The 53,293-nt window shown below is 73.3% G+C and carries 61 protein-coding genes (2 of these 61 running past the window's edge); 35 read left to right on the top strand and 26 right to left on the bottom strand.

Features of this window, described 5'->3' with window-relative positions:
* The 4 genes from ACFQS1_RS03065 to ACFQS1_RS03050 all read left to right on the top strand — a co-directional run.
* Positions 1-78 carry the 3' portion of an ATP-binding protein gene (locus ACFQS1_RS03065; RefSeq protein WP_378964397.1) on the top strand. Its footprint begins 309 nt before the window's first position, so 78 of the gene's 387 nt are visible here — the last part of the coding sequence; the start codon falls outside the window, past its left edge; its stop codon occupies positions 76-78.
* Between the two features lie 3 nt (positions 79-81).
* Positions 82-792 (top strand): histidine phosphatase family protein, encoded by a 711-nt coding sequence (locus ACFQS1_RS03060; protein ID WP_378964396.1) that lies wholly within the window; start codon positions 82-84, stop codon positions 790-792.
* The gene (locus tag ACFQS1_RS03055; protein WP_378964394.1) at positions 782-1,603 is read left to right on the top strand and encodes an NAD(P)H-hydrate dehydratase; all 822 of its coding nucleotides are present in this window, start codon (positions 782-784) and stop codon (positions 1,601-1,603) included. Before ACFQS1_RS03060 ends, ACFQS1_RS03055 begins: the two co-directional genes overlap by 11 nt.
* A 64-nt stretch (positions 1,604-1,667) precedes the next feature.
* Positions 1,668-2,036 (top strand): hypothetical protein, encoded by a 369-nt coding sequence (locus tag ACFQS1_RS03050; protein ID WP_378964393.1) that lies wholly within the window; start codon positions 1,668-1,670, stop codon positions 2,034-2,036.
* Positions 2,037-2,064: 28 nt separating this feature from the next.
* Here ACFQS1_RS03050 and ACFQS1_RS03045 read toward each other — a convergent pair whose 3' ends face one another.
* From ACFQS1_RS03045 to ACFQS1_RS03030, 4 genes are all read right to left on the bottom strand, one after another.
* Positions 2,065-4,659: an EAL domain-containing protein gene (locus tag ACFQS1_RS03045; protein ID WP_378964392.1), complete on the bottom strand. Its 2,595-nt coding sequence runs from the start codon at positions 4,657-4,659 to the stop codon at positions 2,065-2,067.
* Between the two features lie 62 nt (positions 4,660-4,721).
* Complete coding sequence (locus ACFQS1_RS03040) at positions 4,722-6,152, bottom strand: cellulase family glycosylhydrolase (RefSeq protein WP_378964391.1); 1,431 nt, start codon at positions 6,150-6,152, stop codon at positions 4,722-4,724.
* A gap of 242 nt (positions 6,153-6,394) precedes the next feature.
* Complete coding sequence (locus tag ACFQS1_RS03035; protein ID WP_378964390.1) at positions 6,395-7,744, bottom strand: hypothetical protein; 1,350 nt, start codon at positions 7,742-7,744, stop codon at positions 6,395-6,397.
* 85 nt (positions 7,745-7,829) lie between these two features.
* Positions 7,830-8,912, bottom strand: a complete 1,083-nt coding sequence (locus ACFQS1_RS03030) for an NAD-dependent epimerase/dehydratase family protein (RefSeq protein WP_378964389.1) — start codon at positions 8,910-8,912, stop codon at positions 7,830-7,832.
* Positions 8,913-9,026: 114 nt separating this feature from the next.
* On the opposite strand from ACFQS1_RS03030, the gene ACFQS1_RS03025 reads away from it, so the two are divergent.
* The 8 genes from ACFQS1_RS03025 to ACFQS1_RS02990 all read left to right on the top strand — a co-directional run bounded on the left by ACFQS1_RS03025 (position 9,027) and on the right by ACFQS1_RS02990 (position 14,843).
* Entirely contained in the window at positions 9,027-9,686 is a 660-nt protein-coding gene (locus ACFQS1_RS03025; protein ID WP_378964387.1) for a glycosyltransferase family 2 protein, read from the top strand.
* 107 nt (positions 9,687-9,793) lie between these two features.
* The gene (locus ACFQS1_RS03020; RefSeq protein ID WP_378964637.1) at positions 9,794-10,414 is read left to right on the top strand and encodes a TIGR04282 family arsenosugar biosynthesis glycosyltransferase; all 621 of its coding nucleotides are present in this window, start codon (positions 9,794-9,796) and stop codon (positions 10,412-10,414) included.
* A complete protein-coding gene (locus ACFQS1_RS03015) occupies positions 10,411-11,151 on the top strand; it encodes a methyltransferase domain-containing protein (protein ID WP_378964386.1) in 741 nt (246 codons plus the stop codon). Before ACFQS1_RS03020 ends, ACFQS1_RS03015 begins: the two co-directional genes overlap by 4 nt.
* Positions 11,124-12,308: a molybdopterin-dependent oxidoreductase gene (locus tag ACFQS1_RS03010; protein WP_378964385.1), complete on the top strand. Its 1,185-nt coding sequence runs from the start codon at positions 11,124-11,126 to the stop codon at positions 12,306-12,308. Before ACFQS1_RS03015 ends, ACFQS1_RS03010 begins: the two co-directional genes overlap by 28 nt.
* On the top strand, positions 12,305-12,619 hold the full coding sequence (locus ACFQS1_RS03005) for a hypothetical protein (RefSeq protein ID WP_378964384.1): 315 nt from the start codon (positions 12,305-12,307) through the stop codon (positions 12,617-12,619). The genes ACFQS1_RS03010 and ACFQS1_RS03005 overlap by 4 nt, the downstream gene beginning before the upstream one ends.
* Positions 12,620-12,628: 9 nt before the next feature.
* Positions 12,629-13,318: a response regulator transcription factor gene (locus tag ACFQS1_RS03000; protein ID WP_378964383.1), complete on the top strand. Its 690-nt coding sequence runs from the start codon at positions 12,629-12,631 to the stop codon at positions 13,316-13,318.
* On the top strand, positions 13,315-14,328 hold the full coding sequence (locus tag ACFQS1_RS02995) for a sensor histidine kinase (RefSeq protein ID WP_378964382.1): 1,014 nt from the start codon (positions 13,315-13,317) through the stop codon (positions 14,326-14,328). The genes ACFQS1_RS03000 and ACFQS1_RS02995 overlap by 4 nt, the downstream gene beginning before the upstream one ends.
* A 41-nt stretch (positions 14,329-14,369) precedes the next feature.
* The gene (locus ACFQS1_RS02990; protein WP_378964636.1) at positions 14,370-14,843 is read left to right on the top strand and encodes a hypothetical protein; all 474 of its coding nucleotides are present in this window, start codon (positions 14,370-14,372) and stop codon (positions 14,841-14,843) included.
* Positions 14,844-14,858: 15 nt separating this feature from the next.
* Here ACFQS1_RS02990 and ACFQS1_RS02985 read toward each other — a convergent pair whose 3' ends face one another.
* Complete coding sequence (locus ACFQS1_RS02985; RefSeq protein WP_378964381.1) at positions 14,859-15,161, bottom strand: hypothetical protein; 303 nt, start codon at positions 15,159-15,161, stop codon at positions 14,859-14,861.
* 147 nt (positions 15,162-15,308) lie between these two features.
* Entirely contained in the window at positions 15,309-15,491 is a 183-nt protein-coding gene (locus tag ACFQS1_RS02980) for an antitoxin (RefSeq protein WP_378964379.1), read from the bottom strand.
* A 118-nt stretch (positions 15,492-15,609) separates the two neighbouring features.
* On the opposite strand from ACFQS1_RS02980, the gene ACFQS1_RS02975 reads away from it, so the two are divergent.
* The 7 genes from ACFQS1_RS02975 to ACFQS1_RS02945 all read left to right on the top strand — a co-directional run bounded on the left by ACFQS1_RS02975 (position 15,610) and on the right by ACFQS1_RS02945 (position 20,955).
* Positions 15,610-16,401, top strand: coding sequence for an MBL fold metallo-hydrolase (locus ACFQS1_RS02975; RefSeq protein WP_378964378.1), 792 nt, complete (start codon positions 15,610-15,612; stop codon positions 16,399-16,401).
* A complete protein-coding gene (locus ACFQS1_RS02970) occupies positions 16,398-17,366 on the top strand; it encodes a radical SAM protein (RefSeq protein ID WP_378964377.1) in 969 nt (322 codons plus the stop codon). The genes ACFQS1_RS02975 and ACFQS1_RS02970 overlap by 4 nt, the downstream gene beginning before the upstream one ends.
* Before the next feature lie 37 nt (positions 17,367-17,403).
* The gene (locus ACFQS1_RS02965; RefSeq protein WP_378964376.1) at positions 17,404-18,252 is read left to right on the top strand and encodes a Rieske (2Fe-2S) protein; all 849 of its coding nucleotides are present in this window, start codon (positions 17,404-17,406) and stop codon (positions 18,250-18,252) included.
* Positions 18,249-19,148: a PfkB family carbohydrate kinase gene (locus ACFQS1_RS02960; protein ID WP_378964375.1), complete on the top strand. Its 900-nt coding sequence runs from the start codon at positions 18,249-18,251 to the stop codon at positions 19,146-19,148. Before ACFQS1_RS02965 ends, ACFQS1_RS02960 begins: the two co-directional genes overlap by 4 nt.
* A gap of 90 nt (positions 19,149-19,238) precedes the next feature.
* Entirely contained in the window at positions 19,239-20,123 is an 885-nt protein-coding gene (locus ACFQS1_RS02955) for a glycosyltransferase family 2 protein (RefSeq protein WP_378964374.1), read from the top strand.
* A gap of 5 nt (positions 20,124-20,128) precedes the next feature.
* A complete protein-coding gene (locus ACFQS1_RS02950; RefSeq protein WP_378964373.1) occupies positions 20,129-20,557 on the top strand; it encodes a phage holin family protein in 429 nt (142 codons plus the stop codon).
* Entirely contained in the window at positions 20,554-20,955 is a 402-nt protein-coding gene (locus ACFQS1_RS02945; protein WP_378964372.1) for a DUF3618 domain-containing protein, read from the top strand. The genes ACFQS1_RS02950 and ACFQS1_RS02945 overlap by 4 nt, the downstream gene beginning before the upstream one ends.
* 61 nt (positions 20,956-21,016) lie before the next feature.
* On the opposite strand, the gene ACFQS1_RS02940 is transcribed toward ACFQS1_RS02945, so the two are convergent.
* Positions 21,017-22,387 carry an FAD-binding oxidoreductase gene (locus ACFQS1_RS02940; protein ID WP_378964370.1) on the bottom strand — a complete coding sequence of 457 codons (1,371 nt, stop codon included), beginning with the start codon at positions 22,385-22,387 and terminating at the stop codon, positions 21,017-21,019.
* 36 nt (positions 22,388-22,423) lie between these two features.
* Positions 22,424-25,399 (bottom strand): BTAD domain-containing putative transcriptional regulator, encoded by a 2,976-nt coding sequence (locus tag ACFQS1_RS02935; RefSeq protein WP_378964368.1) that lies wholly within the window; start codon positions 25,397-25,399, stop codon positions 22,424-22,426.
* Positions 25,400-25,524: 125 nt separating this feature from the next.
* Between ACFQS1_RS02935 and ACFQS1_RS02930 the strand changes: the two genes are divergently transcribed.
* On the top strand, positions 25,525-26,235 hold the full coding sequence (locus ACFQS1_RS02930; protein WP_378964367.1) for a sulfotransferase-like domain-containing protein: 711 nt from the start codon (positions 25,525-25,527) through the stop codon (positions 26,233-26,235).
* Here the strand turns inward: ACFQS1_RS02930 and ACFQS1_RS02925 are convergent.
* Positions 26,209-27,126: an aminotransferase class IV gene (locus ACFQS1_RS02925; RefSeq protein WP_378964366.1), complete on the bottom strand. Its 918-nt coding sequence runs from the start codon at positions 27,124-27,126 to the stop codon at positions 26,209-26,211. The two genes, ACFQS1_RS02930 and ACFQS1_RS02925, sit on opposite strands and share 27 nt — an antisense overlap.
* 86 nt (positions 27,127-27,212) lie before the next feature.
* Between ACFQS1_RS02925 and ACFQS1_RS02920 the strand changes: the two genes are divergently transcribed.
* Positions 27,213-28,826 carry a RecQ family ATP-dependent DNA helicase gene (locus tag ACFQS1_RS02920; protein ID WP_378964365.1) on the top strand — a complete coding sequence of 538 codons (1,614 nt, stop codon included), beginning with the start codon at positions 27,213-27,215 and terminating at the stop codon, positions 28,824-28,826.
* A gap of 23 nt (positions 28,827-28,849) precedes the next feature.
* On the opposite strand, the gene ACFQS1_RS02915 is transcribed toward ACFQS1_RS02920, so the two are convergent.
* From ACFQS1_RS02915 to ACFQS1_RS02885, 7 genes are all read right to left on the bottom strand, one after another.
* Positions 28,850-29,551 carry a WXG100 family type VII secretion target gene (locus ACFQS1_RS02915; RefSeq protein ID WP_378964363.1) on the bottom strand — a complete coding sequence of 234 codons (702 nt, stop codon included), beginning with the start codon at positions 29,549-29,551 and terminating at the stop codon, positions 28,850-28,852.
* Positions 29,552-29,553: 2 nt separating this feature from the next.
* A complete protein-coding gene (locus ACFQS1_RS02910; protein ID WP_378964362.1) occupies positions 29,554-29,868 on the bottom strand; it encodes a type VII secretion target in 315 nt (104 codons plus the stop codon).
* Between the two features lie 5 nt (positions 29,869-29,873).
* Positions 29,874-30,290, bottom strand: coding sequence for a YbaB/EbfC family nucleoid-associated protein (locus tag ACFQS1_RS02905; RefSeq protein ID WP_378964361.1), 417 nt, complete (start codon positions 30,288-30,290; stop codon positions 29,874-29,876).
* Positions 30,291-30,342: 52 nt separating this feature from the next.
* The gene (locus ACFQS1_RS02900; protein ID WP_378964360.1) at positions 30,343-31,137 is read right to left on the bottom strand and encodes a metallophosphoesterase family protein; all 795 of its coding nucleotides are present in this window, start codon (positions 31,135-31,137) and stop codon (positions 30,343-30,345) included.
* Positions 31,138-31,144: 7 nt separating this feature from the next.
* The gene (locus tag ACFQS1_RS02895; protein WP_378964359.1) at positions 31,145-31,474 is read right to left on the bottom strand and encodes a hypothetical protein; all 330 of its coding nucleotides are present in this window, start codon (positions 31,472-31,474) and stop codon (positions 31,145-31,147) included.
* 18 nt (positions 31,475-31,492) lie between these two features.
* The gene (locus tag ACFQS1_RS02890; protein ID WP_378964358.1) at positions 31,493-31,834 is read right to left on the bottom strand and encodes a hypothetical protein; all 342 of its coding nucleotides are present in this window, start codon (positions 31,832-31,834) and stop codon (positions 31,493-31,495) included.
* A gap of 333 nt (positions 31,835-32,167) precedes the next feature.
* Positions 32,168-32,800 (bottom strand): flavin reductase family protein, encoded by a 633-nt coding sequence (locus ACFQS1_RS02885; protein ID WP_378964356.1) that lies wholly within the window; start codon positions 32,798-32,800, stop codon positions 32,168-32,170.
* 467 nt (positions 32,801-33,267) lie between these two features.
* On the opposite strand from ACFQS1_RS02885, the gene ACFQS1_RS02880 reads away from it, so the two are divergent.
* The 3 genes from ACFQS1_RS02880 (at position 33,268) to ACFQS1_RS02870 (ending at position 35,290) form a co-directional block, all read left to right on the top strand.
* A complete protein-coding gene (locus ACFQS1_RS02880; protein WP_378964355.1) occupies positions 33,268-33,693 on the top strand; it encodes a fibronectin type III domain-containing protein in 426 nt (141 codons plus the stop codon).
* Between the two features lie 76 nt (positions 33,694-33,769).
* The gene (locus ACFQS1_RS02875; RefSeq protein WP_378964354.1) at positions 33,770-34,597 is read left to right on the top strand and encodes an alpha/beta hydrolase; all 828 of its coding nucleotides are present in this window, start codon (positions 33,770-33,772) and stop codon (positions 34,595-34,597) included.
* An 18-nt stretch (positions 34,598-34,615) separates the two neighbouring features.
* The gene (locus ACFQS1_RS02870; protein WP_378964352.1) at positions 34,616-35,290 is read left to right on the top strand and encodes an SRPBCC family protein; all 675 of its coding nucleotides are present in this window, start codon (positions 34,616-34,618) and stop codon (positions 35,288-35,290) included.
* Between the two features lie 48 nt (positions 35,291-35,338).
* Here the strand turns inward: ACFQS1_RS02870 and msrA are convergent, their stop codons facing one another.
* Complete coding sequence (gene msrA / locus ACFQS1_RS02865; protein WP_378964351.1) at positions 35,339-35,854, bottom strand: peptide-methionine (S)-S-oxide reductase MsrA; 516 nt, start codon at positions 35,852-35,854, stop codon at positions 35,339-35,341.
* A 22-nt stretch (positions 35,855-35,876) separates the two neighbouring features.
* Between msrA and ACFQS1_RS02860 the strand changes: the two genes are divergently transcribed.
* Both ACFQS1_RS02860 and ACFQS1_RS02855 read left to right on the top strand, forming a co-directional pair.
* Complete coding sequence (locus tag ACFQS1_RS02860; protein WP_378964350.1) at positions 35,877-36,056, top strand: hypothetical protein; 180 nt, start codon at positions 35,877-35,879, stop codon at positions 36,054-36,056.
* Between the two features lie 110 nt (positions 36,057-36,166).
* Positions 36,167-36,559 (top strand): VOC family protein, encoded by a 393-nt coding sequence (locus ACFQS1_RS02855; RefSeq protein WP_378964348.1) that lies wholly within the window; start codon positions 36,167-36,169, stop codon positions 36,557-36,559.
* An 8-nt stretch (positions 36,560-36,567) separates the two neighbouring features.
* Here ACFQS1_RS02855 and ACFQS1_RS02850 read toward each other — a convergent pair whose 3' ends face one another.
* Positions 36,568-37,437, bottom strand: a complete 870-nt coding sequence (locus ACFQS1_RS02850) for an ArsR/SmtB family transcription factor (RefSeq protein WP_378964347.1) — start codon at positions 37,435-37,437, stop codon at positions 36,568-36,570.
* Positions 37,438-37,495: 58 nt separating this feature from the next.
* Here ACFQS1_RS02850 and ACFQS1_RS02845 point away from each other — a divergent pair, with 58 nt between their 5' ends.
* A complete protein-coding gene (locus tag ACFQS1_RS02845; RefSeq protein ID WP_378964346.1) occupies positions 37,496-38,872 on the top strand; it encodes a M1 family metallopeptidase in 1,377 nt (458 codons plus the stop codon).
* Between the two features lie 197 nt (positions 38,873-39,069).
* Positions 39,070-39,879 carry a slipin family protein gene (locus ACFQS1_RS02840; RefSeq protein ID WP_378964345.1) on the top strand — a complete coding sequence of 270 codons (810 nt, stop codon included), beginning with the start codon at positions 39,070-39,072 and terminating at the stop codon, positions 39,877-39,879.
* A gap of 117 nt (positions 39,880-39,996) precedes the next feature.
* Here ACFQS1_RS02840 and ACFQS1_RS02835 read toward each other — a convergent pair whose 3' ends face one another.
* Positions 39,997-40,206, bottom strand: coding sequence for a dodecin (locus ACFQS1_RS02835; RefSeq protein WP_378964343.1), 210 nt, complete (start codon positions 40,204-40,206; stop codon positions 39,997-39,999).
* Between the two features lie 150 nt (positions 40,207-40,356).
* Positions 40,357-41,460: a hypothetical protein gene (locus ACFQS1_RS02830; protein WP_378964342.1), complete on the bottom strand. Its 1,104-nt coding sequence runs from the start codon at positions 41,458-41,460 to the stop codon at positions 40,357-40,359.
* Between the two features lie 738 nt (positions 41,461-42,198).
* On the opposite strand from ACFQS1_RS02830, the gene ACFQS1_RS02825 reads away from it, so the two are divergent.
* Positions 42,199-42,786, top strand: coding sequence for a LysE family translocator (locus tag ACFQS1_RS02825; protein WP_378964341.1), 588 nt, complete (start codon positions 42,199-42,201; stop codon positions 42,784-42,786).
* Between the two features lie 340 nt (positions 42,787-43,126).
* Here the strand turns inward: ACFQS1_RS02825 and ACFQS1_RS02820 are convergent, their stop codons facing one another.
* The 3 genes from ACFQS1_RS02820 to ACFQS1_RS02810 form a co-directional block, all read right to left on the bottom strand.
* On the bottom strand, positions 43,127-43,546 hold the full coding sequence (locus ACFQS1_RS02820; RefSeq protein ID WP_378964339.1) for a MerR family transcriptional regulator: 420 nt from the start codon (positions 43,544-43,546) through the stop codon (positions 43,127-43,129).
* An 82-nt stretch (positions 43,547-43,628) separates the two neighbouring features.
* Positions 43,629-43,943, bottom strand: a complete 315-nt coding sequence (locus tag ACFQS1_RS02815) for a hypothetical protein (RefSeq protein ID WP_378964338.1) — start codon at positions 43,941-43,943, stop codon at positions 43,629-43,631.
* A gap of 21 nt (positions 43,944-43,964) precedes the next feature.
* Positions 43,965-46,286 (bottom strand): ATP-binding protein, encoded by a 2,322-nt coding sequence (locus tag ACFQS1_RS02810; protein ID WP_378964336.1) that lies wholly within the window; start codon positions 46,284-46,286, stop codon positions 43,965-43,967.
* A gap of 150 nt (positions 46,287-46,436) precedes the next feature.
* Here ACFQS1_RS02810 and ACFQS1_RS02805 point away from each other — a divergent pair, with 150 nt between their 5' ends.
* Positions 46,437-46,733, top strand: a complete 297-nt coding sequence (locus tag ACFQS1_RS02805) for a hypothetical protein (protein WP_378964335.1) — start codon at positions 46,437-46,439, stop codon at positions 46,731-46,733.
* Positions 46,730-47,134 (top strand): iron chaperone, encoded by a 405-nt coding sequence (locus ACFQS1_RS02800; RefSeq protein ID WP_378964333.1) that lies wholly within the window; start codon positions 46,730-46,732, stop codon positions 47,132-47,134. The genes ACFQS1_RS02805 and ACFQS1_RS02800 overlap by 4 nt, the downstream gene beginning before the upstream one ends.
* 67 nt (positions 47,135-47,201) lie before the next feature.
* On the opposite strand, the gene ACFQS1_RS02795 is transcribed toward ACFQS1_RS02800, so the two are convergent.
* Positions 47,202-48,467: a pectate lyase gene (locus tag ACFQS1_RS02795; RefSeq protein WP_378964332.1), complete on the bottom strand. Its 1,266-nt coding sequence runs from the start codon at positions 48,465-48,467 to the stop codon at positions 47,202-47,204.
* Between the two features lie 158 nt (positions 48,468-48,625).
* Between ACFQS1_RS02795 and ACFQS1_RS02790 the strand changes: the two genes are divergently transcribed.
* Positions 48,626-49,222, top strand: coding sequence for a bifunctional 4-hydroxy-2-oxoglutarate aldolase/2-dehydro-3-deoxy-phosphogluconate aldolase (locus ACFQS1_RS02790; protein WP_378964331.1), 597 nt, complete (start codon positions 48,626-48,628; stop codon positions 49,220-49,222).
* Here ACFQS1_RS02790 and ACFQS1_RS02785 read toward each other — a convergent pair.
* A complete protein-coding gene (locus ACFQS1_RS02785; protein WP_378964329.1) occupies positions 49,210-49,989 on the bottom strand; it encodes an AfsR/SARP family transcriptional regulator in 780 nt (259 codons plus the stop codon). The two genes, ACFQS1_RS02790 and ACFQS1_RS02785, sit on opposite strands and share 13 nt — an antisense overlap.
* Before the next feature lie 300 nt (positions 49,990-50,289).
* Here ACFQS1_RS02785 and ACFQS1_RS02780 point away from each other — a divergent pair, with 300 nt between their 5' ends.
* Positions 50,290-51,192, top strand: a complete 903-nt coding sequence (locus ACFQS1_RS02780; protein WP_378964328.1) for an NADP-dependent oxidoreductase — start codon at positions 50,290-50,292, stop codon at positions 51,190-51,192.
* Between the two features lie 40 nt (positions 51,193-51,232).
* Here ACFQS1_RS02780 and ACFQS1_RS02775 read toward each other — a convergent pair whose 3' ends face one another.
* Positions 51,233-52,225 carry a glycosyltransferase family 2 protein gene (locus tag ACFQS1_RS02775; RefSeq protein WP_378964327.1) on the bottom strand — a complete coding sequence of 331 codons (993 nt, stop codon included), beginning with the start codon at positions 52,223-52,225 and terminating at the stop codon, positions 51,233-51,235.
* Positions 52,226-52,541: 316 nt separating this feature from the next.
* Here ACFQS1_RS02775 and ACFQS1_RS02770 point away from each other — a divergent pair, with 316 nt between their 5' ends.
* Together ACFQS1_RS02770 and ACFQS1_RS02765 are read left to right on the top strand one after the other, a co-directional pair.
* Positions 52,542-53,228 (top strand): FadR/GntR family transcriptional regulator, encoded by a 687-nt coding sequence (locus ACFQS1_RS02770; RefSeq protein ID WP_378964326.1) that lies wholly within the window; start codon positions 52,542-52,544, stop codon positions 53,226-53,228.
* Positions 53,225-53,293: the beginning of an MFS transporter gene (locus tag ACFQS1_RS02765; RefSeq protein WP_378964325.1), read on the top strand. Its footprint extends 1,122 nt past the window's final position; only the first 69 of its 1,191 coding nucleotides appear in the window; it begins with the start codon at positions 53,225-53,227; its stop codon lies off the right edge, out of view. Before ACFQS1_RS02770 ends, ACFQS1_RS02765 begins: the two co-directional genes overlap by 4 nt.

The following is a 53,293-nucleotide window of genomic DNA, read 5'->3' as shown; positions in this document are numbered from 1 at the left end:
GCCACGCGGTGGGGATGGCTGCCCGCGGGAGAGGGCGGAAAAGTGGTCTGGGCGACGCTCTCGATGGGTAGTCGGTGACCCGTGGAGACATTGGACTGGCTGGCCGTGGTGCGCCACGGCGAGAGCATCGGCAACGCCGCCGCGGCGGACGCGGAGGCCGGCGGCGCCGAGGTGATCGACATCGCCGAGCGGGACGCCGACGTGCCGCTGTCCCGGACCGGGCGCGAGCAGGCGACGGCGCTGGGCCGGGCGCTCGCCGGGCATTCCCCGGGCGTGGCGGTGGTGTCGCCGTACCTGCGGGCCCGGCAGACCGCCGAGGCCGCGCTGGCCGGGTTGGACGTGCCGGTGCTCGTGGACGAGCGGCTGCGCGACCGGGAGCTCGGGGTGCTCGACCTGCTCACCACGCGCGGGGTCGCGGCGCGGCTGCCCGGCGAGGCCCAGCGCCGGGCCCGGCTCGGCAAGTTCTACTACCGGCCGCCGGGCGGCGAGTCGTGGGCCGACGTGCTGCTGCGGCTGCGCTCGCTGCTGCGCGACGTGCGCGCCGACCATCCGGACGGCCGGGTGGTGCTCTTCGCCCACGAGGCGATCGTGCTGCTGATCCGCTATCTCGTCGAGGGGCTGGACGAGGCGGAGCTGATGGCGATCGCCGGCCGGACGACCATCGCGAACTGCTCGATCAGCAGCTGGCGGCGCGTCGGCGGGGTGCTGCGGCCGGAAGCGTTCAACGACGTCGCGCACCTGCGCCGGGACGACGCGCCGGTGACCCGGCAGGAGGAAGTCCATGCCGACTGAGCAGGTGATCACGCCGCGGTTGCTGCGCGAATGGCCGCTGCCCGACCCGGCGGGCGACAAGGAGTCGCGCGGCACGGTGCTGGTGGTGGGCGGGTCGCGGTTCAACCCGGGCGCGGTGCTGCTGGCCGGGGTGGCCGCGCTGCGGGCCGGCGCCGGGCGGCTGCAGCTCGCGGTGGCCGAGGAGAGCGCGGTCGCGCTGAGCATCGCGGTGCCCGAGGCCAAGGTGGTCGGGCTGGCGTCGGACGAACTGGCCGAGCTGGCCGGGCAGGCCGACGTGATCGCGATCGGGCCCGGGCTCGACGACATCGGGCAGACCCGCGAGCTGATGGCGGCCCTGCTGGGTGCGGCGGGTCCGGGCGCCGGGGTCGTTCTTGACGCGTACGCCCTGGGCGCGCTGAGCAAGGAGCCGGGACTGCTCCGCCAGGAGCGCGCGGTGCTGACGCCGAACGTGACTGAGGCCGCCCACCTGCTCGGGCACGACCCGGGCGACGATCTGACCGCGGCGGCGCGCACCCTGGCCGGGCAGTACCGCGCGGTCGTCTCGCTCTACGGCCACATCGCCGCCCCGGACGGCCGCGTCTGGCACGAGGAGAGCGGCGACGCCGGCCTGGGCACCTCGGGCAGCGGCGACGCCCGCGCCGGGGTGGTGGCGGGCCTGCTGGGCCGCGGCGCCGACCCGGCACAGGCGGCCTGCTGGGGCGCGTACGCGCATGCGGTGAGCGGCCAGCGGCTGAGCCAGCGGTACGGCCGCACCGGCTTCCTGGCCCGCGAGATCGTCGGCGAGGTGGCCTACACGATCGCCACGGTGTAGGCCGGGTTTGGGTGGCGGGGCGGTGGGCAAACCTTGCTCCAGACGACACGGAGAGAGGTTGCTGATGAGAATCGTGAAGCTGGCCGCCGGCCTCGCCATCGGTTACGTGCTCGGCGCCCGGGCCGGGCGCGAGCAGTACGAGCGGATCGCGGAGGCCGCGCGCGGGCTGAGCGGCAGCCCCAAGGTCGAGCAGGCGAAGCAGAAGGTCAAGGACACGGCCGGAGCGAAGCTCGACCAGGTCGCCGACAAGACCGGAGCGCCCCGCAAGCCGCGCTCGTCGCGGAGCAAGGCCACCGACAGCACGTCGGGCCAGAGCACGTCGGGCCAGAGCTCGTCGGGCATGGGCACGTCGGGCCAGAGCACGTCGGGCATGGGCTCGTCGGGCCTGGGCACGTCGGCCGACCGGTCGGTCCTCGCCGGACAGTCCGAGTGACCGGACCGGTCGAGGGCCGGCCGACGGCCTAACCGTCGCGGTGGCGGGCGTCGCGATGCGACTCGAGCAGGGCTTCCAGGCGCTCGGCGGGCATCGGCCGGCCGAGCAGGTCGCCCTGGCCGAGGCGGCAGCCCGCCCCGCGTACGGTGTCCAGGTCGTCCGCGGTCTCCAGGCCGTGGGCGATCACCTCCATGCCGAGCCGGCGACCCAGCGTCACGGTCACGTCCAGCACCGCACCGGCCTGGCCGAAGACATCACGGTCGATCTTGAGCAGGTCGATCGGCAGGATGCGCAGCCGGCTCAGTGAGGTGGGCCCGGCCCCGAAGCTGTCGACCGCGGTGCGCAGACCCTGCGCGCGCAGCCGGCCGAGGTGCGCGGGCAGATCGAGCTCGTGCTCCTCCCGTACGTAAGAAAGATCCTGCTCTTTGATCTCGACGACCAGGGCCGCGGGCGGGATCTGATACAGGTCGAGCGCGGCCTGCAGGCCCGCCTGGAAGGCCGGATCGGCCAGCGTGCGAGGGCGCACGGTGAGCGCCAGCCACAGGTCCTCGCGCTGCCGCCGCCAGCCGGCCAGCAGCCGGCACGACGCATGCAGCGCCCAGTGCCCGATCGGCCCGAGCAGGGCCAGATCCTCGGCCAGCGCCAGCAGCTCGCCGGCCGGCACCGCGCCCAGCGTGGGATGCCGCCACGACGGCAGCGCGGCCACCCCCACCGGATCGCCGCTCGCCAGGTCGACGATCGGCTGGTACGCCAGATCGAGCTCGCGCCGGGCGACCGCGCCAGGCAGATCCTGCTCCAGCGTCGACCGCCGCAGCAGCCGCTCTTCCAGCTGCTCGTCGTACCATTCCACCGCGCCCGGCGGGCCCTGCCGGACCGCCCGCAGCGCCAGCACCGCCCGCCGGATCACCTCGTCCACGCCCGCCTCCGGGCTCAGATCGGCCAGGCCGGCCCACGCGGACAGGTGCGAGACCGTGCCGGCCGCCTCGTAGGGCGCGGTCAGCGCGGTGACCAGCTGGCTCGCCAGCAGGTGGGCCCGCACCGCGCCGCAGTGGGTCAGCACCGCGAACCGGGTCTCGCCGAGCCGCGCCGGCACGTCGGCGCCGGCCAGCCCGGTACGCAGCCGGCGGGCCGCCTCGAGCACGACCACCTGGGCCTGCTCGGCCCCGCGGACGTCGGCGATCGCGGTGAGCCCGCCCAGCTCGATCACGATCATCGCGCCCGCGTCCGGCGCCAGCTCGCCGGCCCGGCACAGGCCCTCCCGGTTGGCCAGGCTCGTCTGCGGGTCGAGGTGGGTGGCCTGGCGCAGCGCCCGCTCGAGGTCGCGCTGGTTGCTCACGTCGCGGACGTGCACGACCAGGGTGCGGCCGGGCTCGGCCGGGTCGGCGCCGTCGGTCGTCCACTCGGTCTCGCGCCAGCGGCCGAAGCCGTCCCGCAGGCGGACCGTCAGGCTCGCCTCGGTGTCCCGCCCGGCGATCCGGCCGGCCAGGTAGGCGTGCACGGCGTCGGCCTGGACCGGATGCACCAGGGCGGACGCCGCCTTGCCGAGAACGTCCTGATCGGAGAGCCCGAACTGGCGGGCCGCGGCCGGCGACTGCCACCGCACGGCCAGGTCGGCGTCGAGGATCATCGCCACGTCCGCCGAGCCGAACACCAGGTTGCGCAGGCGGTTGCCCTGCACGGTCAGGTGATCGGCGTGCCGGCGCAGGGCGATCGCCGACAGCCACTCCCGGCCCGCGACCGCGGTGATCGCGGTGAGGCCGAGGACGATCGACACGGTGTCCATCCGGCCGCCGGTGAGCAGGCGGTGCACGGTGACCAGGGCGGCGGTGATCATCGGCAGCGCCAGCAGCGGGAAGCCGGCCGAGGGTTCGCTGCCCGCCGGCGGCAGCGGGCGGGCGTCCGGGGCGATCCGCACCGAGCCGTGCCACATCAGCAGCGCGGCCGCGTTGATCGCGGCGCCCGCGGCGAGGCCGGCGATCTTGGCGTTCGGCTCGTCGTGGAAGTCCATGGCGATGACCAGCGCGGTCAGGGCGACCAGCGAGAGCGAGGCGCCGGGCGTGCACCACTGCAGGGCGGCCCGGTGCCGGACGGCGTAGACACCGGTCACGGCGACGGCCGCGGCCGCGCCACCGCCGAAGATCAGCGCGGTGACCGTGGCGCCGCGGCGCTCGGTCTGCTCGGCGCCGAACAGCAGCAGCCACGGCGGGAAGATCAGGCAGGCGGCGAGGGCCAGCGTGTCGAGACCCGCGCGCAGGCCGCGCTTCTGGTGCGGGCGGAGCACGGCCGGCAGGTACATGCCGGCCGCGAAGAACAGGGCGACCAGCGGGATCTCGGCCGGCAGCGGGACGCCGTCGACCAGCACGCCCGGCGCCAGCAGGGCGGCCAGGCCGCTCGCGGCGCCGGCCAGCGCGGTCACCAGGATGCCGCCGGCCAGCGCCAGGACGCGGATCCGCGGACCGCTCGGGCGCGCGCGCAGCATGAGCACGGCGACGCCGGCCGAGCAGGCGGTGAGCAGGCCGGCGGCGGCCTGCGGCGGGACCGCGGCCAGCACGGCCACCACGCAGACGGCAGCCGCCGACCAGGCGACCTGCCGGTCGGTCGGGCGGGCGAGGGGTCCTGCCATCGCCCGGCCCAACGACCGACCGGCCGTCCGGTTACGGCTCGGTCAGCAAAATCCCATCGTGCTCAGGAGACCGTCATCGCCACGTCGTCGAACCACACCGTGCCGGTGTTGTCGCCCGACTTGAGATGGATCTGGAGGCTGGCCGCCCCGGCCGGCGCGACCTGGTCGACGCCGAGCTTCGTCCAGTTCGTGGTGCCGGGCGGCAGGCTCGCCGACGACGCGCCGCCGAGCCAGCGGTTGCCGGCGTCGAACCAGCTCAGCGCGATCTGGGTGGCGCCGGTCGCGGCGTTGCCGCGCGCCCACACCTCGGCGTGCCAGTTCTGCCCGGGCTGGACCGGGACGATCGGCGACACCCGGTACGAGGGCGAGCCGGCCGGCGTCTTGCCGGTGTTCGTCATGGTGACCGACCACTTGCCGGACCGGGCCACCGCCGTGGTCTTGGTGGCCACGCCGAGCTCGGGCAGGTACGTGCTCCACGGCGTCTGGCCGGCGGCGTTCTCGAAACCGAGGTCCAGAACGGAGGACGGGTACGCCACGCCGGCCCAGGCGGCCCGCACCACGCCGGCGGCCGGCTTGGCGGCGCCGTCGGTGCGGTAGAGGCCGAACTTGTACTGGGCCGGGCTCTGCGCCACCCCGGAGGCGGGGATCGCGCCGGCCGCGAAGTCGGTCAGCGTCCACGGCGCGACCGACTCGATCCCGGCGACCTTCGCGGCCTCGAAGACCCGGGCCAGGTACGCGGCCTGCTCGCCCTCGGTGTTGGTCACCGTGCTGGCGCCGGTCTCGCCGAGCACCAGGGGCACCGGCGCGACCGCGGCCTGCGCCTGCCGGAGCTCGGCGAGAGCCCGCTCGGAGTTGCCGTAGAAGTGGTAGTCGTAGTAGTCGACGGCGACGGCGGCCTTGAGCTTGGCCAGGTTGGCGACGTCGTTCACCGAGATGGTCACCGGGATGTTCGGGGCGGCGTCGCGCACCACCGGGACGAGCTTCTTGGCCCAGGCGAGGGCGGCGGCGTTGGTGGGGTCGAGCTCGTTCTGCAGTCCGATCGCGATGATGCGGGTGTCGTAGCGGTACGGCGCGAGAATGGCGTTCGCCCAGGTCGTGCTGCCGGCGATGTCGGTGTAGCCGTCCCACCAGTCGAAGAGGGTGAGCTTCACGGTCATGCCGTGCGCCGCCGCGAGCGAGACGAACTGGGCGAGCTTGGTGGTGTACTCCGGTTTCGGTGTGGGCCAGCCGAAGACCGACGGGAAGACGATGGCCCGCACGCTGTCGGCGCCGAGGGCCGCCGCCTTGGCCAGGTCGGCGTCGATCGTGTCGGGGTCGAAGTCGGTCCACATCCGGCTCCAGCCGGCTTGCGACGGGTAGTAGTTGATCTGCTTGGCCGTGGTGACCGTCGCCAGCCGCCCGGGCAGCGTCGTGGCGGCGGTCGCCGTCCCGGCCGCCGTCGCGCTCGCGGGGACGGTCATCAGCGGCAACGTGGCGATCATGGCTGCGGTCATCCCGCGAGCTAACTTGCGCACTTGTCGAGCCCTTCTGCACTGCCGGTCGGAGGTGGTAGCTCCTGTCGGCCGTGCGGCGGGCCGGAAAAGGCCTGTTGAGTGCGGGTGGCGGGGCGATTCGGTTGCGTTTCGGTTGATCGTCGGCCGGACCGGGGGTCGGCCGGCGGTGGTGTCGCTGCCAGGCGGCGTCTGCCGGCGGTGGTGTCGCTACCCGGCGGCGTCTGTCGGCGGTGGAGGTTTCGCTACCAGGCGGTGAGGAACAGGTGGTTGATCGCGAGGGCGAGCGCGGCCTGGGCGATCAGCCAGCGGCGCCGGGCCGGGTTCGGCAGCAGCCCGGCGCCGGCCATGAGCCAGACCGCGAACGGCAGCCAGATCCGTTCGACCTCGGCCTTGCTGTAGCCGGACAGGTCGGCAGCGAGGATGGCGGCCACGGCGGCGAGCGGCAGCAGCCACGGGCCGCGCCGGGCCGCGACGGCCCGGCGGACGATCACCGCGGCGACCGGCCCGGCGGCGATGGTGACGGCGGCGAGATCGGCCCAGACCCAATACGCGTACGGGCGGTGCGCGGCGATCCCCTGGTAATAGCGCTGGATCAGCAGGTGGTAGCCGGTCAGCCAGTCGAAGCCCGCCACCGTGAAGGCGGCGACGGGGACGGCCGCGCCCGCCACCGCCCACCACGCCCGGTGCCGGCCGTTCGGTGCTCGGTGCCGGGCGGCCAGGAGGACGGCGGCCGCGATCGCGGACATCAGGACCAGGCCGTAGGAGAGGTAGGCGCCGAGGCCGAGCAGCAGGCCGCCCGCGAAGGCCGCGGGGCCGGACCGGCGGACGAGACCGAGGGCGAGACACGCCACCCCGGTCGCGGTGACCCCGGCGAACAGGCCGTCGGCGGAGACCCCGATCCAGATCGCGCCGGGGAACAGGGCCACGAACGGCGCGGCGGCGCGTGCCGCCCGGTCCGAGACGAGCAGCCGTACGGTCACCGGCACGGCGACCGCGGTGAGCGCGCCGGCCGCGACGCAGAGCAGGCCGGCCCAGGCGCCGCCGGACAGGCCGAGCCGGTCCAGCGCGGTGAAGATCAGCAGGGCACCCGGCGGGTGGCCGGCGACGTGCGTGGTCCACGAGTCGGGCTGATGGTCGAGGATCCGGCCGGTGAAGCCGCGCAGCATCGCCGGGATGCTGGTCACGCCGGGCACCTCGGTCAGATATTCCGGGCCGGTGGTCAGGCGGCCCGCCAGGCCGCGTTGCCAGCCGTCGACCAGCGCCAGCGAGAGTGTCCAGGCCAGAGCGGTCACATAGGCGGCCGCCAGCAGCGCGCGCCATCGCAGGCGAAGGGCCAGTGCCGGGCCGTAGCGGACGACCAGGGCGGCCACGGCCAGCGCCGGAAGGGTGCCCGGGCCGGCGTGCGGCAGCCAATGGGCGAACAGCGGCGCCGCGCCGGCGTGCACCGGATGGCCGAGACGCTGGAAAACCACGGCGCCGACGGCCGCCGCGGCGACGAGCGCCACGGCAAGACCCGCGACGATCAGGTCGGAGCGCGGCTTCGTGCGGGCGGCGTTCGCCGGCTTCGTCGGCGCGGCGTTTCCGGACTTCATTCGGTCACGTCTCCCGGCTTCGTCCGCGGGTGTCGTTGCTGCCTCGGGTACGCGCGGCTGCTTCGGGTGGGTGGCGGGTGGGGCCTCATCCGCGGAGCGGGGCGTGTGCGAATTCCCGCACGCCCTCGGCGAGGCCGACGCGGGCGCGGAAGCCCAGCTCGGTGGCGGCGCGGCCGGGGTGGGCGACGATGTGCCGGACGTCGCCGAGCCGGAACTCGCCGGTCGTCACCGGCGCAGGCCCGCCGGCGGCCCGGGAGAGCTCGGCGGCAAGCTCACCCACGGTGGCCGGCCGCCCGGAGGCGATGTTGCAGGCCCGCCAGCCGCCGGACGCCGCGGTCGCGGCCACCGCGGCGACGTTGGCGTCGGCCACGTCCCGGACGTGCACGAAGTCCCGCCGCTGGCCGCCGTCCTCGTAGACCCGGGGCGGCCGGCCACCCGCCACCGCCGACCGGAAGATCGCGGCCACCCCGCTGTAGGGGGTGTCGCGGGGCATGCCCGGGCCGTACACGTTGTGGTAGCGCAGGGCCACGACGGCGGCGCCGGTCTCCCGCGCCCAGGCGGCGGTCAGATGCTCCTGGGCGACCTTGGTGGCGGCGTACACGCTGCGCGGGTCGAGCGGCGCGTCCTCGCCGACCAGCTCGGGGGCGAGCGGTTCGCCGCAGCGCGGGCACGGCGGCTCGAAACGGCCGGCGGCCAGGTCGTCCACGACGCGGGGGCCGGGCCGGACCGGGCCGTGCGCGGCGCAGGCGTAGCCGCCCTCGCCGTAGACCACCATGGAGCTGGCCAGCACGAGCCGGCGCACCCCGGCGCGGGCCATCCCGGCCAGCAGCACGGCGGTCGCGAGGTCGTTGTTCCCGACGTACTCCGGGAGATCGTTCAGGTCGACGCCCAGCCCGACCATCGCGGCCTGGTGGACGACCACGTCCACGCCGGTCAGCGCCGCCTCGACCGCCACCGGATCGCGCAGGTCGGCGAGCTGCACCGGGGCGCCACCCGAGTGCGCACCGTCCGAGGGGGCGTCGCTGGTGATCACGGACGGCAGCGGCCGGCGGTGCGCCGCGGGGTGGCCGGAGTCGAGGACGGTCACCTCGTCGCCGGCGGCCAGCAGGGCGGCGACGACGTGGGATCCGATGAAGCCGGCGCCGCCGGTCACGAGTACGCGTGTCATGGCGGCGACGCTAGGGCGCGGACGGGCCGTGCGGGGCCCGCGTCAGCGGTTCGTAAGGGTTCGTCATCGCCGCGTAAGCCCTTTCCGGGCCGCCCGTGCCTAGCGTCGGCGGACATGACCGATGTGGTGCTGCCCTGCCGGAACGAGGCCCCGGCCCTGCCCGATCTGCTGGCCAGGATGCCCGCCGGATACCGGGCGATCGTCGTCGACAACGGCTCGACCGACGGTTCGGCGGCGGTCGCCCGGGCCTGCGGCGCCGAGGTGATCAGCGTGGCCGAGCCGGGCTACGGCGCCGCGGTGCACGCCGGGGTGCTGGCCGCCGCGCCCGACGACGGCGTGGTCTGCGTGATGGACGCCGACGGCTCGTTCGACCCCGGCCAGCTGCCGGCGGTGGCCCGGCCGGTGCGCGCCGGCGAGGCCGACCTCGCGACCGGCCGCCGCCGCCCCTCCGCGCGCGGGGTGTGGCCGCTGCACGCCCGGGCCGCCAACGCGATCCTGGCCGGGCGGCTGCGGCGTACCACCGGGCTGGCGGTGCACGACATCGGCCCGATGCGCGCCGCGCGCCGTGACGGCCTGCTCGCGCTCGGCCTGCGCGACCGGCGCTTCGGCTATCCCCTGGAGCTGCTGATCGCCGCCGGCCGGGCCGGCTGGCGGGTCACCGAGATCGACGTGGACTACCTGCCCCGCGCGGCCGGCACCCGCTCGAAGGTGACCGGCACGGCGCTCGGCACCGCCCGCGCGATCCGCGACATGAGCCGGGTGCTGGCCCAGTGAGCGCCCCCGGTCCCCGTCCCGGCCAGGATGCCGGCGGGCGCGGCGCCGGCCCGGTGAGCGCCCCCGATCCCGGTCGTAGTCGGGATGCCGGCGGGCTCGGCGCCGGCCTGGTGAGCGCCCGCATCGCGGTGCTGGCGAAGGTGCCGGCGCCGGGCCGGGTCAAGACCCGCCTGTGCCCGCCCTGCACGCCCGGGCAGGCCGCCCGGGTGGCGGCCGCGGCGCTGGCCGACACCATCGCGGCGGTGAGCGGCGCCCGGGCCGGCGGTCGCGTCCTGATCACGGACGGTCCGTGCGCCGCGCCGCCGGGCTGGGCGAGCGCGCGCCAGCGCGGCGGGCCGCTCAGCGACCGGTTGGCCAACGCGTTCGCCGACGCCGGGCCGGCCCTGCTGATCGGCATGGACACCCCGCAGCTGACCGCCGGCCACCTCGACGACGCGCTGCGCCTGCTCCGGGACGCCGACGCGGTGCTCGGGCCGGCCGAGGACGGCGGATGGTGGGCGCTGGGCCTGCGCGATCCCGGTCACGCCGAGGCGCTGCGCGGCATACCGACGTCCACCGCCACCACCGGCGCGCGGACCCGGACGGCGCTGCTCCGGCGCGGCCTGCGGGTGGCGGAGCTGCCCCGGCTGCGGGACGTCGACACGGCGCCCGACGCGTACGCGGTGGCCGCGCTCTGCCCGCCCGGCCGCGAGTTCCCCCGCGTGGTCGCCGCCGAGGTGCCGCGATGAGCGCGGGCGTGCTGTTCGACGCCATCTTCCGCCGGGCCGCGGCGTTCACCGTGCGGCACACGACCGGGGCGGAACACCGCTTCGACCCCGCGGCGTGGTCCCAGGACCACCTGCCGGGCGACGAGGCGCTCCTGGCCCGCTGCGACGGGCCGACCCTGGACGTCGGCTGCGGGCCGGGCCGGCTGGCCGGGTCGCTGGCTCGCCGGGGCTGTCCCGCGCTCGGCATCGACATCAGCGACGTCGCCGTGCGCCTGGCCCGCCGCCGCGGGGCGACGGCCCTCCGGCGCGACGTGTTCGGCCCGCTGCCCGGTGCCGGCCGCTGGCAGCACGTGCTGCTCGCCGACGGCAACATCGGCATCGGCGGCGATCCCGCCCGCCTGCTGCGCCGATGCCGCCGGCTGCTGGCGCCGCACGGCCGCCTGCACGTCGAGGCGGCCGCCCCCGGCACCGCCGGCTGGTCGGGCCCCGCGGTCCTGACCCCCGTTTCCGGCCCGGAGGGCTGGTCCGCGGTGGTGGCGCCCGCATCCGCCCCGGAAGTCCGGTCCGCGATGGTGGCGCCGGCTGCCGGCCCCACCGGCCGGCCGGGAGTGGCGGTCGTGGCGGGCGGCCGGGCCGAACTGCGCTGGGCGTGTGTGCCGGTGGACGAGCTTCCCGCGCTCGCCGCCGCGACCGCGATGCGGGTGCTCGAGACGTGGGTGGAGGAGGGACGATGGTTCGCGACACTCTCCGAGCGCTGAGCCGGCGCGGGCCCTTCCGGGCTGGCGCCTTCCCGTCGCGGCTGCGGTCGGTGCGGCTGACCAGCCAGCTGGGCGTCGCGCTCGGGGTGGCGTTCGGCGTCTGCTTCGCCACCGGGCTGCTCAGCCACCTGATCCAGCACCCGCCCGGCTGGTTCTGGTGGCCGTCGCGGCCGGTGGGGCTCTACCGGTTCACCCAGGGCCTGCACGTGGCGACCGGGCTCGCCTGCGTGCCGCTGCTCGGCGTCAAGCTGTGGTCGGTCTACCCCCGGCTGTTCACCTGGCCGCCGGTGCGGTCGCTCGCGCACGCCGCCGAGCGGGCCGGGGTCGCGGCGCTGGTGGCGGCCGGGCTGTTCCAGGTGGTCAGCGGGGTCCTCAACATCGCGCACTGGTACGCGCCGATGCCGTTCTTCTTCACCACCGGCCACTACTGGGGGGCGTGGCTGGCGGTCGGCGCGATCCTCGTGCATCTGGGCGTGCAGCTCCCGGCGGCCCGCGCGGCGCTGCGCCGGCACCCGTCGGGCCCCGTGGACGGCGCCGATGACAGGGCGCTGCCTGCGGTGGACAAGGGGCGGCGGGTGCTGCTCGCCGGGGTCGCGGCCGCGGCCGGGCTGATCACTCTCACCACGGTCGGGCAGACCGTGCGGCCGCTCGCCGGCCTGGGCGTGCTCGCGCCGCGGCGGCCAGGAGAGGGCCCGCAAGGCCTGCCGGTGAACAAGACGGCGGCGGCCGCGGGCGTGACCGCGGACCCGGCGTATCGGCTGGTGCTCGCCGGACCGGCGGGGGAGACGAGCTTCGACCTCGCCGGGCTCAACGCGATGCCGCAGCACACCGCGCACCTGGCGATCGCCTGCGTGGAGGGATGGAGCTCGGGCGCCACGTGGGGCGGCGTGCGGCTGCGCGATCTGGTGGCGCTGGCCGGCGGCGACCCGGACCGGGCGACCGTGGTGGTCGAGTCGCTCCAGGCGAGCGGGCGGTACCGGGTCTCGACCCTGCCGCCGGAACACGTCCGGGACCCGCTCACCCTGATCGCGCTCCGGCTCCGGGGCGAGGTGCTGCACCTCGACCACGGCTACCCGGCCCGGCTCATCGCGCCGAACCGGCCCGGGGTGCTGCAGACCAAGTGGGTCGGGCGGATCACCGTCCGGATGCCCCGATGAGGACGAGGGTCGCGCTGGTCGCGACGGGTGCGGTGCTCATCGCGTACGCGATCGGCGGAGCCCTGGCCGACGACGGCGCGGACCCGATCGGGATGGCCGTTTTTCTCCTGGCCGTGCTTGTCGCCCACGACGCGGTGTGGATGCCGGTCGTGCTCGCGATCGTGGCCGTGGCCGTCCGGGTGCGCATCCGTACGAAGCCGCGGCCCGGAAACTTTCGTAAGAAGGCGCGTCCCGGAGGCGTCCGCAAGAAGCCGCGGCCTGGCAACTTTCGTAAGAAGTTCGCAAGGCCGGTGCCGCCGGGTGCTGGGTAGCGTGGCGGCGTGGGACATCGCGTGCTGGTCGTGGACGACGATCCGACGGTGAGCGACGTCGTCCGGCGCTATCTGGAGCAGGACGGCTGCGAGGTGCGGCTGGCGGCCGACGGCGCGGACGGCCTCGCCTCGGTCGCCGCCGACACGCCCGATCTGGTGCTGCTGGACGTCATGATGCCGGGCATCGACGGGATCGAGGTGTGCCGGCGGCTGCGGCGGCAGCGCCCGGACCTCCCGGTGATCATGCTGACCGCCCTGGGCGAGGAGGCCGACCGGGTGCTCGGCCTCGAGGTGGGCGCCGACGACTACGTGACCAGGCCGTTCTCGCCGCGCGAGCTGGTGCTGCGGATCCGGTCGGTGCTGCGCCGCGCCGCGCCGGCCGCCGAGCCGCCGGCCTTCCTGCGTGACGGCGACCTGACGCTCGACACGGCGCGCCGGCTGGCGGAGCGGGACGGCACGCCGCTTGCGCTGACCGTACGCGAATTCGACCTGCTGATCTTCCTGCTGCGTCATCCGGGCCGGGCCTGGTCCCGCGCCGAGCTGCTCGACAAGGTGTGGGGCTGGCAGTTCGGCGACCAGTCGACCGTCACCGTGCACGTCCGCCGCCTGCGGGAGAAGATCGAGCCCGATCCCGCCGAGCCGCGCCGGATCCTCACCGTCTGGGGCATCGGATACCGCTACGAGCCGAGCGGCCGGTGACGGACACCCTGCTCATCGCCGCCTACGCGCTGGTCGCGGGCGGGGTGGTCGGCGCGGCGGGCGCGGCGGTGCTGCGGCTGCTGCGCGGCCGGTCGATCCTCACCCACATCGTCGTGCTGCTGGCCGTGACCGTGCTGGCCGTGGTGGCCGGCGTCGCGACGGTCGCGCGGGCGATGTTTCTCTCCGGCCACGACATGCGGGTGGTGCTGCTGACCGTGTGCGCGGCCGCGCTGGTCAGCCTCGCGGTCGGGGTGATCTTCGGGCGCCGGCTCGCCGCCGCGGCGGTCTGGGCGCAGCAGGCCCGCGACCGCGAGCGGCGGCTGGAGGCCGGCCGCCGGGAGCTGGTCGCCTGGGTGTCGCACGACCTGCGGACCCCACTCGCCGGCATGCGGGCGATGGCCGAGGCCCTGGAGGACGGCATTGTGGCCGACCCGGCGACGGTCGCCGAGTATCACCGGCGGCTGCGGGTCGAAACCGACCGGATGACCCGGCTCGTCGACGACCTGTTCGAGCTGTCCCGGATCAACGCGGGCGCCCTGCGGCTGGTGCCCACCACGGTGCCGCTGCGCGAGGTGGTGTCGGACGCGATCGCGGGCGTGGCGCCGCTCGCGGCCGGCAAGCGGGTCACGCTGGTGGCGGCGGAGACCGGCTGGCCCACCGTACGCGGCGGCGAGCGCGAGCTGGCCCGGGTGGTCACGAACCTGCTGGTGAACTCGGTCCGCTACACCCCGGCGGACGGCACGGTGCACATCGACGCCGGCCGTGGCCGCGACGGTGTGTGGCTCGCGGTCTCCGACACCTGCGGCGGCATCCCCGACGGCGACCTCGACCGGGTGTTCGACATCGCCTTCCGCGGCGAGCGCGCCCGGACCCCGGACGAGCAGCCCGGCGGGGGCGGCGGGCTCGGTCTCGCCATCGTCCGGGGCCTGGTCGAGGCGCACGGCGGCCGGGTCGGGGTGCGCAACACCGGCGGCGGCTGCCGCTTCGAGGTGCGGCTGCCGGCCGGATGACGTGTGCCTCGCCGCGCGCGGGGTATTCGGCGCCCATGAGATTGGCGACCGGAATCCTGGCGGGCGCGGTCGCGGGCGCGGCCGGCACGGCCGCGCTGAACGCCGTCACGTACGCCGACATGGCAGTGCGCGGCCGGGGCGGCAGCGACACGCCCGAGCAGAGCGTCGAGGCGATGGAGGAGCGGCTGCCGCTGTCGGTGCCGGGGGAGGGACGGGCCCGGGAGAACCGGGTCAGCGCCCTGGGCAGCCTGTCGGGCATCGTCACCGGCGTCGGGATCGGCGTGGTGTTCGGCGTGCTGCGCCGCGCCGGGTTGCGGCCGCCGGCGCCGGTGGGCGCGATCCTGGTCGGGCTGACCGCGATGGCATCGACCAACGCGTCGATGGCCTCGCTGGGCGTCAGCGACCCCCGCGACTGGTCGGTGAGCGACTGGCTCAGCGATCTCGTGCCGCATCTCGCCTACGGCACGGTCACCTACGGCGCGCTGGCCGCCTTGGATCAAGGGCGGCCGGATTGATGGCGGCGAGTGCGGCTACGCGCTGGCGCGGTGCAACCTGTCGCGGGTGACGTTCAGGTTCACCACACCCGGCTCGCCCTCGACGCTGTCGCGAATCTGGTCGCCGCCGGCGTACGTGTCGTTGGACAGGAACCCGGTGCCGTCGACCCGGATGTAGCCGGAACCCATCAGCTCCTCGGCCACTCCGGCGACCACGTCGGGCCGCACGTCCGTGCCGGGCATCTGCACCGCGGAGACGACGCCGGCCTGCTGGTCGTCGGAGTCGACGACGGTCATGCCCACGTTCACGGTGGCGATCGGTAGCGCTTGTGGTTGCATGCGGCAGTGATTTCCCGCGACGCCCGCCCGGAAACCACCTCGCCCTGATCTTCGAGACCGGGCCAAACCCGGAGGTGCGTGCCGGGCCGGCGCGGCCGGATCAGCCCGGCCGCGCCGGCAACCGGCGACGAAGGCCGGCCGCCGGCCTCAGCGGCGTTGCGTGTCGCCCTCGCCGGTGCGCTGCTGCGCCTCGTCGACGCCTTTGTCGACCTTGTCGGTGTACCGGTTCCCGGTCCGGTCGTCGATCTGGTCGCCGGCCTTCTCCAGGCCCTGGTCGACCTGCTCGTCGTGCTTGTCGGCGAAATCCTTCGCCTCGTCCATGAAGCCCATCGAAAGCTCCTTCCTCGGGTGGTCGGCCAGGAGCTTGCCCGGCCCCATCCCGGCCAAACACGCGAAGCCGGCCGCAATACACCGGAATCAACCCCGGCACGGTGGGTACCCGGCTGCGATGCGTGCGGAAGTCACCTTCATCGGCAACGCCACCACCCTCCTGCGGCTGGGCGACTTCACCCTGCTCACCGATCCGGCGTTCGGCCCGGCCGGGAGCCGCGTCTCGCTCGGCTACGGCATGTGGAGCAAACGCCTCCGCGACCCGGTCCTCGATCCGCTGGCGGACGCCGGCCCGGACGCGATCGTCCTGTCGCACCTGCACGGCGACCACTTCGACCGCGCCGCCCGGCAGCGCCTCGACCCGCGCCTGCCGATCCTCACCACCCCGCAGGCCGAGCGGCGCCTGCGGCGGCGGTTCACCGCCGTGCGCGGCCTGCCCACCTGGGAGTCGCACGAGTGGACCCGCGGCAACCAGCGGCTCCGGGTGACCGCCGTACCGGGACGGCACGGCCCCGGCGCGGTCGACCTGCTGCTGCCCGACGTGATGGGCTCGGTGATCGAGCTCGCCGTCGACGGGCGGACCCGGCTGACCCTCTACGTCACCGGCGACACGCTGTGCCGGCCAGGGCTGGCCGAGATACCGCGCCGCCTCGGCGAGATCGACGTCATGCTGATCCACCTCGGCGGCACCCGGATCCTCGGCCTGCTGGTCACCATGGACGACCGCCAGGGCGCCGAGCTGACCCGCCTGATCCGCCCGGGCCGCACGATCCCGATCCACTTCGACGACTACCGGGTGATGAAGTCCCCGCTGGACGACTACCTGCGGCACAACCTGCCCGGCGTCCGCCCGGTGTCTCGCGGCGAGACGTTCGAGCTGCCCGTACGCGTCGACGAAGAGCCCAAATGAGCGCCGACCCGCCGCTGCCCGGCCACCTGCAGGTCGAGGTGACCTCGGCCTGCAACCTGCGCTGCACCATGTGCCTGGTCCGGTACCGGCCGCCGGTCAACAAGCTGGCCGGCGCCATGCGTCCCGAGCTGTTCCGCCGCCTCGTGGACGAGCTGCCGCTGCGCCGGCTCACCCTGCAGGGGCTCGGCGAGCCGCTGCTCTCGCCGTACCTCCCGGAGATGATCGACGTCGCGGTCGAGCGGGGCGTGCGGGTCGGCTTCAACTCCAACGCCACGCTGCTCACCCGTCGCCGGGCCCGGGAGCTGGTCGCGTCGGGCCTGGACTGGCTGCACGTCTCGGTCGACGGGGCCACGCCGGCCGTCTACGAGGCGATCCGCGACGGCGCCCGCTTCGACACGGTCATCGCCAACCTCGCCGGGCTGGTCGAGGCCAAGCGGGAGGCGGCGAGCGACACCCCGTGGATCCGGGTGGTGTTCGTGGCGATGCGCGCCAACGTCGCCGAGCTGCCCGCGCTGACCCGCCTGCTGGCGAGCGTCGGCGTGAACGAGCTGCGGGTGCAGAATCTTTCGCACGACTTCGCCGACACCGACCCGGCCGGGGCGTACCAGGAGATCCGGCAGTTCACCGCGGACCAGGCGCTCTGGGACGACCGCGGCGCGTTCGCCGAGGCGGCCCGGGAGGCGAAAGTTGCCGGTCTGAAGTTGCGCCTTCCGTCGTCCGGGCCGGACGGTGGCGGCGGAAACTGCACCTGGCCCTGGGACGCCGCGTACGTGACCAGCGCGGGCCTGGTGCAGCCGTGCTGCATGGTGATGGGCGACGACCGGGTCGCGCTCGGCGACCTGAACCGGGAAAGTTTCGCCGACATCTGGCACGGCGAGCCGTACCGGGATTTCCGCCGGCGGCTGGACAGCGCCGACCCGCCCGAGGTCTGCCGGGGATGCGCGCTCTACCGGCACACCTTCTGAGCCGTTTGGGCGGCCCGGCGGCGGGCAATCGCCTTGCATGCGGATGATGACCCGGCTGGAAGAAGCACACGCGCTCGATCCCGTCAGCGACAAGCTGCAGGCGGCGGTGCAGGCCGTCGCGAAACCGCAGCGGCTGCGTGACGTCCTGCACGGCACCTGGCTCGGCCACCCGCTGCACCCCGTGCTGGTGCAGCTGCCGGTCGGCTCGTTCGTCTCGGCAGCGATCCTCGACCTGCTGCCCGGCCGGAGCCGGTCGGCGACCGCCCTAATCGGTGCGGGCGTGGCCGGCGCGGTCCCGGCCGTGGCGGCGGGCTGGCTCGACTGGTCGCAGCTGACCAGGGACCAGCGCCGGGTGGGCCTGGTGCACGCGACGGCGAACGCCGTCGCGGTCGGTCTCTACGCGACATCGCTGGTCGCCCGCCTGCGCGGGCGGACCGCCCGCGGCAAAGCTTTCAGCTTCGCCGGACTGACGGTGGCCGGGCTGGGCGCCTATCTCGGGGGACATCTTTCGTACGCCCAGGGCGCCGGCGTCAACCAGGCCGCGCCGGAGCTGGTTCGCGTGCCCGGCGAGTGGACCGAGGTCGCCTCGCTGGCCGACCTGCCCGACGGCCGCCCGGTGGTGCGCAAGGCGGGGGAGGTCCCGATCCTCGTCTTCCGCCGCGGCGACCGGGTCTCGGCCATGATCGAGCGCTGCGGCCACGAGACCGGCCCGCTCGGCGAGGGCGAGATCACCGGCGCGGGTGCCGACGCGTGCGTGGTCTGCCCGTGGCACGGCAGCGTCTTCCGCCTCACCGACGGCGCGGTCATGCACGGCCCGGCCGCCAGTGCCCAGCCGATGCTGCGGACCCGGCTCCGCGACGGCCGTGTCGAGGTCACCCAGCCGTGACCGGGCGGGTCGTGGTGGCCGGGCAGCTGGCCCGCGATCTCGTCCTGCGGGTGGAGCGGATGCCGGCTGCCGGCGCGGCGGCCGACGTCGCCCTGCGCCGCGAGATGCTCGGCGGCAAGGGCGCCAACCAGGCGGTCTCGCTCGCCCAGCTCGGCGCCACGGTCTCGCTGATCGCGGTGGCCGGCGGCGACGACATCGGTGATCGGCTGGTGGCGCGGGCCGCCCGGGACGGCATCGACGTGAGCGGGGTGGCCCGGCGCGACGGCGAGCCGACCGGCCTGATCGTGGAGGCGCTCGACGCCTCGGGCGGCTGGCGCTATCTGCAGCACCTGCCGCCCGCCACGCTGCTGACGCCGGCCGACATCGAGAAGGCGGACGCCCTGTTCGACGACGCGGCGGCCGTGCTGGTGCAGCTGCAGCAGCCGCCGCGCGCCGCGCTCGCCGCCGCGCGCCGCGGCCGGCGGGCCGACGCGCTGGTGGTGCTCGACGGCGTCCCGGCCGAGGAGGACCGGGCCGAGCTGCTGGCGGTCTCCGACGTGCTGCGCGCCGACGAGCAGGAGACCCATCTGCTGACCGGCGTGCCGCCGGACGACGAGGAACAGGTGCGGGCGGCGGCCGAGAAGGTGCTGAACGCCGGCCCGGGGCTGCTCGCGCTCGGCATGACCGGCGGCAATCTTTTCGTGTGGCGGGAGGGACACCTGTTCCTGCCGCTCGGCGACGCGCCGGTGGTCGACACGACCGGGGCCGGAGACGCGCTGACCGCCGCCCTGACGGTGGCGCTGCTGCGCGGCGATCCGCCGCCGGACGCCGCCCGCTTCGCCGTTGCCGCGGCGGCCCTGACCGTCGGCCATCCCGGCGGCCGGCCCAACCTCCGACGGCTCCGCACCAAGCCGTGAGGCGCAATGCCGGGATCGGCTCGGCGATAAACCCGGGCTCGAGGCGCGACTGCTGGTGTCGTCCGCCGCTGAGCGGGTAAGCGCGCCGCCATGTCGACCATCACCGCCGCGCACGGCAGCGAGCAGGCTCCGCACCCGATCGAGACCGACGAGGTGACGATCGTCGTCGCCACCCGCAACCGAGCCGATCGGCTGGCCGAGACCGTGCCGCGCCACCGGGCGCCGGTGATCGTGGTCGACAACGCCTCCGACGAGCCGATCGACGTGCCCGGCGCCGACGTGATCCACCTGAGCCGCAACCTGGGCGCCGCGGCCCGCAACGTCGGGGTCGCGCGGGCCGGCACCCCGTTCGTCGCGTTCGCCGACGACGACTCGTACTGGGAAAATGGCGCACTGGCCGGGGCCGCCGCAATCCTGCGGGCCCACCCCCGGGTCGCGTTGCTTGCCGCCGAGGTGCGCGTCGGCGCCGAGGGACGGCTCGATCCGGTGTCGGCGGCGATGGCGGCGGCGCCGCTCGGCACTCCCGAGGGCGCGCCCGGACCGGCGGTGCTCGGCTTTCTCTCCTGTGCCGTGGTGGTGCGGCGCGATGTTTTCCTCGCGGTCGGCGGCTTTCAACCCCGGCTTTTCGTGTACGGGGAGGAAGCCCTGCTCGCCATGGACCTCGCCGCCGCCGGCCATCTGCTGTCCTACGTCCCGTCGCTGCGGGTCCGGCACCTGCCCGAGCCGTCCGGTCGTGACCCGCGCGCCCGCCGCCGCGTCGAGGCCCGCAACCGCCTGCTGACCGCCCTGCTGCGTCGTCCGCCCGCGACCGTGGCCCGCACCGCGCTGGACGCCGGCCCGGTCGCGCTGGCCGCCGCCCTCCGCCACCTGCCCTGGGCGCTGCGGCACCGCCGTCGCGTTCCACCGCCGGTGGAGGCGTCGTTGCGTTTGGTCGCGGATGCGGTGGGCACCACAGGGACGAAGGCATGGAGGTGAACACGGTGACCACAACCGCACCGGCGGGCAGCCGGCACGACGGCAAGTCAACCGCCGACCTGGTGAACCAGGCGGCCGCGCAAATTTCCACGCTGGTTCGCGACGAGCTGGCGCTGGCGAAGTCGGAGCTGGCCGAGAAGGGCAAGCGGGCGGGAATGGGCGGCGGCCTGTTCGGCGCGGCCGCGGTGCTCGCGCTCTACGGGCTCGGACTGCTGCTGACGCTGGCGGTCGTCCTGCTGGCCCTGGCGTGGCCGCTGTGGCTGGCCGTACTGGTCGTCGCCGCGGTGGTCTTCGCCGCCGCCGGCGTGGCCGCGCTGATCGGGCGGGCCAAGCTGCGCGAGGCGACGCCGCCGCTGCCGAAGGACGCGATCGCGAGCGTCGAGGCGGACGTGCGCACGGTCAAGACCGCGGCCCGGGAAGGACGGCACGCATGAGCACCGCACAGGATCCGCAGCAGCTGCGGGCCGAGATCGAGCAGACCCGCGCCGAGCTGGGCGAGACCGTCGAGGCGCTGGCCGCCAAGGCCGACGTGAAGCAGCGGGCCAAGGAGGCCGCCTCGGACGCGACCGATCGGGCCCGGGAGGCCGCGTCGGACGCGGCCGCGCGGGCCAGGGAAGCCGCGTCGGACGTGACCGCGCGGGCGAGGGAGAAGCTCGGCGGCGCGCGGCACATCGCCACCGACCAGCTCGCTCCGGCCCGGGAGCAAGCGTTCGTGCTCAAGAAGAACGCCGTCCAGGACCCGGCGGTCCGGCAGTCGCTGCCGCTCGTCGGCGCGGCCGCGATGGCCCTGACCGGAGTGATTCTGGTGGCGAGATCGCGCAAGAAGCGGTAACCGCCCGGAAGCACCGCACCCCCGCCCGGTGCGGTGCGGTGCGGTGCTTCCGGCGTACCCCCTAATTGGTCTTGATGTTCTGGTTGAGCCGGAAGAGGTTGGACGGGTCGTAGCTCTCCTTCACCGAGACCAGGCGGTCGTAGGTCGCCTTCGGATAGGAAGCGCGCACCCGGTCCTCCGAGGCCTCGCCGGTGAAGTTGACGTAGGTCGTGGCGTCGCTGCTCAGCGCATCGGTGGCCGCGCGGGCCCAGGAAACCGCCGCGGGATAGCCGTCGGCGTCGGCCGCCCGCGCCACCACGTTGAGCAGATACTCGCGGTCGCGGGTGGCGAACGCGGTCGCGTCCCCGGCGATCCGGGACATCGCCCCGCCCAGGTGGTGGATGTGCAGCTCGGAGAGCGGATTCGGGACGGCCGCGTATTCCGGGACGAGCGAGTCGGCGGCGTCGTCGAGGCTGTCGAAGAAAGCGGAGCGGAAATAGTTCCACATGCCGCGCGGAAAGAGCGGGTCGAGCAGGGTCTGCATCGCGGTGTAGGGCATCGGCGCGAAAAGGTCGGTGATGACCGGCGCGAGGTTGCGGAACGGACGCGTCGCGGCGTCGCCATCCTCGGGACGGCCCGACCACATGCCGACGACGGCGACGATCGGTTTGCCGTGGACCTCCGCGGGCAGGAACGGCGCGGGCGGCGCGGTGGTCATGTTGATCACCATGGAAAGTTCGTCGGGCGCCTGCCGCGGGAAGGTGCGCAGAATCCGCTCGGCGTGCTCGCCGGGATAGAAGACCAGGCCGGCGAAGACGGTCGGGCCGACCTCGTGCAGGCGGAATTCGAACGACGTGACCACGCCGAAGTTCCCGCCGCCGCCGCGCAGCGCCCAGAGCAGGTCGGGCCGCTCGTCCGCGCTGACCCGCAGGTACTGGCCGTCCGCGGTGACGATGTCGGCGGCGATGAGGTTGTCGCAGGTCAGGCCGCACCGGCGGACCAGCCAGCCGATGCCGCCGCCGAGCGTGAAGCCGGCGATGCCGGTGCTGGAGACCAGGCCGCCGGTGACCGCGAGGCCGAACGCCTGGGTCTCGGCGTCGACGTCGCGCCACAGCGCGCCGGCCTGGGCGGTGACGGTCTGGCGGCCGGGGTCGACGCGGACCGCGTTCATCGGGCTCAGGTCGAGGACGACGCCGTTGTCGACGGTCGAGAACCCGGGAATGCTGTGGCCGCCGCCGCGCACCGCGAGGGGCAGGCCCTCGCTGCGGGCGAACTCGACGGTCCGCAGGACGTCGGCCACGCCGTGGCAGCGGACGATCAGGGCGGGGCGCTTGTCGTGGGCGCCGTTCCAGATGGAGCGGGCCTCGTCGTAGGCCTCGTCGCCGGGGCGGATCAGGTCGCCGCGCAGGGATTGTGCCAGCTCACCGAGCGTGGCTTCGCCAATCGTGTTCATGTGGTCCGACGCTAGGAAGCCGGCCTTCGCAACGGCTTAGCGGAAATTTAAGGCGCGGGGCAGCCCGATCCGGCAGCCCAGGCGGCGGAAAATTTCCCGCGCCTTCGCGGCGTGCTCGCCGGGTGCGCCGAGCTCGGCCGCGAGCAGCCGGGCCCACGCCTCCACCCGCAGATAGCCCTGGTCCTGGAAGGATCGGGTGGCCTGGTCGGCCAGGGCGCGTGCCCGCTCGCGCCGACCGGCGAACAGCTCGACGACGGCCAGGTTGAGCAGGGCGCCGCCGGTGCCGGGCCCGTCGTCGACGGCCTCGCCGCGGTCGAGCGCGCGGCGGGCCAGGCGGCGCCCCTCGGTGGCGTCGCCGGCCGCGGCCGCGAGCAGGCCCAGGTTGGCGAGGCTGAGGTTCTCGGCGCGGCGGTCGCCGAGCTGCTCACGCAGGCGCAGCCCCTCGCGCAGGTGCTTCTCGGCGGCGTCGAACCGCCGGGCGTCGCGTTCCACGCAGCCCAGATGGTTGAGGGCGTGGGCCAGGCCGGCCGGGTCGTCGATGCGCGCGAACTCCTCGACGGCCCGCTCCGTGCTGTCGAGGGCCGCGGGGAGGTCGCCCGCCAGGCGGTGGGCGTAGGCAAGAGCGGAGCACGCGTACGCGTGACCCTGCACCGCCCCGACGCGGCGCCCCAGGAGCCAGGACTCCTCGAAGATCGGCACGGTGCCGGCGCCGAGCGGGACGAGCGGCACGCACAGCGTCACCACCGGCAGACGCGGCAACTCGTCCGGATCCGTCACCTCGAGCTCGCGCAGGAACGCGACGAAACGCTCACGTGCGGCCGGCACGTCCTCGCGGAAGAGGGCCGTCAGGGCGGCGAGCCATCGCGCTGTGGCGTGGTCGGAGTTCTGGGTGACCTGCTCGACCTCGTCGAGATCGGAAACGCCCAGCAGCAGGAAGCCGCGCATCAGCCGGGCCTCCTCCGACTCGGCGTCGTCGGCGACCGCCGCGTCGGCCAGGGGCCGCAGCCGCGCCCCGAGGCCCTTGCGGGCCTCCAGGATCGCCAAGGCGAACGAGGCACGGGACCGCAACGGCGAGGGCGTCGCCGCCACCCCGAGGATGCGCTGCAGCCACGCCGCCCCCTCCACGAAATGGCCGCGCGCCAGCCAGTACCGCCACAGGCTCACGCCGAGCCGCAGCGCCTGCTCCGGATCGTGCCGCACCGCCCAGCCGAGCGCCGCCCGCAGGTTGTCGTGGTCGATGTCGAGCAGTTGCGGCCGTTCCACCACGATGCCCGACGCGCCGCCGTCCGGGTCGCTGTCGGCCGCGAGCCGGATGAAGAACCGGCAGTGCGCCGCCTCGAACTCCGCCTCCTCGCCCGCCGCGACCAGTTTCTCCCGGGCGAGCTGCCGGATCGTCTCGAGCAGCCGGTAGCGGGAGCGGTCGCCGGCCCGTTCCACCTGCACCAGCGACTTGTCGACCAGCCGGCCCAGGACGTTCTCGTCCGCGCCGATCCGCTCGGCCGCGGTCAGCGAGAAGCTCCCGGCGAAGACGGCCAGCCGGCGCAGCAGCGCCTGTTCGTCCGGGCCCAGCAGGTCGTGGCTCCACTCGAGCGCGGCCCGCAGCGTCGCGTGCCGGTTGACCTCGGCGCCCTGCCCGCGCAGCAACGACAGCGCGCCGGACAGCCGTTCGGCGATCTCGGCCGGCTCCAGATGCGACATCCGGGCCGCGGCCAGCTCCAGCGCGAGCGGGATGCCGTCGAGGCGCCGGCAGATCTCCGCGACGTCCGCGGCATTGCCGTCATGGAGCGCAAAATCGACGCGTACGTCCCGGGCACGCTCGACGAAGAGCCGCACCGACGCCGTCTCCCGGTCGGCGCCGTCCGGCACCTCCAGCGACGGCACCCGGAAGGTCACCTCGCCCGGGACGTGCAGCGGCTCGCGGCTCGTGGCGAGCAGGGTCACGCCCGGGCACGAGCGGCGCACCGCCACCGTCAGCTCGGCGCACGCCGTGAGCAGGTGCTCGCAGTTGTCCAGCACCAGCAGCAGGGTCCGGTCGCGCAGCCGTCCGGCGAGCGTCCGCAGCGGATTCCCGCCGGCCGCCGGGTCGAGCCCGAGCGCCGCCGCGACCGCGTCCGGCACCAGCCCCGGATCGGCGACCCGGGCGAGCTCCGCGAACCACACCCCATCGCGATATCGGGGGATCCGGCGGCGGGCGGCCTCCTCGGCCAGCCGCGTCTTGCCGGCCCCGCCCACGCCGGTCAGCGTGAGCAGCCCGCCCCGGGTCAGCAGCCGGTGCACCTCGCCGATCTCGCGCTCCCGCCCGACGAAGCTGGTCAGCGGCTCGCCGAGGTTGGTCCGGCCGGCCTTCTCCACCAGCAGCTCGCGGAACAGATCGCGGGTCTCGTCGTCCGGATCAGTGCCGTACTCGGCGGCCAGCTCGTCGCGCAGCCGCTCGTACCGGGCGAGCGCCTCCGACCGCCGGCCGGCGTCGGCGAGCTGCCGCATGAGCCCCCGCACGGCCCGCTCGTGCAGCGGATCGACGGCGAGCGCCCGCTCGTGCTCCCCGAGGCCGACGAGCAGCTCGCAGAACGTGTGCCGCAACTCCTCCCGGCGCCGCGCCGCCCAGTCCTCGAACCGGTCCTCCGGCAACAGGTCGCCGGCGTACAGGGCGACGGCCGCCCGCGGATCCTGGGCGGCCGTCCGCTCGAACCGCAGCACATCGACGTCCACCGGCCCGCCCGCGTGCAGCACGACCACGTCGTCCCGCAGCTTCAGCAGCTCGCCCGGATCGCCGTCGCCGGCCAGCGCCCGCCGCGCCACATGCAGCGCCTGATGCAGGTTGTTGGCCGCCGCCGCCGCGTCCTTGCCCGGCCACAGCGTCTCCAGCAGCACCTCCCGGTGCAGCCGCTGCTCGGGCGCCAGCGCCAGCAGCTTCACCAGCGTCCGTGCCTTGCGCAGCCGCCACTCGCGGGCCTCGACGGGCGCCCCGCCGTCCCGGTCCACGCCAAATCCGCCCAGCAGCCGGATCCGCACGCGGCCAGCCTAGGATCAGCCGCCCCGAGATCGGCTCCCGAATCGCAACCCCGACTCATCCCGCCCCCGGGGTCCTGGCGCCGGGGTCCTGGCGCCGGGCTTCGCCGCCGGGCGATCATCGGGGCATGACGACGCGGATAGCGATGTGGTCCGGCCCGCGCAACATCTCGACCGCCATGATGCGCAGCTTCGGCGCCCGCTCCGACACCGTGGTGGTCGACGAGCCGCTCTACGCGCACTATCTGGCCGTCACCGGCATCGACCACCCCGGCCGCGACGAGATCCTGCGCAGCCAGCCGACCCGCTGGCCGGAGGTGGCCGCCCAGCTCACCGGCCCGCTCGACGGCGACCCGGCGGTGCACTACCAGAAGCACATGACCCACCACCTGCTGCCCGGGATCGGCCGCGACTGGCTCGGCGCGCTCACCCACGCGTTCCTGATCCGCGATCCCGCCCACGTGGTCACCTCCTACGCCCGGGTGCGCGGCGAACCCACCCTCGAGGACCTCGGCTATCCGCAGCAGGCCGAGATCTACCGGGCGTTCGGCGGCCCGGTGGTCGACGCCGCCGATGTGCTCCGGGATCCGGCCGGCACGCTGACCCGGCTCTGCGCGGCGCTCGGCATCGCCTTCGACCCCGCGATGCTGGCGTGGGCGCCGGGCCCGCGGGCGACCGACGGCGTGTGGGCGCCTTTCTGGTACGCCGCGGTGCGGGCGTCCACCGGCTTCGCCCCCTACGACCCGGCCCCGGCCGAGGTGCCGGCCCGCCTGCGCCCCCTCGTCGAGGCGGCCCGGCCCTACTACGACGAGCTAGCCCGCCACCGGCTCCAGCCCTAGGCGTACCCCGTTCGCCGCCGCGTGCTCCTGGTACATCCCGGCGATCCGCCTCGTCACCGCCCCGACCTCGCCGCCGCCGATGGTCCGCCCGTCGATCACCGTGACGCCGGCGATCTCGCCCATCGTGCCGGTGCAGAACACCTCGTCGGCGTTGTACATCTCGGTCAGCGACACGTCGCGCACCTCGCTGCCGATGCCCGCCCGGGCGGCCAGATCCAGCACGGTCTGCCGGGTGATCCCTTCCGGACACGCGGCCGTCGTGGGTGTGACCAGCCCACCGTTGCCGACGGCGAACAGGTGGGTCGCGTTGGTCTCCGCCACGAAGCCGCGCCGGTCGAGCATCAGCGCGTCGTCCGCGCCCGCCGCGGTCGCCTCGATCTTGGCGAGGATCGAGTTCAGCAGGTTCGCGTGGTGGATCTTCGGGTCGAGCACGTCCGGACCGGGCCGGCGCACGCTCGCGGTGGCCAGGCGCAGCCCGCTCGTGTCGTACACCGGCGACTTGTGCTCGGCGAGCACGATCAGCGTCGGACCCGTCGTGTTCAGGCGCGGATCCATGCCGCTGGTCACCTTCACCCCGCGCGTCAGCGTGAGCCGCACGTGCACACCGTCGTACATGTCATTGGCCCGCAGCGTCGCCACGACGGCCGCGACGATCTCGTCATCGCCCGGGACGTGCGCGAAGTTGAGCGCGGTCGCCGAGCGCCGCAGGCGCGCGAGGTGCTCGTGCAGCCCGAAGATCGCGCCCCGGTAGAGCCGCAGCCCCTCCCACACCGCGTCGCCGCCCTGCACGACCGAGTCGAACGGGGAGAGGCCGGGCCGGTCGCGGTGCAGCAATTCGCCGTTCACCCAGTACCGGAGGTCGGCATTGCGCTCGTCGTACTTCTGCAGCATCGGGCGACTATAGATCCGCTCCGGTCCGGCGCGGGTGGTCATCGTCACCGGCATCCGGCCGGCTCGCGCGGGTAGCATCCGGCGGGATGGATCAGCTGGAAACAATCGCCGCCGACGTGCTCGGCATCAGCCTGCGCCCGGCCCAGCGCCGCGCCCTCACCGCGCTCACCACCCACGGCGACACCCTCGCCGTGCTGCCCACCGGCAGCGGCAAGAGCGCGATCTACCAGGTCGGCGGGCTCGCGCTGGGCGGGCTCACGGTGGTCGTGTCGCCGCTGATCGCCCTGCAGCGCGACCAGCTCCGGTCGATGACCGCGCACGGCCGGGTGCGGGCCGTGATGCTCAACTCGTCGCAGCACCACGCCGACCGGCAGGCGGCCCTCGGCGAGCTGGCCGGCGGCCGGGCCGACTTCGTGATGCTCGGCCCCGAGCAGCTGGCCAACGCCGAGACGATGGCCGCGATCGCCGGCAGCCCGCGGCCGGTCACCCTGGTCGCCGTCGACGAGGCGCACCTGGTCAGCGAGTGGGGCCACGACTTCCGTCCCGAGTATCTGCGGCTCGCCGACGTGGTCGAGGCGGCCGGGCGGCCGCCGGTGCTGGCGCTGACCGCGACCGCCGCCCCGCCGGTGCAGGCCGACATCACCCGCCAGCTGCGGATGCGCGACCCCCAGGTGATCGTGGCCGATTTCGATCGGCCGAACATCTCGCTCTCGGTGCGCCGGGCCCGGCACGACCTGCCCGAGGACCGGGCGATCGACGATCGTACGGTCGAGGTGGTGCTCGCCCACGACGGCCCGGCCCTGGTGTACGCGCTGAGCCACGCCCGCTGCGAGAGCCTGGCCGAGCGCCTGCGCCTCGACGCGTACCGGGCCGAGCCGTACCACGCCGGACTGCCGGCCGCGCGCCGCGCCGGGATCCAGGACGCCTTCTTCGCCGGCGAGCTCGACGTGGTCGTGGCGACCAGCGCCTTCGGCATGGGCATCGACAAGCCGGACGTGCGCACGGTGGTCCACGCCGGCGTGCCCGGCAGCCTCGACGAGTACTACCAGGAGATCGGCCGGGCCGGCCGCGACGGCGCCCCCGCGACCGCGGTGCTGGTGTACGACCCGCGCACCGTCCGCATCCCGCGTCTGCTGGCCGCCCGCTCCAAGATGGGCGACGCGGCCGTGCACAAGGTCGTCGACGCCATCGAGGCCGCCACCGGCCGGATCACCGTCAAGGAGCTGGCCGAGTCGACCGCCGTCGGCCGGTCGGCGACCGCCCGCGTGGTCGACGAGCTGCTCGAGCTCGGCCTGGTGCGCCCGGACGGCAACGACGCGGTGCTGGCGGCCCCGATGAGGGACGCGTTCCGGCAGGTCACCGCCGCGGGCAACCGGCGCCAGGCGATCCTGCGCTCCCGCATCGAGGCCGCCCGGGGGTACGCGGAGAGCGTCCACTGCCGGCGGGCGGAGCTGCTGGGCTACTTCGGCGAGCACTACGACCCGCCGTGCAAGGCGTGCGACAACGACGACCACGCGCCGGCCGCGGCGCCCGCCTCCGCCTTGGGGCAGGCCACCGGTGAGCGGGTGCGGCACCGGCTCTGGGGTCCGGGCACTCTGCTCAGCCGCGACGACCACGAGCTGGTGGTCGCCTTCGACTCGGTGGGTTACCGCCATCTCACGGCGGCGGCGCTGACCAACGGCCTGCTCACCACGGAGTAGAGACGCCGCCGACGCCCGCTCGGTCAGCCCTCCAGCAGTCCGGTCAGGTTCTCCAGGCTGCTGATCAGCGCGCCGGCATAGCCGAAGATCCGGCCGGCCCACTTGGCGACCGCGGCGACGATCTGCGCCGTGACCACCGGGATGGTCACGATCGCCAGCGCCTCGGCGGCCCAGACGATCACCCGCGCCACCAGGTCGCAGATGAGGTCGCGGACGATGTCGCGGGTGAACTGGACCAGGTTGCCCGCTGCCTCGGTGGCCGCGGACATCGTGGCGGCCAGCACGCTCAGGCCGCCGAGCCCGTCCATATTGTTGGCCATCATGCCCCGGTACGAGTCGGCCGCACTTCCTCCCCAGCCGGGCAGGTCGGCGGCCAGATCCGCATGCAGCTCCTCGGCCATGGCCTGGAGCGCGCCGGCCATGTTGTGCCACGTCCGGGCGTGCGCCGTGACCTTGTCGGGGATGCCGGTCAGCCGGTCGAGCACCTCGCGCAACGGCTCGAAGTGCTCCATCACCCAGCCGAGGCCGTTGGCCAGCAGCGCGCTGAACGGGTCGATCACGGTGGCGGCGGCATCGCCCGCGAACGAGCCGCCGGCCAGCATGGTGTTCACCCAGCTGCCGCTCCGGACCGACTGGTCGAGGCCCTGCAGGCTGTCGGCCAGCGAGCTGCCGGTCCACGCCGTACGGGTGGTCGTCGAGGTGGCGACCAGCGAGGAGGAGGCCATGGTCAGCCGATCCCGCCGGCCGCTCGTACACGGTCCTGCGCGGCATTGTCGGCGGCGTCGTAGTCCTTGCCGGTCTCGACCAGCGCGTCCGCCATCAGCTGCAGGTTCTCCGCCACGTACGCGTAGAGGTCGTCCTGGCTCCCGTGCCGGCGCTCCAGGACCGCCGAGATCCACCCGCACAGAACGCCGTACGCCGCGTCGTCCCGCGCGATGGCGCGGCTGGCGTCCTTGATCGCCCCGAGCTGGTCGCGTACGGCCCGGACATGCGACGCGTGCCGATGGAGCTCGGCCGAATCCACCTGGAACGAGTCGGACATGTCCGCTAAGCCCCCTGCTCGCCGGTCGCCTCCGGTCGCTCGAGCAGCTCCCGCATGCGATCGGCGGTCGTGCGCGCCGACAGCGAATCCGGTCCCATGGTCTCGACCGCGATCTCCTGGGCCCGCCGGGCTGCCGTCGCGCGCGCCTCCCGGAGAGCCGTCATCACCGCTCTCGCCACCGCCTCCGGCGTGTGACGGTGAATGCGGTCGGTGAGCGTCAGATCCAGCACCACGCCGGAGGAGTCGATCGTCACCTCGGCCAGGCCGTTGCCGTCCTTGGCTGTGGTGCGCAGCTGCTGCAGTCGCTCCGCCATGGCCGCGGCCCGCGCCGCCGTACGGTCGATGTTCTCCCGCCACGACCGCAGGTATTCGCGCGACGCATCCGGATCCAGGAACGCCTCGGTGTCGGAAATCTCGGGCATGAGCATCACCCCCGTGGTGAGGCGCAGTGTAACAACGACGTGCACGAATGGATCACGGAGCGAGGACGGCCACCCGGGCGTCGACGTTCACGATGTGGCCGTCGCCGAGGGCGGCCACCGGCACGTCCCAGTGCACGTGACCGCAGAGGGTCAACGACGGCGGACGGCGTGCGAGCAGCTCACGCACCGATGCATTGCCCCGCTGGTTCGCCTGCTCACCTCGCGGTCCCTCGTGCAGCAGCAGGATGTCGGTGGCCGGCGTGATGGCCTTCTCGACAAGACGCAGAAATTCCTTTTCCGGTCGTCGGAGCGGGCGCGCCGGATCACCCACGATGCCCGAGACCCCGGCGACCGTGATACCGCCGTAGTCCCGCCGGTCGCCGTCCAACAGCGCCACGCCTGGCCCCAGCTCGGCGACCTGTGCGGCCGACACCTGGTCGTGGTTCCCGGCGACGCCGAACACCATCGGGCAGCCGGCTGCCGCGAACGCGAGCCAGACGTCGAGGACATCGCCGGATGCTCCGCGCTTGTCGGCGCCGGGAGCCGAGAACAAATCACCCGTGAGCAGCACGCCGACCCGGTCCGGCGGGGGCAGCAGCCCGCACTCCGCCCACACCGTCAGGTAGTCGGCGAGCGCGAGCCCCAGCAGCCCGGGACTGCCGCCGAGCGGCGAGGAGGCGATTCCCTGCAAGTCACCGGCCGCAAGCAGGGCCGCGCATCCGGCGGGTAGCTTGTCGACCCGCAGCTTCTCGACGGCCAGCTGCTCATTCCGCGGTCCGCCACCCGGGCCGGCGGCCCGGTAGGGAATCGTCGCCAGCCGTTCCGGCCGGGTGTGCAGCAGCCTCATCCGGGCGTCAGTCCACCCTCCTGCGCAAGAGGAAACGCCAGTGCGGGAGGCTCGCGATCCGGGATCGAATCTCGTCGGGGCGCTCGGCCTTGTCGACGAACAGGAGGTAGCGGTACTCCGGGAAGTCGGGCAGCTGGTGATACTCGCCGTTGCGGTCGCGGAGGTCGTTCGACTGCAAACGAAGCTTGCCGCCACCGGGTGCCGGACCGGCGGCGGCGTAGTACACACCGCGGTAGTCGCTCTCGTGCAGCCGCCACCGGACACCCAGCACTTCCGCGAGCCGGTCGGGCTGCTCGCCGAGATCCGGCTCGCCGAACCCGTACACGTCGAAGATCACTGTTGCTGTCCGTTCAAGTCAGAACCACACCCGGATGGTCGGTCTACGGTCGACGGCGTCGTCCATCGTACGGAAGATCATGACGTTGACCGGGCGCCCCGCCTCGGCCGACGCCTCGTCGACGATCTCATCGAGACCCAGCCTCGCCAAGTCCGCATCGTCCAATGGTCCGGTGGACACGCCGTCGCCCCGGAACGGAACCCCGCCGTCGCGGGCGGCCGCGTTGACCGAGTCCCCACTGATCGCGATGTCGTAGTCGCTGGTGCGTCCCTCGTCGAACGGCGCCCTGGTGTCGGCGCTACGTCCCGTGACGGCGCTGCCCTGAAATCCCATGTCCAAGTCGGGATAGAGCGCGCGCATGCGGTCGCGGTACCGGCTCGCAAAATCTCGGAAGTGCTGGAAATCGCGGAAGCCCTGCGGGACGTTGCCGGCCCGCCGAGCCGAGGGAGCGGACGGGGAGGAGGAGCCCGGCGTGTCGCCACGGGCGGTGGTCGGGCGACCCTCGCTCAATACCTCGCGGGCGTCGCCCTGGCCACGCTGCACGTTGCCGGCCCGGCCACGCCGGCGGCCGGGCCGACCCGAGGGAGTCTCGTCGCCTCCACCCCCGTGCGGTCTCCGCGGTCTCGGTGTCAAGCGCCTCCTCCATCGACATCGGTCACGACATTATCGTCGCGGTGCCAACGCCGCGCGGGTCTATACGCTCGCCATGTCGGCTGCCGCCGTCTCGGAGCGGAACGTGTGTCCCAGTTCGGGGCCGAGGCCGAAGTAATGCCGGAAGTTGTAGATCAGCGGACGCCAAGCGGCGGGGGAGACGTGCTGGGTGCCGGGCACCACAATGGCGGGTTCGGCGTGCACCCGCAGCACCTCCGTCTCCACGATGACGTAATCGGCGTGCGAATCGGATGTCATTCGCACGACCCGGGCTTCCAACTGAAGTGGGCAATCCGCGACCCGCTGCGGCCGTACCAGCTCAGCCGGCTCCGCCCGCAGCCCCGCGGCGGCGAATTTCCCGGGCTCGAACCGGTGCGTGTCCCGCTTGTGCTCGGGGACGGGGTCACGGCCGGTGAGCGGGGCCAGCCGCTCCACCGCCGGCCATTGGTCCGCGCTCGGCAGGTTGATCACCAGGTCCGGCCGTTCCCACAGATTGCGGGCGGTCTGCCCGTCGGCTCCCAGGCCGAGCACCACGGCCTGGCCGAGCGCCCAAGCCGACGACATCGGTGCGAGGTTCGTCGTTCCGTCCTCGTTCTCGGTGCTCAGCAGCGCGACCGGGGTACCGAAGTACAGGATCTTGGGATGGATGGTCACATGATCGTGGGTCCGGCTCATGATCGAACGGTACGGGCGAGACGGTTCGGGCCGAGCCGAACGGTGGTGAGCCATGCGGATCGGCGGTCGGCGTCGAGGTCACGTGCTCCACGTGTGGGCCATTGCCGCGTGCTGCTGAGGTCTTCGCCCAGCGCGGACCGGGCATGCCCGCCGAATACCTGGAGCGCATGGCCGCGGCTCGAGCGGCTCGATGACGAGGACTCGCAGGTCTTCGAGATCTCCGAAAGAGACGGCGGCGCGGAGGTCCATTTCGCCCACATCGGCCTGGTTCCGCGGTACGAATGCTATGACGTGTGCTCGATCGCGTGGGGGCGAGCCGGAGCACGCCTGAGCGCCAACCGGGGCATCGGCATGTGGCGGCCGGAAAGTTGGGAAACATGGCAGCCGGCCGGGTTCTTTCCGTCGCCATTGTCTGCTCATATTGATGGCAGGCTATGTGATGACGCGACGGAAAGAGGAGGACCCGTATGAAGATTCGCACCATCGCCGCCGTCCTGGTCTGCGCCGCCGCTGCCGTTGCCGGCACCTCGACGCCGGCGAACGCATCGCCTCCAGCCAGCCGGCCCGGCGCACCCACCGTGTCGATCGCTCTTGTTGCCCTCCAGCCGCCGACGGCGCCGGTGGCCTCCGACATCACCTCGTGCTCGGCGACGCTGAACTGGACCTCCGGCGGCGGGCCGGTGCGCCGGCTGCGCGTGTTCCAGTTGGTCGACGGCGTCTGGCATGCCTACGGGCCCTTGCTCGGTCCGGCGGAAATCGCCATGCCGTTGAGTGGTCTGAACCCGGACACCGTCTACACGTTCGCCGTTCAGGCTTACGCGACGCCCGGCACCGGCTACAGCGACAGCCCGCTGTCCGAACCGGGCAGCTTTACCACTCTGGCCGGCCGATGAACTTCATTCCTGTGGGGTGAGGTCAAGCGCTCCGGAAGCTCCCACGATGGCCGCAGCCGCCATCGGAGGGAGCATCATGAGCGCGCCCAGGACCGACGCCTTACCCATCGTGCTGATCCACGGGCTCTGGATGACCGCCCGCAGCTGGGACCGCTGGGTCGAGCACTACCGGGCCAAGGGGCACGAGGTGATCGTGCCGACCTATCCGGGATTCGAGATCGAGGTGGAGGCCTTGCGGGAGAAGCCCGAAATCATCGCCGAGGCCACGGTCCCCGGGACGCTCGAGCACCTCGCCGAGGTGATCGAGAGCCTCGACCGCCCGCCGATCATCATGGGCCACTCGTTCGGCGGGACCTTCACGCAACTTTTGGTCAACCGGGGTCTGGGCGCCGCCGCGGTGACGATCGACTCGGCGCCGCCCGAAGGCGTACGCGTCAATCCGCCCTCGCAGATCAAGTCGCTGTTCCCGGTCCTGAAGAACCCGGCCAACCGGCATCGCGCGGTGGGCTTCACCAAGGAGCAGTTCCACTACGCCTTCGCCAACACGGTCAGCCGGGAGGAATCCGACGCGGCTTACGACCGGCTGCACATCCCGGCGCCGGGCAGCTGGGTGTGGGCCTACGGCCTGATCGCCAACTGGAAGCCGGGCCACCAGGAAACTTGGGTGGACTACGACCTGGACGACCGGGCTCCGCTGCTGTTCATCATCGGTGGCAAGGACCATCTGATGCCACCCGCGGTGATTCGCTCGAACGCCAAGAAATACCGCAATTCAGAGGCGATCACCGACGTGTACGAGTTTCCGGAGCGCTCCCACTTCACCGGTGTCGAGCCGGGGTGGGAACAGGTGGCCGACTACGCCCTCGAGTGGGCCACGACGCACGCGCGACCAGTTCCGGCCTGACCATCAGGAGGTGATCCGATGCCCGGCGCCGGCCCGGCAACCGTGCGATGGACCCCGCCCCTGCCCACCGTGGCGGACCTGGCCCGCCAGCTCCGGGACGTCGTCGCCGATCTGCCCCGGTTCGTCGTGGCGCCGCTGCGCCGGCGGCGGCACCGCACCTGGGGCGCCACGCCGGCCGAGGTCGCCGCGCGGATGCCGGGGGACGATCTGCTGCCGCGGGCCCAGTACCGCAGTACCCGCGCGATCACCGTCGGCGCCACGCCCGCGCAGGTGTGGCCGTGGCTGATCCAGGTCGGCGTCGGGCGCGCCGGCTGGTACGCCGACGACCTGCTGGACAATTTCGCCCGCCCCAGCGCCTGGCGGATCGTTCCCGAGCTGCAGCACCACGAGGCCGGTCAGTGGCTGGGCTACGGCCCGAAACCGTCGGAGCGGTTGTCGTTCGTCGTGGAAAGTTTCGAGGAGCCGCATTGGCTGTTGTGGCGCGGCCGGGTCCGCAGCTGGTCCTGGCGGCTGGTCCCGCTGGCCGGCGGACGGACCCGGCTGATCTCCCGGCTGAACGCCTTCTACGACTGGCGGCGGCCCGGAGTGCTGGTCACGGTGCTGCTGATGGAGTTCGGCGACTACGCGATGATGCGCCGGATGCTCCTCGGGATCAAAGAACGGGCCGAGCGAGGATCCGGCGGGCCGCCCTAACCGCCCGCCGGCGTGCCTCGTCGTGGCCGAGGGTCACCACCCGGCCGCTTATGCCGGCGTGGCGTTCCTCTTCGGCAGCACCCAGTTCGGGCGCGGGAAGTGGCAGGTGTAGCCGTCCGGCAGCCGTTCCAGGTAGTCCTGGTGCTCCGGCTCGGCCTCCCAGAACGGCCCAGCCGGCTCGACCGCGGTCACGACCTTGCCGGGCCACAGCTCGGACGCCTCCACGTCGGCGATGGTGTCCTCGGCGACCCGCTTCTGCTCGTCGCTGGTGTAGAAGATCGCCGAGCGGTAGCTGAGGCCGACGTCGTTGCCCTGCCGGTTCAGCGTGGTCGGGTCGTGGATCTGGAAGAAGAACTCCAGGATCTCGCGGAACGAGATGACCGCCGGGTCGAAGACGATCTCGATGGCCTCGGCGTGGGTGCCGTGGTGGTAGTAGGTGGCGTTGGGCACGTCGCCGCCGCTGTAGCCGACCCGCGTGCTGATCACGCCGGGGCGCCGGCGGATGAGTTGCTGCATGCCCCAGAAGCAGCCGCCGGCCAGGATGGCGGTCTCGGTTTGGCTCATGCCGTAACGGTACCCGCGGGAGTTGACCTTTCCCGGTGCCGTGCGGCCGGACACCGCCCTCGGCGCGATCCGGCGGAGCGCCCGGGCCGGCCCGAGAACAGCAATTTTCGCTAAGACGGCCCCGGCCGCGGTGCGGCTGAGCCTTCCCGGCCGGGCCGACCTCGGGCTGTCGCACTGGTCGCAGCCGACGTGCTCGTCGTGATCGTCGTGCTGGGCGCCCTGGCGCGTAAGCGGGGCAGCCCACCGGCCGAGCGGCCGCGCCGGCTCTGCAAGCTGCCGGCCGAGTAGCTGGGAGGACTATGGTGTGTGCTCATGCCACAGGGCGCTTTCCCGATCGTGTTCGCCACCGGAATCCGCGCGACGGTCGCGTTCTACGAACAACTCGGCTTCGAGTCCTTCTTTCAATTTCCGGCAAAGGGCGAACCCGGATACGTGGGAATGCGGCGCGGCCCGGCCGAGCTGGGAGTCGTCGACGCGAGCTGGCCCGCGGAGCAGTATGGACGCCCGCTCGGCTCCGGCCCTCGGTTCGAGATGTTCGTCTACGTCGACGACGTCGACGAGGTGGTCACCCGGCTCCGTGAGTCGGCACCCGTGCTTCGCGAGCCGGCCGACATGCCTTGGGGCGAGCGCATCGCCTACGTCGGCGATCCGGACGACAACCCGGTGGCACTCGCCGCACCGATCGCGCGGCTTCGCCCCGGCTGAGGATCCGGTCACGTTCCGGACAGCAGCTGCATCCCTAACGGAGTAAGCGTGTGCTGGACGGCGCGCCCGGTGCGGCGGGTGGCCGCCAGCCCGGCCTCGCGCAGCGCGGTGACGTGCGACGACGCGGTGGCCGGGCTGATCCCCACGTCGCGGGCGAGCTGCGTGGTGCCGCAGCCGGTGGTCAGCGCCCGCAGGACTTCCGCCCGGGTGGCGCCGACCAGGGCGGACAGCGGATCGTCCCGCGGCGCCGGCGGTGAGGCCGGGGCCGGGTGGATCGGGTAGCTCAGCGTCGGCCGCCGATATCCCGCGACGCTCACGCCCGGCCGCGTCCAGAACACCGACGGCACCAGCCGCAGCCCACGCCCGCCGAGCCGCACCTCGCCGTCGCCGGGTGCAAGCACGCTGAGCACCGGCGGCTCCCAGCTGATCCCCGGCCCGAGCGACGCCAGCGCCGCGTCCACCCCCGCCGTGAAGATCAAATGCGCCCGGTGGGCAAGCTCGGCGCGCAACAACGCGCCGATGGTGGTCATTGCCGGAGCAATACAAGAGATTTGGTACGAGACCAGGGCGTCACCGAACGCAAGCAGCTCCGTCCCGCGTTTCGTGCGCCGGAGCCCCGCAACGACCCGGTCGGTCGGTAACCGACTGTAGTCCTCGGGGGTGAACAGGTCGGGCACGAAGCCCTCGGCCGGCACCGCGTCCAGCAGGGCGGCGGCCGCTCCGCGCACCCGCGGGCGCATCGTCTGTCCCCACCGGTCGACGAAGGGCCCGCGGCCCGGTTGCCGCAGCGCCTGCAGGCTCCCGATCGTCTCGGAGTGCCAGGCAAGGTCGAAGACCACCTTCCCGCGGTCGGCGGGTTCGAAATGCAGCCGGAGCATTCTTCGACCCTGCCCGAAAGGATCGCATCCGTCGATCCCCGCGGCGATCCTGACCGCCATGACCGTTCTGCACTCCCTGAGCGCCCTGCTCCTGCTGGCGCCCATCACACCCGCGTCTTCCCCACCCGAAACTTTCCGGCCGGCCGCCGCTTCCTCGCACGCCGCCGCTGCTTCTTCGCCAGCCGGCGCCCCTCCCGTGGCCCAGCCGGTGGCCTACGACGTGCAGCTCACCAGCGACGCGACCGGCGCGCGGTGGGACGGCCGGGAACGGATCGTGCTGCGCAACCCCGGACCGGGGACGATGGATCACATCTGGCTGCGGCTGTGGGGCAACGGCGTGGACGGCTGCACTTCCACGCTGGACGTGACCGTGTCGTCGTTCCGCGGCGGCATCCCCGGCACGCCCGAGGTCGGCTGCACCGCCGTACGCGTCACGCTGAGCAAGCCCTTGCCGGCCCGCCGCACCGCCGACCTGTCGTTCGCGCTGACCATCCGCGTCCCGGAGCGCGCCGACCGCTTCGGCCGGGTGGGCGCGTATGCGTTCCTCGGCAACGCCCTGCCGGTTCCCGCCATCGGCGACGACCTCCCGCCGTACGTCAGCGGTGGCGAAAGTTTCCAATCTGTGACCGCAAGTTTCCTGGTCTCCCTGAACCACCCCGCGGCCATGGCCGTCCCCGCGACCGGCACGGTCGTGTCCGAGACCCGCCACCATGACCGCGTCACGACCCGCATCGCCGCGCCTCTGGTGCGCGACTTCGCGTGGGCGGCCGGCCCGTTCGCGAGCGTGACCGGCCGCACCTCCACCGGCGTTCGCCTGCGCACCTGGTACACCGGCGAGGTGACCCCCGAAACGGCGACCGGCGTCCAATCCGACGTGGCCCGGACCCTCGAATACGGGGCGCGCGAGTACGGTGCGTATCCGTACCCCGAGATGGACACCGTGATCGGCGGTTTCGAAGGTTTCCAAGGCATGGAGTACCCGAATTTCGTGCTCACCGAGCCCGCTGCCCTTCCCGCCGTGCACGAAACCGCACACCAGTGGTGGTACGCGCTGGTGGGAAACGACGAGTACCGGAATCCGTGGCTCGATGAGTCCCTGGCCCAGTACACCACCGACAAGCTCCTGGGAACGCCGGATTACTGCGCCACCGCCCCGTTCTGGTTCGACGACGGCATGCGCATCGACGCCGGCATGGACTATTACGCCACCCATTACGACTTCTACGCTCCCGGTATCTACGGCGACGGCGCCTGCATGTTCCTGGAGCTCGAAACGCTGATCGGCGCCGACAAGATGCGCACGGCACTGCGCAACTATCTCGCCCGGAACCGCTTCGGAGTCGCCGGCCCGGCGACGCTGCGAAACGCTTTCCAGGCGGTCACGATGGTCGACCTGACGCCCTTCTGGGAGCGCTGGCGCAACACCGCCGCCTGACGCTCGGGTTTATTGCGTTGTGGGTGACGCCGGGGCCGGGTCATGCTGATCACGGCCCCGGCGGCTTCAGAAGTACGCGCTTCCGTGGCGGATGCATTGGCGATCAAACCACGCTCATCCGTTGCCCTCCTGGCGACCGATCCTTCACATCGGATCCGCTCCGGGGCCACCCGAACGCTCATGAAGAAGGTGAACAAATGTCCCACGAGGTGACCGTCCACAGCGGATTCCGCGGCCTGCGCTACGTCGACGGTCGCTTCGACCAGGTGCTCGAGCCGGGCCGGTACGAGCTGCCCGCGCGCCGGCGTTTCGCGCGGCGGGCGCCCGCGGTCTCGATCGTGCCGATCGACGTGCGCGAGCGGGAGCTGAACATCAAGGGCCAGGAGATCCTCACGGCGGACAAGGTCGCGGTGCGGGTCAACATCATCACCCAGTTCCGGGTGGTGGACCCGAAGGCGGCGGTCGAGCAGGTCGCCGCGTACCTGGACCGCATCTACAGCGACGTGCAGCTCGCCGCGCGGCGCTCGCTGGCGACGATGACGCTCGAGGCCATCCTGACCAACCGCAACCAGCTCAGCGAGGACATCCTGCGCGACGTCGAGGGCATCTCGGCGGGCTACGGCGTGCAGATCATCCGGGCCGACGTGAAGGACCTGGTGTTCCCGGGCAACCTTCAGGAGATCATGAACCGCGTCCTGACGGCGCAGCGCATGGCCGAGGCGCAGATGGTCGAGGCCCGCACCCGGGCGGAGCGTGAGGCGCTGGAGGCCACCTCGCACGCCGACGCCAAGCGGGTGGCCGCCGAGGCCGACGCCGAGGCGAAGCGCATCCGCGCCGACGCCGAGGTGGACGCCCTGCGCCGGCTGGCCGCGGCGGCCGAGGCCTACGCGCAGCACCCGGCGCTGCTGCGCCTGCGCGAGCTGGAGACGCTCGGCGCGCTGGGCGCCAACGCGTCGGCCCGGCTCTACATCGGCTTCGACAAGCACAGCGACGGCGTCGACAACTGACGGCGATGCTGGCCGGCCTGATCCTCGGCCGGCCGACCCTGCGGCTGCGCGGTGACTATCTGGCGCCCGGTGGCGGTGTGCGCCGTGCTGGTGCGCCCGCCCCGGGCCGGCCGTGGGTCAGTCCTCGACCCGGAAGCCGATCTTCAGGCGGACCTGGAAGTAGGCGACGTCGCCGTCCACGATCTGGCCCCGGACCTCCTGGGTCTCGAACCACTCGATGTTGCGGACCGTCTGCGCCGCCTTCTTGACCGCAGTGCGGATCGCGTCGTCGACGCTGGTCGGGCTGCTTCCCACTACCTCGGTCAGGCGATACACGTGATTGGTCATCATGGCCTCCTCGGTCGCGAACTCGTCGGGGCCAGGCTGTGCACACGGCGCCCCACGGCGATCGTAGCCAGCCGGGCGCCCGGGGTCGCCGACGTTGGCCGATAACCGTTCGTAATGAACGTCGAGGTAAGCACCGGCACGGTGGGTTACTCAGCCCTGGTAGAAGGTGGCGACCCGGCCGGTCTCGCGCTCGTGGTGAACGTGGGATCGCGCCGGTCCCGGCTCACTGATCGGCCCGGCGACGCTGCGAGCGACTTCGGGCCCGAGCACCTCCTCGAGGCGCACCTCGGGAACCACGTCGAAGGAGCGCCCGAGGTCCCAGCTGCGGCCGTACGCGCACGGATCCATCACGACGACCCGGCGCCCGCGATGCAGCGGGATCAACGCCGGACGCCCATCGATCGGTACAGCCATGCCGTCGCCGTCGGTGAGCTGGAACAGCGCCCGCGTCCGGTCGGCGCCGTCCGGCGCGCCGGTGGCCGCCGCGGCCACCCACTCGGGCTCCGGCCGGATGCCCTCGACGAGCCCTTCGCGGCTCAGCACGTCGGCGATCAGCGTGTGCAGCTGGAAGTTGTCGCCGACCCCGCTGATGCGCAACCGGAACGCCCGCTTCCCGGCCCGGTCCACCACGATCAGCGGCTCGTCGTCGAGCATGTCGAGCAGCCCGATCAGGCAGAACATGTCGCGCCGTAACGGGTCGAGTTGCCGGGCGAGACGGGCAACTTTCTCCCGGTGCGGGAAAGCGACCCGCACCTCGCGCAGCTCCAGCAGCCCGGTGGCCGCCGTCATCCAGTCGTCGAGCATCATCCACGCGCCCGCGTAGCGCGCCGCCTCGTCGGCCGGGAGCGCCCTGCGGGGCCAGCGGCGTTCCCGGCTCAGCGTCGCCGCCGCGTACTCGAACCACTCCTGATCGTTGCCGTCGCCCGGCGCCGGGAACGCGGCGTTGCGGCCGGCCGCTTTCGGCCAGGCGTCGGCGAAGGCCGCCGCGTCCTCCAGCGCCCGGCGCAGCCCATCGGCGACCGCCGCGACAAGGCCGTGCTCCGGCGCGCCGCGGCGATATCGCAGCACAGCGCCGACGGCAAGTTGCCCGGAAACAGCCGGCGGGACTTTCGCGAACAGCGGCACGATTCTTTCCAGGACGTCCGCCGCCTCGCCGACCCGCGCCCACAGGTCGGCGGCGGCGCGCTGAAAGGCGGGAAAGTCCGCGTTCTCCGCGGCCGCCTCGAGCGCCGCGAATTCCGATTCACCGACCACGGCGGAGATGGTACGGCCTCGACGTTCGCCGCCGGTCAGCCGGGAGATCGACTTCCATGTACGCTGTCCGCCGGCCTCGATCGACAGGAGCAACGGTGGCGGAGAGCGGCGCGCACACGTGGGGTTACACGCTGGGCTACGTGGGCACGCGGATCTGCTGCTGCCTGATCGTGATCGGCGCGATCGTCGGTCTCATCGTCTGGATCGTGCGGCGCAGCTCGAAGCCGGGGCCGCAGCCGCCGGCGTATCCGGGATACCCGCCCGCGGGTGGCTATCCACCGCAGGGCGGTTTCCCGCCGGCGGGTGGCTATCCGCCGCCATCTCCTCCGCCGGGCGCCTTCCCGCCGCCTTCTTCGTCCCCGGGTGGCTATCCGCCGCCTTCTTCGTCCCCGGGTGCCTACCCGCCGCCATCTCCTCCGCCGGGCACCTACCCGCCGCCTTCTCCGCCTCAGGATCCGTATCAGGGGCCGCCGCCGAGTTCGCCTGCCTGATTCGGCCGGCCGCCGCCGAGTTCGCCCGCCTGACCTGGCCTGGCCGCGGCCAGACTCGCCCGCCTGACCCGGATGGGCTCGCCCGCTTGACCCGGACGGGCTCGCCCGCTTGACCCGGCCGGCCTCGCCCGCTTGACCCGGCTGGCCGGAGCCGCGGTCGCCTGGCATGCCCGGAGCGATGAGTTCGGGCGTTGCCGCCGGTCCACCCCAGTAGCAGCCATCGTTTCGGCGCCCACTGGAGGACACCATGACCGGCCGGATGCTCGCCTTCATGCTCGCCTCGCTGACCCTCATCGCGATCCCGGGCCCGAACATGATTTTCATCGTGACCCGTTCGGCGGCGCACGGGCTGCGCGCGGGCGTGGCCTCCGCGTTCGGGGTCGAGACCGGCACGCTGCTGCAGCTCACCCTGGTCGGGGCGGGCCTGGCCACCTTGGTGGCGGCCTCCCCGCTCGCGTTCTCGGTCATCAAGTACGCGGGTGTCGGATACCTCGCCTACATCGGCCTCCGCGCCCTGCGCAACGCCCGCAAGCCGGCCGCCGCCAACGCGCCACCGACCCCGCGCCGCCGGCTGTTCCTGGACGGCGTGCTGGTCAGCGCGTTCAATCCCAAGGTGGCGCTGTTCTTCCTGGCGTTCCTTCCCCAGTTCGTCCGCTCGGAGGGCGAACTGCCGGCCTTCGGCGCGGTCTTCATCGCCCTCGCGCTCGCCGCCGACATCGCCTCCTGCTTCGCCGCCGACGCGATCGGCCGCTGGCTGCGCGTCCGCTCGGGCGGCAGCCGCGTGGTCGGCTCCATCTACCTGGGCCTGGGCCTGTTCACCGCGGTCTCCGCCTGACCGGCGGTGGCTTGCCCGCACGGTGGTGCTGGCCGCGTGGTGCTGGCCGCGCGATGGTGCTGGCCGCGGGGTGGTGCTGGCCGGCCGCGCGGTGGTGCTGGCCGCGCGGTGGTGCTGGCCGCGCGGTGGTGCTAACCGCGGTGGTGCTGGCCGCGGTGGTGCTGGCCGCGCGGTCGTACCGCGAGGTGGGAGCGGACAAGGCGGGCGCCGGAAAAGCGACATGGCGGGCCAAGCGACATGGCGGACCAAGTGGATAAGCCCGGGCGCGTGACGTGCCGGGCAGCGCGTGAGCCCCACGCCGGGCGACGCGTCTGGCGGATGGCCCTCAGGTCGGACCGGGTCAGCGAGACCCGATGGCGGCGAACGGGATCGGGCAGCGCGGCTCGCCCGCGCAGGTGACCAGGTCGTCGCAGCCGGCCGCGACCGTTGCGCGTAGCGTTCCGGCGATCGCCTGGAGGTCGGCGATCTTGGCCTCGACCTCGGCCAGCTTGGCCCGCGCCCGCTCCTGCAGCCGAATGTCGGGGCTGCCGTGCCGGTGGGTGCCGGCGGCCAGCAGGTCGGCCACCTCGTCGAGGGTGAAGCCGAGCCGCTGGGCAGCCTTGATCACGCGCAGCACGGTGACCGTCTCGGCGGGATAGAGGCGGTGGCCGCCGAGACTGCGCTCCGGTTCCGCCACCAGGCCGCGTCGCTCGTAGTAGCGCAGCGTCTGCAGGTTCACCCCGGCCGCGGCGGCGACCTGGCTGCTGCGCAGCGCGCTCATGGCCGCATCCAGGTCGCGATCGGGCCGCCGGGCGGAAGGCTTATGGCCGGCCTGGCAGCGACTTGGCCGCCGTGCTGGGCGTTCATGGCCGGATCCCGGCCGCGGCGCGTTCCGACAGCGCGTCCAGGACCTCCACCTGGGTGGCCGGCACCGCGACGTCGAGCCGCAACATCGCCGGACCGGGCGCGAAAGTGAAAGTGAAGAAGGAGCAACATTCGCTCTCGCGGCGGGTCAGGTCGCGGGCCGTGGCCTCGGCGGCGGGGTCAAGCTCCCAGCGCAAGGCCGTGGGCGACATTCGCTGCTGGTTTCGCAGCGAGGTGGCGAACAGGTCGTCGAACTCGGCAAGTCGCAGCGGGCGTTCGGCGGTCGGAAGGGTGCAGGCGTCGGGAAGGTTCATGCCTCGACGGTAAACCTGTACCTAGGTACCGGATGCAACCCGCGTGAGCTCGCGCACGCGATCCAGCGCGGGGCCGGCGTCGCCGGGGCGGCCGGCCACTGCGCAAGTTTCCGCGTACGCGCGCAAGCAGTCGATTTCGAGCTGCACCTCGGCCAGCGGCCGGAGCAGCTCGAGGGCGCGGCGATGATGATCGAGCGCCGCCGACGGATCGCCGGTCTCGCGCAGGACGATGCCGAGGCAGTTGTGGCACCAGGCCTCGTTGTGGGCAAGGTGATGCTGTTCGGCAAGGGCCAGCGCTTGGTGCAGGGGTTCGGTCGAGGCCCGTGCGACGCCCAGGGTGAGCAGGCCGGGTATCCGCGCGGGCCCGTCGGCCAGTTCCAGCGCGGCGAGCGCCAGCGAAACCGCGGCGTCGGGCGTGCCCAGACGCAGGGTCACCCAGCCGTCGAAGGCGATGGCTTGCGCCTGGCCGGCTCGGTTTCCCTGCTGTTCGAAAAGTTTCCGCGCCCGCCGGAAATCCGCCTGCGCGGCGACGAAGTCGCCCAGGTCCCGGCGAACGAAACCGGTGCGCAGCGCGAGTGTCGCGGCGAGATCGTCGGAGCGCTCGACCGGCTCGCGGCCGAGACCGTCCGACGACTCGGGGGCGAGATCGTCGGAGCGCTCGGGCGACCCGAGGGCGAGATCGGCGGAGGACTCCATGGCGAGGTCGGCGGAGCGCCTGGCCGACTCGTATGCGGCCAGCGCCTCGGGCAGGCGGCCGGCCGCGGCGAGCGCGAAACCCAGGTCGGCCAGCAGCGACGCCCGTTGCCGCTCGCGGCCCAGCCGACCGGCGGCGTCGGCGGCCGCGGCGAGCATGCGCGTCTGGTCGCCGGTGCCGCGGTGGCGGAAGAACCAGACCCGCATCGCCGGCGGCAGCCCGGCCACCAACTCGTCGGCCCCGAGACGGACGGCGGCGTCGAAGCAGGCGACGAGGTTGACGTACTCCAGGTCGAACCAGGCCAGCGCCCGCGCCGGATCGCCCGGCTCGGGCCGCGGCCGGTGCGGCGAGGGCAGAATCCGATCCTGAGCGACCGCCCGCGCCAGGTAGTGGTCGAAGACCCGCCGTAGATGGCCGGGAATGTCGGCTTCCTCGGTGGCGGCCAGGTCGGCGGCGTACCGCCGGATCAGGTCGTGCATCCGATACCGGCCCGGCGAAGTTTCCTCGACCAGGTGGGCGTCGACCAGCTCTTCGAGGAGATCCTGAGGATCGGCGGACCACAGCGCCGCCGCCACGCCGTCGTCGAAGTCGACCCCCGGCAGCACACCGAGCAGGCAGAACAGGCGCCGCTGCGCGGCATCGAGCTGCTGCAGCGACATCCCGAAAACGGCGTCGAAGCGCCCGGCGTTGTCGCGCATCCGCTCGGCCAGAACGGCGACGGACCACCCGGGCCGGTGCCGCAGGCGCGCGCCCGCCATCCGCAGCGCCAGCGGCAACCCGCCGCACTGGCTCAGCACCTGCTCCACCGCATCGTCGGCACCAAGGGCGACGCCGGCCGCGCGACCGAAAAGCCGGGCGTCGTCGGCGCCGAGGGCGACGCCGGCCGCGCGACCGAAAAGCCGGGCCGCGTCGGCGTCGTCGAGCGGCGCCAGCGACACCGGCGGCACGCCGTCGAGGCTGACCAGCCGGTTGCGGCTGGTGATCAGCACCGCCGACCTGCCGGCGCCGGGCAGCAGCGGCCGCACCTGGTCGGCGTCGGCCGCGTTGTCCAGCACCACGAGGGCCCGGCGACGGGACAGCTCCGACCGCCAGAGCGCCGCCCGCTCGGCGGCGCCGGCCGGGGGATGCGTGACGTCCAGCCCGTCGAGGAGCCGGCCCAGCGCGACCTGCGGGTCGAGCGGCTCCTGGCCCGGCGTGAAGCCCTGCAGGTCGAGGTAGAGGCCACCGTCGGGATACGCCGGGGCGAGCCGGTGGGCGACGTGCAGCGCCAGGCTGGTCTTGCCCACGCCGGCCATCCCGTCGACGACGGCCGCGCCGACCGTACGCAAAAGCTTCTCGACCTCGGCCGATTCCGCCTCCCGCCCGGTGAAATCGAACAGGTCGCCCGGCAGGTCGTTGCGGCGCGGCGCGGGGGCCGGACCGGCCTCCGACGCGGCGGCCCAGATGGCGCGCAACGGGCGGGGATCCTTCTGCACCGCCCGGCAGAGCGCGACGACCGCCTCCCACGGCGGGACCAGCCGGCCGGTCAGGTAGCGCGACAGCGACGAGCTGCTGAGCCCCGACTCGCGGGCCAGCGAGCGCAGGCTGAGGCCGCTCAAATCCTTGATCTGGGCGAGCTGAGTTACCAGTCGCTCCTGGGGGCCGGACACGGGGAACAACGTTACCGTCCCGGCCCGCGCGAACGGATCATCAGTGCGTTCGCCCAGCTCACGGCCGTTGCGAGTGTCCCACGGTGTCCCACGGGCGGCGCGGGATGGCGCCCGGACCTGGTCGGATGAGTCTCGTCGGAGGGAGAAGCGATGCGGACGGTACGGATGCCCCACCCGGTGGATCTCGTCCCCGGGGTCAAGCAGGCGTGGAACGCCCTGCGCACGACGATTGACGAAGCCGTGCCGGATCTGTCGGACGGAGAGGCCGCCGCCCGGGCGCTCACCGAGGCGGCCGCCCACGCCGAGGACGTGACCGACCGGATCTGGGACCAGGCCGCCAAGCACTTCGACCAGCAGGAACTGGCCGCCATCCTGCTCTCCGCGGTCCTGGCCGACGCCATCGACCGCCTCAGCACTGTGACCCGCCAATCGAAGGGAATGTCATGACCAAGTTCACCGACGCCGAGCGCAACGCCATGAAGGACCGCGCCAAGGAGCTCAAGTCGGCCAAGGGCGCCGACACCGAGCCCGAGCTGCTCGCGAAAATTGCCGCCATGCCGGACGCCGACCGGGTGATCGCCGAGCGCTTGCACGAGGTGGTCAAGGCCGCCTGCGGCGACCTGATGCCCAAGCTTTGGTACGGGATGCCGGCGTACTACCGCAACGGCAAGATGATCTGCTTCTTCCAGCCCGCGTCGAAGTTCAAGGCCCGCTACGGGATGTTCGGCTTCAGCGACGCCGCCAACCTCGACGACGGCGCCATGTGGCCGGCCTATTACGCGATCGCCGAGCTGAACGCCGACGTCGAATCCCGGATCACCATGCTCGTGAAGCAGGCGACCAGCTGAAACAGGGGCGGGCGACAAGCTGAGGCTGTGCACCGGGCCGCGCCCCACCGCGCGGCCCGGTCAGGGCTCACTGGTAGGAGATGTCCGAGGAGGAGAACTTGCAGTACGTTCCATCGGCCCCGGAACCGGTCTTCGTCGGCTCGTCGCCGTCGTCGTTGCCGGTGAAACGGTCGCAGATGGAGATCTTCCGCGAGCTGTCGCCCACGATCGTGATGCCGCGGAACGTCGCGGAATCGCCGTAGTTGGTGTTGACGCCGGCGATGGTGCTGCCCGGCGCGATCACTCGGGTGTTGGTGATGAGCACGGTGCGCTTGTACTGGGTCGAACAGTTTCCGCACGACCGGTACAACTTTCCGAAGTTCTGCACCTGGAAGTTCTGGATCGTCAGCGTCCCGCCGCCGTTGTGCTGGAACACCTTGTCCGACGCCGACTTCGCGCCGCCGCCGTCGACCAGGAACACCGACCCGGTCCCGCCGCGGAAAGTTGCCGCGTCCTCGCCGACGTCCAGCCACCACACGTTGCGCAACGTGCAGGACCCGGCGCAGTGCACGCCGTCACCGGCCGGCGCGCCGATGATCACATTGGTCAGGGTGGCCCCGGCGGCGAGGTTGAACATCGGGTCCTGGGACTCGCTCTGCCCACCGTCCCCGATGCCGTAGTACCGCCTGTTCCCGCCGTCGAACGAGCCCGACACCGCGATGGTCGCATCGACCTTCACGCTGCCGGTCTCCGACGGCCAGGGCGCCGTCGGGCTGGTGCCGCCGCCACCCCCGGAGCTGCCGCCAATCTTGATCAACGTCCACTGCTGGTTCGCGCCGTTCAGATCCGCGTACTGCGCCGCCTTGCCGCCGTCCGCGGTCGACCACTGCCAGATCTCCAGAGCCTTGCCGCTGTTCCGGTTGATCAGCTGGATGTTCCCGCCGATGTCCTCGATGCGCCATTGCTGGCTGTTCGCATGCGCGTCGCCGTTGGACTGGATGATCTGCGCGCCGTCCGCGGTCGAGGAGCCCTGCACGTTGAGCACCTTGCCGCTGTGCTTGGCCTTGAGCCGGTAGTAGCCGCCGCCCATGTCGAGGAACTGGAACTGCTGCCAGTCCCCGTCGTTGCGGGTCCACTGGTTGACCACGGCCCCGTCGGCCGTCGACCTGTTGTAGACGTCGAGCACCTTGCCGCTGTTCGCGTTCTGCAGCACGTAGTAGGCGCCGAGGTCGATCGTCGCGGCGCCGGCCTGCTGCGCGAGGACGACGCCGGCGGCGCCCAGCCCCGCGGTGGTGATGACGGTGATCGCGGCGGCAGCGAGCCGCCGCAGCCGTACTGGTGGTCTGTCACGCATCCGGATTTCTCGCTTTCGGTAGCCGGTGGTGGGGAGCGGACACCGCGAACATATCGACGTTTCCCACTGTCTTGCGGGCTACCGCCTTGCCAACGCCCGCCGGATTTCGTGTCATTTGCAAGACCGAAACCTCGTACCCGATGGAGAGCGAGCGCGGCATGACTTTCGACGACATCTTCGGCGGCACGGCGGTGATGGCCATCCTGCGCGGGTTACCGCCGTCCGAAACCGTCGCGCTTGCCGGGCGGCTGTGGGATGCCGGCGTCACCGTGCTGGAGATCCCGATCGGCCGGCCGGAACAGCTGCCGTCGCTGCGCGCCGCGGTCGAGGCCGCCACCGAGCGCGGCCTGCGGGTCGGCGCCGGCACCGTCATCACCGCCGACCAGGTCCGGGCCGCGGCCGGGGCGGGCGCCCAGTACACCGTGGCGCCCGGACTGGACCTCGGCGTGCTGGCCGCGTCGTCGAGCGCCGGAATGCCGCACCTGCCGGGCGTGGCGACTGCGACCGAGGTCCAGCGCGCCTGGCTGGCCGGCTGCCGGTGGCTCAAGGCGTTCCCGGCCGCGGCCCTCGGCCCGAAGTGGATTTCCGGACTGCTCGGCCCGTTCCCCGACGCGCGGTTCGTCGCCACCGGCGGCCTCACCGTGGCCGACGCGCCCGCCTTCCGCTCGGCCGGCGCGCGGGTGGTGGCGCTGGGCGCGGCGCTGGCCGACCCGGCCCAGCGCGAGCAGATCAGCCAGCTCCTTCAGGAAAGGTGACCGCCGCTCGAGCCGTTTCTTGGCCGGTCCAGGCTCGGCGACCGTTCCAGCATGGCCTGGCGCAGGGCGATCAGCTCGGCGCCCGGGCCCGCCCCGAGCTGCCGGCGCAGGATCTCGTGTGCCTCCCGGTATGCGGCGAGCGCGGCGCCGGGATCGCCGGCCCGGTAGTGGGCCAGCATCAACTGCGCCCAGGCCCGCTCGCGCAGCGGGTGCCCGGCCAGATGCTCGCGCAGCAGCGGCACCAGATCGCCCGCGTGGCCGAGTATCAGCCGTACCTCGACCAGGTCCTCGACCACGTGCAGTCGATGCTCGTCCAGGCCCTGCAGGCGCTGCTCCAGCTCGGTGCCCGGGGCGACGCCGTCGCCGGCCGGCCCGCGCCACAGCCGCAGCGACGCGGCCAGGTCCGGCTCGGCGCGGGCCGGGTCGCCGGCGCGGACGGCCCGCCGCCCGGTCTCGGCCAGCGTCTCGAACTCGGTCAGGTCCAGCTCGTCGGCGTTGAGGATCAGCTGGTAGCCGTGGCGGTGCGAGACGATCCGCGAGGCGAGCACCCGGCGCAGCATGACGACGTGGCTGCGGATGTTGACCACCGCCGAGGCCGGCGGCGGGCCCGGCCACAGCAGCGCGGTGAGCCTCTCCAGGCCCACCGGCCGGTTGCGCTCCAGGGCCAGGGCCGCGAGCAGCGCCCGCCGCTTGGCCGGTCCCAGGCTGGCCCCGGCGCCGTCGGCCCACAGCTGCACCGGCCCCAGAATGCGCACCCTGATCGACATCGATCCTCCCCGTTGATCGGCCCAAAGGGTAGGAGCGGGAATCAGCGGGACCAAGGCAATGCCGGACATTTACATGGTGCCGAACATCGAGCGCCCGGGGCCGCCTCAGCGGTAACAAATCGAGCCTCCGGAACGCTCTTCGCCACCGGTTGCCGTCGTCTGAGAAACCGGCCGTTGCCGTGCCGCGGGCATCGTCCGACGGTGGGGGAATGACCATTTCGACGGAGGCACGCGTGGCGAGGACCGCGTGGGCCGGAAGGCCGACCGCGCGTCGTCCACATTGGCCTTAGGATGCCTACTATGCGTGCTGCCGTCGTCACCGCCCTGGGCGGACCGGAAGTTCTCGAGATGGCCGAGCTGCCCGATCCCGTGCCCGGCCCCGGCCAGGTGCTGGTCCGGGTGCGCGCGGCCTGCGTCCATCCCGCCGATATCGCCGCCCGGATCGGGCAGATTCCCGGCGGCCCGGTGCAGCCGCCGTTCCTGGCCGGCTGGGACATCGCCGGCGAGGTCGTGGCGGCCGGCGCCGCCGCCGGCCTGGCCGTCGGCGACCCGGTCGTGGGCATGATCCCCTGGTATCTGACCCGCGGCGCGACCGGCGGCTACGCCGAGCTGGTGGCGGCCGACGCCGAGTGGCTCGTCCCGCTGCCGCCCGGCCTCGACCCGGTCGTCGCGTCCACCGTGCCGCTCAACGCCCTGACCGCCCATCGGGCGCTGGACATGCTGGCCCTTGCCCCGCCGGCCACCCTGCTGGTGACGGGGGCCAGCGGCGGCGTGGGTGGCTTCGCGGCCCAGCTCGCGGCGCAGGCCGGGCACACCGTGCTCGCCTCGGCCACGGACGACGACGAGGAGTGGGTGCGCGGTCTCGGCGTGGACACCGTGATCCCGCGCTCGGCCGCCCTGGGCCGCGCGCCGGCCGTGCTCGACGCGGTGCCGATGGGCGAGCCGGCCGCGGCGGCGGTCGAGGACGGGGGAGTCCTGGTGAGCACCCGCCCGATCGCTCCGGTCGACCCCGCCCGGCACGTGCGTCAGGATCTGGTGCTGATCACCCTCGACCGGCCGGCACTGCGCGATCTCGTCGAGGCGGTGGCGGCGGGCCGGCTGCGCACCCGGGTGGCGGCGACGTTCCCGCTGGCGGAGGCGGCCGAGGCGCACCGGCGGTTCGAGGCCGGCCATCTCCGCGGCAAGATCGTCCTGCTGCCCTGAGGCCGCCGCGAGCCGGCCGGACGCTCGGTGGCGCCGCCGGTCAATGGTGGTTGGCCAGCTCGATCGGTTCCACCGACCCGGTGCCCTCGTCGGCGGTGTCCATGCCGATCAGGTATTGCGGACGGTTCTGGACGGCCGCGTAGATCCGGCCGATGTACTCGCCGAGCAGGCCGAGGCAGATCAGCTGGATGCCGCCGAGCAGCAGCACCGCGACGTACAGCGACGTCCAGCCGGGCACGACCGCGCCGAAGCCCCACGCCACCAGGCCGCTGATCACCAGCGCTAGGCAGATGAAGAAGCTCAGCAGGCCGAGCCAGGTGGCTATCCGCAGAGGTGTCGCCGAGAAGCTGGTGACGCTGTCCAGGGTCAGCCTGATCATCTTGCTGAGCGGGTACTTGGTCTCGCCGGCGACCCGCTCGGCCCGCACGTAGGCCACCTCGGCCGAGGAGAAGCCGAGCGACGGCACCACCAGGCGGTACACCGGTCGCTGCTCGGGCAGGCCGTTGAGCACGTCCACCACCGCCCGGCTCATCAGCCGGAAGTCGCCGGCCTGGTCGCTCACCCAGGGGCCGACCAGGCGGCGCATCAGCCAGTAGTAGATGCCGGCGGTGCGCCGCTTGAAGATCGTGTCGGTGCTGCGGTCGGTGCGCACGCCGTACACCACGTCGACGCCCTGCTCGCGGGCGGCGGCCAGCATGTCGCCGATCGTTTCCGGCGGGTCCTGCAGATCGGCGTCGATGCTGACCACGTAGTCGCCCCGGGCCGAGCGCAGGCCGGCCCCGAGCGCGGCCTGGTGGCCCACGTTGCGGCGCAGCGACACCACGCGCAGCTGCGGCCAGTCGGCGCGCAGCTGCAGCAGCCGGGCGACGGTCGCGTCGCGGCTGCCATCGTCGACCGCGACCACCTCGTACGCCAGGCCGAGACCGTCGAGCACCGGCCGCAACCGGGCGACGAAGTGGTCGACCGCCTCGCGTTCGTTGTACATCGGGGTCACCACGGAGAGCGCCGGCGGCGACGCCAGGGGCTGCGGCACGGTCATCATTCCTTCTGCGCGGCGGCACCGAAGCGGCATCCCTGCTTGACCGAGAGCCGTTCACCTGTGCCTCGGGCCGGAAGAGTAGCCGACCCGCGGCAACGGGCGCAGCCAACCGAGCGATCTCCGGGCGACGAATATTTTCATTCCGGTGAATACTCGCCGCCGCTTTCGCCGCTCAGAAGGAAAGCATGCCACTGACCAGCGCCTGCCAGGTCATCGGCCCGAAGCCATACCGCCCTTCGGCCGCCTGGTCGTGGCATCTGTCCTCGATCTCGTATTGTCCTACATTTGGCTCAAGTGCTTGACTGGGTCGATGCCCCGCCTGAAGCCGAACGTGCCGCTGGCCGAGCAGGTCGCCGGCCAGATACGCCGCCGCATCGCCGGCGGCGAGTTCCCGGTCGGCGCGCTTCTGCCCACCGAACAGGAGCTGTCCCGGGAGCTCGGGGTGAGCCGCAACAGCGTCCGCGAGGGCATCCGGTCGCTGGTCCACGCCGGCCTGCTGGGCGCCCGCGCCGGTTACGGCACCTTCGTCGTCGCCACCAGCGACCTGGCGCCCACGCTGGCCCGCCGGCTGGAGCACGACCGGGCCGCCGACGTGGCCGAGGTCCGCCTGCTGCTGGAACGCGAGGGCGCGCGGCTGGCCGCCACCCGCGCCACCCCCGAGCAGCGTCGCCGCCTGGCCGAGGCGATCGCCGCCCGCCGGGCCGCCGCCAGCGGCCCCGCCTACGCGGCCGCCGACATCGCCTTCCACCACCTGCTCCTGGAGGCATCCGGCAACGCCCTGCTGGCCGAGCTCTACCGCGGCACCGGCGGCAACGAGCAGGCCCTGCTCCACCTGAACTCGCCCACGGTGGACTGGCCGGCCACCGTGCCCGGCCTGGCCGAGATCGACGCCGCCCACGCCGCCATCGTCGACGCCGTTCTCGCCGGCGACCCCGACGCCGCCGCGGCGGCCGCCGAACACACCGTCCGCCTGGCCCACGAACAGGCCGGCCTGTGACCGCGGTGACGCGGCCCGCCGCGTCGCTGCGCCCCGCCCTGATCCTCACCGGCCTCCTGCTGGTC

This window comes from Paractinoplanes rhizophilus, assembly GCF_042664765.1.
Taxonomy (GTDB): Bacteria; Actinomycetota; Actinomycetes; order Mycobacteriales; family Micromonosporaceae; genus Actinoplanes; species Actinoplanes rhizophilus.
Note: the sequence above shows the minus strand (reverse complement) of the source record. Positions and strands in the feature narration are given on the sequence as shown.

Bases quoted from the DNA above. Each gene is read 5' to 3' on its own strand.
- ACFQS1_RS03055 (WP_378964394.1), top strand. From the start codon at position 782: ATGCCGACTGAGCAGGTGATCACGCCGCGGTTGCTGCGCGAATGGCCG.
- ACFQS1_RS03050 (WP_378964393.1), top strand. From the start codon at position 1,668: ATGAGAATCGTGAAGCTGGCCGCCGGCCTCGCCATCGGTTACGTGCTC.
- ACFQS1_RS03045 (WP_378964392.1), bottom strand. From the start codon at position 4,659: ATGGCAGGACCCCTCGCCCGCCCGACCGACCGGCAGGTCGCCTGGTCG.
- ACFQS1_RS03040 (WP_378964391.1), bottom strand. From the start codon at position 6,152: ATGACCGCAGCCATGATCGCCACGTTGCCGCTGATGACCGTCCCCGCG.
- ACFQS1_RS03035 (WP_378964390.1), bottom strand. From the start codon at position 7,744: ATGAAGTCCGGAAACGCCGCGCCGACGAAGCCGGCGAACGCCGCCCGC.
- ACFQS1_RS03030 (WP_378964389.1), bottom strand. From the start codon at position 8,912: ATGACACGCGTACTCGTGACCGGCGGCGCCGGCTTCATCGGATCCCAC.
- ACFQS1_RS03025 (WP_378964387.1), top strand. From the start codon at position 9,027: ATGACCGATGTGGTGCTGCCCTGCCGGAACGAGGCCCCGGCCCTGCCC.
- ACFQS1_RS03015 (WP_378964386.1), top strand. From the start codon at position 10,411: ATGAGCGCGGGCGTGCTGTTCGACGCCATCTTCCGCCGGGCCGCGGCG.
- ACFQS1_RS03010 (WP_378964385.1), top strand. From the start codon at position 11,124: ATGGTTCGCGACACTCTCCGAGCGCTGAGCCGGCGCGGGCCCTTCCGG.
- ACFQS1_RS03005 (WP_378964384.1), top strand. From the start codon at position 12,305: ATGAGGACGAGGGTCGCGCTGGTCGCGACGGGTGCGGTGCTCATCGCG.
- ACFQS1_RS02985 (WP_378964381.1), bottom strand. From the start codon at position 15,161: ATGCAACCACAAGCGCTACCGATCGCCACCGTGAACGTGGGCATGACC.
- ACFQS1_RS02980 (WP_378964379.1), bottom strand. From the start codon at position 15,491: ATGGGCTTCATGGACGAGGCGAAGGATTTCGCCGACAAGCACGACGAG.
- ACFQS1_RS02975 (WP_378964378.1), top strand. From the start codon at position 15,610: ATGCGTGCGGAAGTCACCTTCATCGGCAACGCCACCACCCTCCTGCGG.
- ACFQS1_RS02970 (WP_378964377.1), top strand. From the start codon at position 16,398: ATGAGCGCCGACCCGCCGCTGCCCGGCCACCTGCAGGTCGAGGTGACC.
- ACFQS1_RS02965 (WP_378964376.1), top strand. From the start codon at position 17,404: ATGCGGATGATGACCCGGCTGGAAGAAGCACACGCGCTCGATCCCGTC.
- ACFQS1_RS02955 (WP_378964374.1), top strand. From the start codon at position 19,239: ATGTCGACCATCACCGCCGCGCACGGCAGCGAGCAGGCTCCGCACCCG.
- ACFQS1_RS02945 (WP_378964372.1), top strand. From the start codon at position 20,554: ATGAGCACCGCACAGGATCCGCAGCAGCTGCGGGCCGAGATCGAGCAG.
- ACFQS1_RS02940 (WP_378964370.1), bottom strand. From the start codon at position 22,387: ATGAACACGATTGGCGAAGCCACGCTCGGTGAGCTGGCACAATCCCTG.
- ACFQS1_RS02930 (WP_378964367.1), top strand. From the start codon at position 25,525: ATGACGACGCGGATAGCGATGTGGTCCGGCCCGCGCAACATCTCGACC.
- ACFQS1_RS02925 (WP_378964366.1), bottom strand. From the start codon at position 27,126: ATGCTGCAGAAGTACGACGAGCGCAATGCCGACCTCCGGTACTGGGTG.
- ACFQS1_RS02920 (WP_378964365.1), top strand. From the start codon at position 27,213: ATGGATCAGCTGGAAACAATCGCCGCCGACGTGCTCGGCATCAGCCTG.
- ACFQS1_RS02915 (WP_378964363.1), bottom strand. From the start codon at position 29,551: ATGGCCTCCTCCTCGCTGGTCGCCACCTCGACGACCACCCGTACGGCG.
- ACFQS1_RS02910 (WP_378964362.1), bottom strand. From the start codon at position 29,868: ATGTCCGACTCGTTCCAGGTGGATTCGGCCGAGCTCCATCGGCACGCG.
- ACFQS1_RS02905 (WP_378964361.1), bottom strand. From the start codon at position 30,290: ATGCCCGAGATTTCCGACACCGAGGCGTTCCTGGATCCGGATGCGTCG.
- ACFQS1_RS02900 (WP_378964360.1), bottom strand. From the start codon at position 31,137: ATGAGGCTGCTGCACACCCGGCCGGAACGGCTGGCGACGATTCCCTAC.
- ACFQS1_RS02890 (WP_378964358.1), bottom strand. From the start codon at position 31,834: ATGCGCGCGCTCTATCCCGACTTGGACATGGGATTTCAGGGCAGCGCC.
- ACFQS1_RS02885 (WP_378964356.1), bottom strand. From the start codon at position 32,800: ATGAGCCGGACCCACGATCATGTGACCATCCATCCCAAGATCCTGTAC.
- ACFQS1_RS02880 (WP_378964355.1), top strand. From the start codon at position 33,268: ATGAAGATTCGCACCATCGCCGCCGTCCTGGTCTGCGCCGCCGCTGCC.
- ACFQS1_RS02875 (WP_378964354.1), top strand. From the start codon at position 33,770: ATGAGCGCGCCCAGGACCGACGCCTTACCCATCGTGCTGATCCACGGG.
- ACFQS1_RS02870 (WP_378964352.1), top strand. From the start codon at position 34,616: ATGCCCGGCGCCGGCCCGGCAACCGTGCGATGGACCCCGCCCCTGCCC.
- msrA (WP_378964351.1), bottom strand. From the start codon at position 35,854: ATGAGCCAAACCGAGACCGCCATCCTGGCCGGCGGCTGCTTCTGGGGC.
- ACFQS1_RS02855 (WP_378964348.1), top strand. From the start codon at position 36,167: ATGCCACAGGGCGCTTTCCCGATCGTGTTCGCCACCGGAATCCGCGCG.
- ACFQS1_RS02850 (WP_378964347.1), bottom strand. From the start codon at position 37,437: ATGCTCCGGCTGCATTTCGAACCCGCCGACCGCGGGAAGGTGGTCTTC.
- ACFQS1_RS02845 (WP_378964346.1), top strand. From the start codon at position 37,496: ATGACCGTTCTGCACTCCCTGAGCGCCCTGCTCCTGCTGGCGCCCATC.
- ACFQS1_RS02840 (WP_378964345.1), top strand. From the start codon at position 39,070: ATGTCCCACGAGGTGACCGTCCACAGCGGATTCCGCGGCCTGCGCTAC.
- ACFQS1_RS02835 (WP_378964343.1), bottom strand. From the start codon at position 40,206: ATGACCAATCACGTGTATCGCCTGACCGAGGTAGTGGGAAGCAGCCCG.
- ACFQS1_RS02825 (WP_378964341.1), top strand. From the start codon at position 42,199: ATGACCGGCCGGATGCTCGCCTTCATGCTCGCCTCGCTGACCCTCATC.
- ACFQS1_RS02820 (WP_378964339.1), bottom strand. From the start codon at position 43,546: ATGAGCGCGCTGCGCAGCAGCCAGGTCGCCGCCGCGGCCGGGGTGAAC.
- ACFQS1_RS02815 (WP_378964338.1), bottom strand. From the start codon at position 43,943: ATGAACCTTCCCGACGCCTGCACCCTTCCGACCGCCGAACGCCCGCTG.
- ACFQS1_RS02805 (WP_378964335.1), top strand. From the start codon at position 46,437: ATGCGGACGGTACGGATGCCCCACCCGGTGGATCTCGTCCCCGGGGTC.
- ACFQS1_RS02800 (WP_378964333.1), top strand. From the start codon at position 46,730: ATGACCAAGTTCACCGACGCCGAGCGCAACGCCATGAAGGACCGCGCC.
- ACFQS1_RS02795 (WP_378964332.1), bottom strand. From the start codon at position 48,467: ATGCGTGACAGACCACCAGTACGGCTGCGGCGGCTCGCTGCCGCCGCG.
- ACFQS1_RS02790 (WP_378964331.1), top strand. From the start codon at position 48,626: ATGACTTTCGACGACATCTTCGGCGGCACGGCGGTGATGGCCATCCTG.
- ACFQS1_RS02785 (WP_378964329.1), bottom strand. From the start codon at position 49,989: ATGTCGATCAGGGTGCGCATTCTGGGGCCGGTGCAGCTGTGGGCCGAC.
- ACFQS1_RS02780 (WP_378964328.1), top strand. From the start codon at position 50,290: ATGCGTGCTGCCGTCGTCACCGCCCTGGGCGGACCGGAAGTTCTCGAG.
- ACFQS1_RS02770 (WP_378964326.1), top strand. From the start codon at position 52,542: ATGCCCCGCCTGAAGCCGAACGTGCCGCTGGCCGAGCAGGTCGCCGGC.